Below are 57,671 nucleotides of genomic sequence, written 5' to 3' on the forward strand. Positions count from 1 at the left end.
GCGTTCAATCTGAGAAACAAAGGTAGTTGAATCAACTCCTGTCTTTGTGACAACAGAAAACTGAGAATAACCTGTTGTATGTGTTAAATTAGCCGCTGCCTTTAATGGGATGTACAGGCTCGTTGTGATATCCTCATCGGAGCTTGTGGAAAAGCTGTAGGCTGATTCCTCATATTCATAAACACCAACGATGGTATAGGTGATATACTTATCATTTGTTTTTACTTCAACAGAGCTTCCTATCGCTTTATTCAAATCCCCGTCAAACATATTGTTGACAAATTTATCTGAAACAATTGCTACCTTTTTTGCCTCATCAAAATCACGTTCGGAAAAAATGCCGCCTTTTAAGAAATCCATTTCGTTTGCCGAAAAATATCCTGCACTCACCCCAATAACCTGTGTGTTAGCAGATTTATTACCTGATTTAGACTCTCCGCTTCCGACCGTAATACTCGCTGAGATCGTTTCAATAGAATCGGGATAGGTTTCTGTCAGGCTCTGAATCATTTCTGTTGTAAAATAATCCTTTTCCTCTGCCTGTACACTTCGTCTGCCGCTTCCGCCAAACACTGCACCGGTCTCGTTCACTTCCTCCTCTTCTGATTTTTGCTGAAGCCCTACCGTAATGTTGTTTGCTCCCATCGATTCCATAGAAGAGGAAACTGAATTTGTAAGAGAATCACCTACGGTCATAATCGCAATAACCGAGCCGATACCGATAATGATTCCAAGCATGGTGAGAAGTGCTCTCATCTTGTTTGCCAGCAAGCTGTTAATTGCAAGTAAGATATTTTCTATAAATAATGTCATACAAGCGCACTCCCCTTTCTCTCTTGAACTACATTGCCATCCTTAAGTGTAATAATTCGCTGCGTCTCCTCTGCCAATTCATTCGAGTGAGTGATTAACACAATGGTTTTTCCCTGTTCTTTGTTAAGCTTGTGAAACAAGTCCATTACCATACGTCCGGTCTGGGAATCCAATGCTCCGGTAGGCTCATCGGCAAGAATGATTGCAGGGTCATTTGCCATCGCTCTTGCGATTGCCACACGCTGCTTCTGGCCACCGGATAATTCCTCTGGTTTATGCTTTAATCTATCACCAATTCCTACCAAATCCAAAAGCTCCCTTGCCCGTTCTACACGCTCTTTCCTCTTTGTACCGGAATAGAGCATCGGAAGCTCCACATTTTTTAGTGCCGTCGTCTTTGAAATTAAATTGTATGTCTGGAATACAAAACCGATTTTCTGGTTTCGTATCTTGGAAAGCTCATGATCCTTCGCCGCACTGACATCCACGCCGTCGAGAACATAATTTCCCTCTGTCGGGCGGTCCAGAATACCGATGACATTCATCAAAGTACTTTTTCCTGAGCCGGATGCACCGACGATGGATACAAACTCTCCTTCCTCAACCGAAAGGGAAATACCGTTTAATATTTGAAGTTCATTTGGCTCTCCGATGTAAAAACGCTTTATAATATTGTCTAACTCTATAATTTTTTTAGCCATAATAACCTCCTAGAAACCTCCCATCGGTCCCATGTTCATAAACTGGGATGCATCTGCGTTGGTAGAAGGTACTACAATACTCATGCCCTCTGTAATCTCATCACTGATAATCTCCATGTAATAATCTGTCTCCATACCAAGTGTTACTTTCATCTCAACCGGCGGTTGATTTTCTCCTGTGACAACTTGAATGGTTCCCTCTGTATCAGAAACCGTTGTCACCGCGTCATAAGGAACTGCATAGACATTTTCCTTCGTCTCTAAAACAATACTCAATTTGGCGGTCATACCAAGTCTGATTTTGTCATTCGGCGTATCTACCGAAACCTTTACTTCATAGGTTACATCACTGCTGGTAGATGTGGTTGCAGATGTCGATGTTTTCGGTGTTGGGGAAATATATGTAATTGTTCCGTTTAGCTCTTCCTCCCCGGTTGCATTTGTTTTGATAATAACAGACATTCCGGTATACAAATCACCGATATCATATTCATCAACCGTTGTCTCAACCACATAAGAGCTGTCATCTTTAATTGTAAACATATCGCCTCCGGCATAAATATCTCCGGCGCTTACATTTACAGCCGTCACAACACCGCTGATTCTCGCTGTCACATTTCCTTTTTCCAACTGCTCCTCATATTTTTCCAACTCCTGTGCTTTTGCATCCAGACTGGTCTCATTGGAAAGTCTTGTGGATGCCAAACTTTCCTGCTGTGAGCTTACGGTGTTATTGTTGCTTCTGTTTGTACTGTCACGCTCGGTCACGGAATTGTCGTATGTTTTTTGTGCCGAATCAACCACCGCTTCCGCTGAAGCAAGCTGTGTTTCTAAAGAAGATTTGTTTGCTTTCGCTGTTTCATATGCAGTCGTTGCTGCTTCATATGCTGCAGACGCCTTCTCATATGCTGCTTTTGCCTCATTATAGGATGAGCTTACGGCATCTAACTGTGACTTTGCATTGCTGGTTACCTGCAATTTTTCTGTCAATGTATTTTTAGCTTCTGTTAACTGGGCATTTAAACCTGCCAATACAGTCGCATCACTTGTTGCAGCTATTTGTGTTTCCAAACTTTTTACATTTGCTTCTGCCGCTTCGGATGCAAGCTTTGCCGTTTCATATGCTGTGTTTTTGCTATTATAATCCGGTGTCAGACTGTCATAGGTTTTCTTTGCGCTTGTATAAGCCTTTTTTGCGCTGCTATAGGTATCCTTTGTGCTCGATACTTTATCACTTGCAGAATCCAAATCATTTTCAAGATCAGTCTGTGTATTCTGTGCATCAGTCAGATTGCTTTCCGCGTCTGCCACATTGCTGTCTGCCTGCTCAGCCTGTGCATCTCTTGTCGTTTGTGCATACGCCAGGGAGCGCTCTGCCGATTGTTCACTTAAATTATTTTGTGCGCTGCCGTTATCAAGACTCTTTTGTGCCGAAGTAACCGAATCCTGAATACTGCTCACATCAAATGTGGCAATAACATCACCGGCACTTACCCGGTCTCCTACTTCCACATTTACTGCGGTTATCTCATAACTGGTCAGCGATGTCTGCTCGGTCTGCGTATCATTCGCCTCAATCGTTCCGGTTGCACTGATACTGTTTGTGAGTGTCCTCTTCTCAATCGTCTCTGTCTGAATGGCTGTTTGCTGCATACTTTGCATTTTATTTGCAGCAGATATACGAAATCCAACTACTGCTGTTATGACAAGCACCACAACAACCACAAGTGCGATTACTTTCTTATTCATTTTTCGAAATACTTCTTTAAGCTTACTCAAAATAAATTCCTCCATTTTTTCATCATTTCCCAATAAGATAGCAAACGAATATAAACTCAGTTTAAACAATGCTCATATTTTATAAATTAATATTTAGTTTATAATTCCATGCTATACTTCGTCATATATATTGCTGTTACCACGCAAAATATTATATAATGAATAGAAAGATTGCGAGGGAGAAAACCATGTTTACAATTTTAGTCGTTGAAGATGATGATAATTTAAGACAGTTGTTTTGTACCGTATTAAATAAAAACGGATATCATACAATTGATGCTAAGGATGGCGTTGAAGCACTTGAATGTATGGATAAAGAATATATAGACCTTTTGATATCGGATATTATGATGCCGAATATGGACGGGTATGAACTCATAAAGCAGCTTCGTGCGGCACATTATGAGATACCCATTTTGATTATCACGGCAAAAGAAAGCTTTCAGGACAAGAAACAAGGCTTTACATCCGGAACAGACGATTACATGGTAAAGCCAATCGATGTAAATGAAATGGTGCTTCGTGTACAAGCATTGCTTCGCCGTGCTCAAATTATTACAGATCGAAAGCTTACTATTGGTAAAACTGTGCTGGAATATGACTCCCTAACTGTTTATCAGGAAGGACAAGCTCTCCTTCTTCCTCAGAAGGAATTTTATCTGCTCTATAAGCTTGCTTCTTTTCCGAATAAAATTTTTACAAGACAAAATATTATGGATGAAATATGGGGACTGGAAAGTGAATCCGATGAGCGAACCGTAGATGTACATGTAAATCGTCTCAGAGAACGTTTTAAGGAGAATCAAGACTTTGATATTATCACGGTAAGAGGTCTTGGTTATAAAGTGGTGAAAAAAAATGATTAAAAGAAGAAATATAACTTTTTGGCTTTGCTTTGTATTGTTAGTCTTTTTCATTATGTTATTTTCTGCAATTATTATGGCAGTTATTGTGGCATGCCTCATCCATTTGGGGCTCTACCTTCCTTTTCACAAGGATCCGCTTCTTCCTATCCTATTTGTACTTTTACTCAGTACTTTTATTGGAACTGCACTTTCCATGATGGGGGGAACAATAATTATGAAGCCAATCCGTGCTTTTAGCCATGCAACCAATCTCGTTGCAAAAGGAGACTTTACCGTCCAATTGGAGGAGCGTCAAAAAATATATGAGATGGGTGAGTTGACAAGAAACTTTAACAAGATGGTTTCTGATTTGGCAAGTATTGAAACGCTGCGCAATGATTTTATCGCCAATGTCTCTCACGAGTTTAAGACCCCGCTCTCCACAATCGAGGGCTATGTAACATTGCTTCAATCCGATGATTTAACCCCTGAACAAAAGCAGGATTATATCAACATCGTTATGAACAGCACAAGACAGCTTTCTACTTTAGCAAGTAATATCTTAAAAATCTCTAAGCTGGAAAATCAGGATAAAATACTTGATAAAGGCTGGTTTTCCTTGGACGAACAAATTCGTCAGGCCTTACTGTGGCTGGAAACAAAGTGGACCGAAAAAAATATTGACCTGGAGCTTGAACTCTCTTCCATTTCCTTCTATGGAAATGAAGAACTTATGATGCAGGTTTTTATCAATCTGATTGACAATGCCATAAAATTCACGCCAAAGGAGGGTAGAATACTCATCAATGCCTATCAAACTGCTTCAGAAACCGTTATCTCCATTTCCGACACAGGAATCGGCATATCCACTGAGGCGCAGAGCCATGTTTTTGAAAAGTTCTATCAGTCCGACAAGGCTCGTTTATCGGAAGGCAATGGCTTAGGACTTACTTTGGTAAAACATATTGTAGATTTATCTGAGGGGACGATTCATATCGAAAGTGAGAAAGATATCGGCACAACCTTTACGTTAAGACTTCCGTTGTTTTCTGAATAGCTTTCACATGCAGCAGAAACTGCAAACAGCTTCACTTTCTTATCATTTATACATAAAAACCGTAGGATGTAAATCGCTTAAACGTGAATTACAACTACGGTTTTTTCTATTCTTTCGCAACGGTTAATTGTTAGCCATTACATGATTCACTATTTTAACTGCCCGCTTCTATGGTGTTTTCTGCAAACTGCAATATAACGGTCATTGGCTCCCATTACAATCTGTTCGCCGCTTCGTATCATATTCCCTGCCTCATCAAATCTTGCATTGCAGGTAGCTGCTTTTCCGCACCAGCATACCGTCTTAATTTCTTCTATCACATCTGCCCAAGCCATAAGCCACATACTGCCTTCGAAAAACTCTCGTTTAAAATCAGTTCGCAGACCATAGCAGATAACCGGAATATTCAAATCATCTACAAGATGTACCAAAAACTCAATCTGCTCCTTCACAGCGAATTGAGCTTCATCCACGATTACACAATCATACGCCGCCAGCTCTTCGTCTTTCATCTCAGTTAACTTCTCCAGATAAACTGCTTTACTCTTCAATCCAATTCTTGATGAAACATAGGCATCCTCATCTCTCGTGTCCAACTGGGGCTTTACAAGCAATGCCTTCTTTCCTCTTTCGTGATAATTATATTCAACCATCAATGCATTGGCGCTCTTTGAACTTCCCATTGCACCATACCTAAAATATAGCTTGGCCATTTTTATTTCCTTCCTCACTGTTCCATAATTGACACCATATTGCCTTTCCTATCGTATCATAAAAAGTAATCTGGTACAATTCTTAATTTTAGTTTAGGGGCGGTGCTGCAGGCCGAACTATATTGGGATATAATCTTTAGTCAAGTACCTGACTGGAATAGTAAGGTACCGTCAGATATTGTCCTTCATGAATACTGTCCCCATACAGCGAATTAAGGTTCTTTACCTCCTGAATATAATCATTTACTGAATTATATTCCGTGGTTATATAATCCTCCGCCAATTCCCAGAGGGTATCCCCTTTTTCGATTTGAATGCTTGTATAATATTTATATACCTCTTTCTCAGGTGCCTTATTTTTTGCTATGGAAATAAAGCTTCCGCAGGTTACTGCAACTGCCGCTGCAAGGCATATTGTCATCACTATAATATAAAATCTCTGATTATCTTTCTGTACGATTTGTCCGTTCATAACAATTCCTCCCGTTTCGTATCTGATCAACTTAAGGTTTCCTTCTGATTTCCTAATACTATTTGAACATATCTCGAACATGTTTTCCGAACAACTGTTCTTTATGTATCCTATTGTATTATACGAACGGATGTTTGTCAATTGTTTTTCATTAAAAAATCGAACAAATATTCTTGCGAAAATTTGTTCGATTTTATGTATTTTATATTATGTTTTATATGCGAGGTGTATCCTTCTTCATATATTCCAGATACTCTTTAATAATTTGAACACTTCCCTCTACTCCAACCAAGGAGCTGTCCAGTGCCAGATGATAACTGGAGGTTTCTCCCCATTTCTTGCTGGAATAATAATTGTAGTAGCTGGCGCGGCTTTTATCCGTTTTTACAATTAAATCTTTTGCCTTTGCATCTGTTAACTCATATTTTTTAGCGATACGTTTGATTCTGTCTTCCATATTTGCGTGGATAAACACGTTCAGACAGTTCTTGTAATCCGCCAGCGCATAATCGGCACAGCGGCCTACGATAACGCAGGATTCCTGATTTGCAATTTTTTTAATCGTATCAAACTGTGCAAGGAATACCTTGTGATTCAGCGGCATATCTACAAACGCTGCTGAATTATATCCAAGTGAATAAGTATCCATAACAAGAGAATATAAAAAACTGTTTGTAGGCTTTTCGTCATGATTTTCAAACAGTTCTTCGCACAATCCGCTTTCCTTTGCCGCCTTTTTGAGCAACTCTTTATCATAAAAATTAATTCCCAACTCATTCGCAAGCGCCTGACCGATATCCCTGCCAGCACTTCCATACTGCCTTCCGATTGTAACAATAGTATGATTCAACATTACGTCCACACCCTTTCATGTACTTTCTTCTACCACTCGAAAACTTCGTTTTCTCGTTAATATATCAAGTAAAATCAAATGTCTGCTTCGCAGCCGCTTGATTTTCTTCTGATATATTAAATTATACACTAAATATAGTAAAAATAAAACCCACTATTTTCTTCTTTTGTCTAACAACTTATTTACAATTTCCTGCGCTGCGGGTGTTGCAGCTAGTCCTCCCATGCTTGTCTCACGTAAAGATTCGTCCATCTTATCTCCTACCGCCTTCATCGCATCGATGACCTGGTCAGCCGGTATTCTGCTTCCAATGCCGGCCAGTGCCATATCTGCGGATGCAAGGGCATTCATGGCACCGATTACATTTCTCTTGATGCATGGCACCTCAACAAGCCCTGCTACGGGGTCACAGACCAGTCCAAGCAGGTTTTTGAGTGTCATTGCAACAGCATTTGAAATCTGTTCGGGATTGCCGCCCTTTATATGCACAAGGGAACCTGCCGCCATCGCCGATGCAGAGCCTACCTCCGCCTGACAACCGCCTGCCGCCCCTGCAATATACGCCCGTTGTGCAATCACTTGGCCAATACCGGCAGAGACATAAAGTGACTCTATAATTTTATCCTCTGATACGCCTTTTTTCTGAAATAATGGCAGCAAAACTGCCGGTAAAACTCCTGATGCCCCTGCTGTCGGTGCTGCTACAATTCGCTTCATACAGGCATTTGATTCACCTATCTGAAGCGCCTGCGCAATGACCGATGCAACAAAGCCTTCACACAACGTATCCTCCGTTTTACAGTATTCCTCCATAAGTCCGCCGTCTCCGCCTGCCAAGCCGCTTTTTGAGTGCTCTGACTTATTATAACTTTCTCCGGAAAAAACGATCGCTGACCAAAGCTCCTTCATTTTATCCATGGAAGCCTCTTTGGAAACAGCTCTCTCATTCATATCATCTGCAAGAATCGCTTCCCAAAATTCAATTTTTTCCTGTTTACACTTCTCTAATATATCCTTCAATGAATGATAGCTCATCGTCTTCTCCTTCTAAATATAATGCAATTCTGTGAGTACTAAACAGCTTCGATACAAGTTACTTTGATAACACCGTCCAGACAGCTTAACATTTCTATGAAATCCTTTGGAATAGGCTGGTCGGTCTCAATTACCATAACGGCATAGCCGCCTCTTTTATCACGATATAGCTGCATGGTCGCTATATTTACACCTTTTTCTGCCAATGCTGAGGTCACCTTTGCCACATGTCCGGGTTCATCCTGATTGTGTACAATCAAGGTAGGATTTTCTCCTGTGAAATTTACATCAATGTCATCCAATTTACGAATCATAATCCTGCCGCCGCCAATAGATGCTGCCTGTATTTTCAGCTTCTTGTCACCTTCCCCGAAAAGTTCTAGGAGCACCGTATTTGGGTGCGCATCTTTTATGAAAATGTTGGATATCTCAAATTCCATATTTTTTTCTTTTGCTATCTCAAAGCTTCTGGGGATATCCATATTATCTGGTTCCATTCCTAAAAGTCCCGCCACAATTGCCCGATCCGTGCCATGTCCCTCCCCTGTCGCCGCAAAGGAGCCATGGAAATAAATCTCTGCAACCTGGGGGATATCTCCAAGAAGCCGGCTTGCCACCAATCCGATTTTTACGGCTCCCGCCGTGTGGGAGCTGGAGGGTCCGACCATAACCGGACCTAGAATGTCAAATATTGTCATATAAGAACCTCATTTTAATATAGAATGTGCTCGGTACGCTCTTGTTCTAAGCACGGTCGGCATAACCGACATTATACCCTTCGCGCAAGTATACATAATATTTTTAATTTCAAAAAATCCATTGAAATTTTCTTTTAGATTAAAATATATCTATTAAATACATTCCCCGTTTACTCGACATATTATACTTCGTTATACCGAAATACAAGCAAAAATATGTGCTAGGAAAGTCAGAAAAAATCTTTGACTATAAGACAGTTTACCTCATGAATATAATATCAAGGAATAACTTTTAAAATACTCCATAACTCGTATCTATACTTAGATAACCATTATCAACATAAGACGGCTGAACATTTTCAAACTTGATATATAGTGTCAATAGTAATCAACAAGTCAATCCACAGTACTGATTGCATTGGGCATGGAAATATGGTAAAATTTGTTTTAATACATAATTGTCGTCTAACTAATATGGTTAAAACAAACGCCAAGTAAAAAGATGAACAATACAATATTATCTATATAAAAAGGAGTATCATAAAATGAGGAAAGACATTGAACAAGTATTGAAAAAGTTTGAAGTGAACACATTTGGAAACAAGGGTAATATTGAGCAATTAGAGCAAAAACTGTCTGAAACTGAGGAGGTTAAATATATCGCTCCAACAAATGCAATAATAACCACTATTGGGACGCGAAAGGTTGAAAAACTTCCTGGCGTTTTTGCTCTTACAACACAAAGAATATTATTTGCTTATAGAGCAGGTCTTTCGCATTCTTTTTACACATGTGATTTATCTGAGATAAAAATGGTCAACTGTAGTGGCAACGGGTTAACAGGTGGTCATGTAGAAATATTTACCTTTATAAAGACATTTGATATTTTAGTAAAATATAAGAAAAGTATAATACAAGACATACAAAGAACATTTGATGAAACAATCGAACAACATAAACAGATTCCATCTCTCACTGTATCAGTAGTCTCTCAAGGTGATGACATTGTTACTCAGATTCAAAAACTTTCCTATTTAAAAGATAACGGTATAATAACCGATGAGGAATTTTCAATTAAGAAATCGGAGTTATTATCAAGAATGTAAACAAATTATAAAGTGTAATAATACCTAAAATACATATAATTAGTTGCATAATAGTGCTACATTATACATGTCCATCATAAAAAACTTCGAGCCAATTTGGCTCGAAGTTTTTAACGCTCCTTATTAGCAAGTCAATGCCGCTAATGCACAACAGTGACGGTTTATTTACCTTTTCCGCAACTGTACCAAAAGCTTCTCAAAATACTCAGGAAGCGGTGCTTCAAACTCAACATACTCTCCTGTCCTCGGATGAATAAATCCAAGCACCCTAGCATGAAGCGTCTGTCCTTGCAGATGAAAAGGCTGCTTTGCAGGTCCGTAAACGGTATCACCCAAAAGCGGATGATGGATGCTCGACATGTGAACCCTTATTTGGTGTGTCCTTCCTGTTTCTAGCTGGCACTCAACATAAGTATAGTTGCCGAAACGTTCCAATACTTTATAATGGGTAACGGCATTTTTGCCGGTCTGAGGCTGAATGGACATTTTCTTTCGGTCAATCGGATGCCTTCCAATTGGTGCATCAACGCTTCCTTCGTCCTCTTTCACGTTATTGTGCACGATTGCACGATATTTTCTTGTAATCGAATGTTCCTTTAGCTGTTCGCCAAGAGACAGATGAGCGGCATCATTTTTGCAGATAACCAAAACACCTGTTGTATCCATATCAATGCGGTGTACGATTCCCGGCCTTAATACTCCGTTAATACCAGATAACTTGTCATGACAGTGATACATCACAGCATTTACAAGGGTCCCCTCATAGTGACCTGCGCTGGGATGTACTACCATTCCCTTCGGCTTATTGACTAACAAGACATCCTCGTCCTCATAGAGAATATCAAGGGGGATATCCTGTGGTTCAATATCCGGAAGCACCGCATCAGGGATGGTGATTTCTATCTCATCACCTTCATTTAGCTTATAGCTTGCCTTTACTGTCTTACCGTTCACAAGTACAGCCTCATCCTTGATGAGCTTCTGCAAATAAGAACGGGTCTGGTTTTCCAGCAGTTCACTTAAATACTTATCGATTCGCTCTCCTAAATCGCCGTTCTCTACTAAAAATCTATTTTGCGTCATCTTTTTCACCCGATACATCAGAGTGTTTTCTATCTATGAACTTTAAGTCCTCTTCCTTATAGATAAATAAAATCGCGACGATAAGCAGGGCCGTTGCCACTGTCACATAGCAGTCCGCCACATTAAAAATAGGAAAATTAATAAGTTCAAAATAGAAAAAGTCAACCACATAGTTATTCAAAACACGGTCAATCATATTTCCGATGGCACCTGCCGTCATGAGAACAGCCAAAATTCGAAGCAGATGATATTTCGGTGTGCATGGCATTTTATGATAGAGGTATGCAATTGCAGCCAGAATGAGAATTCCTATTATAACAAAGAAAATGGCACGGTTTTGCATGATTCCAAACGCTGCACCTCTGTTTTCCAGATAGCGAAGCTGAAAAACTCCATCTATGATGACAAACGGCTCTTTATCCATCAGAGCAGAGACCGCCAGTCTTTTTGACCATTGATCCAAAATAATCAAAAGGAGGGCCGCCACAATCCCAATTATGTTATATTGCATTCTTTTATTTTTTAAGTCAGTCATTGAATTATTCATTTTCATCCTCGTCAAAGTTAATAAATTGAATTGCCTCCAGTAGCTCCTCGTCTGTAACAGTGCTGTCAATCACAGCTTTTCCCATTTTCTTTAGAAGAATAAATTTGATTTGCCCTGAATCCATCTTTTTGTCTCTCTTAACCGCTTCCAGCACTTCTTCCGGCACAATGCCTGTAACTGTAATCGGAAGGTTGAATGCCACATACATATCACGGATTTCATAAAACTCCTCTTTTGTCAGGTTGCCTCTTTTCCATGAAAGATAGGAAGCTGCCACAGAGCCCAATGCTACACATTCACCGTGCAAAAGCTCGAAGTTTTTAAGTTTTTCAACGGCATGTCCTATCGTATGTCCAAAGTTAAGGAGCGCTCGGTCCCCTTGCTCTGTCGGGTCCTTTTGTACAACTGCACTCTTGATGAGACAGCTTTCGTAAACCATCTCCTCCAAGATATCCATCTCTTTTTCATAAATCTCATATAAATGTTCAATCAGCCAAATATAATAGCCCTCGTTTTTAATCAGACCATGCTTTAATATCTCGCCCATTCCTGAGTAAAACTGTGCCTCACTTAAACTTGTCAAAGCACTTAGGTTCATATACACAAGCCTTGGCTGATGGAAGGCTCCCACCATATTTTTATAGGCATCGAAATCAACGCCTGTCTTTCCTCCGATGCTGCTGTCAACCTGTGATAAAAGCGTCGTCGGAATCTGAATAAAATCAATTCCTCGTAAGTAGGTCGCCGCCGCATAGCCCGTCAAATCGCCTACTACGCCGCCGCCCAATGCCACGAGCATATCTTTTCGGTCAAACTTTTCGATAATCAGCTTCTCATACAGATTTCGAACAGTATCCAAATTTTTGTTTTCTTCTCCTGCCGGAAATGTGTAGGTCACAACCCCTCCTGCAACTGTCTTTAAAATTTCTTCCAGTTCCTTTGCATAAATTCCACCCACATTGCTGTCCGTCACGATACAAAGCTTTCTATTTCCCAAATCAAGCGCCTGAAGCTCATTTGCAAGCTGTGCAAAAGAATGTTCAATTACAATATCATATAAACCGGTTTTCTTATTTTTCTCATAAATTGTTAAGCGTTTTCCCATCTTATGTCCCTTTCAAAATTACACGTATTTTTTAATCTCTATAAAAATTTTTCCTTTTTTCGTCTCAGATAAAATTCCTGTAAAGACAAACTTTCCGACGCCTCTCACGGATATGACATCCTGTTCCTTTACCGTCTCGCTGTTTGCCTCTATTAATCTTCCATTTAGAAATACCTTTTTTGCCATAATATACTCCACCGCCTGGCTTCTTGAGCAAGAACAGCAAAGCGTCAGCATGCTGTCAATTCTCGTGGTGGAAACAGAACCCTTTATCATTTTAAATTCCGGTTCATAGTTAAATTCCCTGAGACTTTCCGTCAAAACTTTGACATTTGTGTGCTTTACCTTAGTCAATTGCTCGATAAAGAAATCTGCCAAATTTTCATGACAAAATAAGATTGCCTCATTGTCCTTCACAAGAATATCACCGACCTTGCTTCTGTCAACACCAAGGTTGATAAGGGCACCTAAAAAATCTCTGTGAGTAAGAGAATCTGCATATTTTTTGTGCGATGGCGCGATGCGAATAACAGAAATAGGATAAAGCTCCTGTATATCACGAGAAAAAGCATCAGGAATAAAGACAATCATCTGACGCTCGGCTGATTCATAGCCTCCAAAAACTTCATACGGTGTATAAAGCTCTCTGGAAACACTATGAAATATATTCAATTCATTCAAATTCAAAAAATCTGTAAATACCGGAATATTCCTGTTAAATGCGGCATTTGACAGTTCAACAAAACGCTTCTTTAATAATATTTCTTCCTTTGTCATCTCTCTTAAATTTCTGTATGCAATGCCGGCACATCAAAAGCTCCGCTCAGCAAATCCTGAAAATCTCCTGAAATATCAACGCTTGATGGTGTAATAATAAAAATGAAGTTTGAAATCTTCTGCAAATTACCGCTGATTGCAAAACAAGATCCTGAAGTAAAATCAATGATTCTCTGTGCAATATCTACATCAAGCCCTTCCAAATTCAAAACAACAGCTCGTCCGGTAAGCAGGGTTTCCGTCACTTCTCTGGACTCTTCCATTGATGTTGGCTTAATTACACAAACTTCCATACTTCCCACCTGCTTTCTTGAAGGTCGCATTGGTGTTACTTTTGCGTTATTTGTCTTTACTGCCTTCGGTTTGAATCTTGATTCCTCTTCGTAGTCATCATCGTCGTCTATATTTTTCGTAATGCTTTTTTTCTTTGGTTTTTCCTCTTGATAATCATCGTCGTAAAAATCGTCTTCGTAATCATCCTCATCATTTAAACGCATAACGTCTAAAAACTTATCCATAAATCCCATCTTTAACCTCCGTCCGGACATTTTCTGTATCAATTCTCTGCCCAGAATTTTATTGCTATTTTTATCTATTATAATTTCTTTCTCCAAAAATACCGGTTCCTACTCTTACAAGCGTCGCGCCCTCTTCGATTGCGACTTCATAATCTCCTGTCATTCCCATTGAAAGAACATTCATACTAACATTATCAATGTTTTTTGTTTTTATGTCAACAGATAATTGTTTTAATTTGTTAAAAATCTCTCGATTTTCTTCCGATTCTTCCACAAATGGTGCTATAGTCATAAGCCCTTTGACTGAAATGTTTGATAATTTGGAAATTTCTTCTATCAAAGGAAGTGTCTCCTCCACGCTCACGCCAAACTTGCTCTCCTCCTGTGCCACATTTACTTCGACAAGAATATTGGCTGTCACACCCTTTTTGATTGCTTCCTGGCTGATTGCCTCGGCAAGTCTAAGCGAGTCTATCGAATGTATCAAACACGCTTTATCCACAATATACTTTACTTTATTTCTCTGCAAATGCCCGATAAGATGCCAATGCAGGTTTTTCGGCAGCTGTTCGTATTTGTCGGAAAGCTCCTGAACCTTGTTTTCACCAAATTCAATAATCCCTGCCTCCATCGCTTCCTCAATCATGGAAATCGGCTTTGTTTTGCTCACTGCAATCAGTGTCACTTCGCTTCGGTCTCTGCCTGCTCTTTTACACGCCTCGCATATGCGCTGTTCCACTTCTTCTAAGTTTTCTTTAATCATGTATAACGCTCCCTTTAATAAATAATGTCGTCCTCCTGAACTGCCGTGCCGTCTAATACAATATGGTCGTAAACAGCAATTCCATAAGTAGTTCCTTCTTCGACTATGTAATATTCTTCATTTTCAAATAAAATGTTAATCTGCTTAAACTGGGCATATCCCTTATTGATACTGTACACTCCTGTAAGCTTTGCCGTTTTTCCGATTGGATACCGTTCCGTGGAATCCGTTTTCACAATGTAATTACCCGCCTCAAATTCATGCGTATCAACGTAATAATCCTCATCTGTAGAATAATAAATCGTCGGCTGTACGAACTGAGTTATCGCCTTTCCGTCCGCGTCATAGGTTTCCACCAAAAAACCTGTCTCATTGCTGTCTCCGCCCTGCGTCGCATAATCAATCGGTATCGTATAAAACTCCTTTTCCACGATGGAGCTGACAGGTATTTTCAACCCTTCTATCTTACTCACAACAAGCTCTACATCGATAAAACGATCGGAAGCATAGCGGATAGCCGAGTTTGACAAATCTAACTTGCCATAGGGCTTACTGTTAATACGGATAATGCTGAAAGCGGCATTTGCCGTGACACCATCTTTTTTAAACTTAATCTTCATAACTGTCTTTTCCGCATATTCGGTTGCCTTATCCTCATCCAGAGGAATAATAATGGACCATGCCTCATCCGTGATTAGCTTGTACACTACATCTCCTGCATTTACAAGGTCCGAGGTCTTTACTACCGTCTTCGTGTAATTATCCTCATTCATCATATCTTCGGTGAGGGTATCCAGCGTAACCTCCTCATATCCGTCCGTAGAATATACAACCAGCCCCTCTCTCGGCGCGCTGCTTGTCGTAAATACACCTGCGTTTTCACTGTTTAAATCAGCAAGACTGTTCAATAAATTGACATTTACAAGCTCAAGTACTTTATTTTCAACATCATATTTAAAATTATATAACTCATCAAAATTGGTTGTATTAAAATTATTTGAAAAACTGGAAAATTCGGTCTTCAATGAATTGATATCATCATTTGAGAGTGTGCTTTCACTGCTTGTCTGATCGGATAAAAGCTGTGCAAGCTGTCCTGTCTCGTCAATCGTATAAACCGTTTGTCCTGCTCCGATTTTCTCGCCCTCACGCGCATAGAAGTTAATATATCCCGCATTCTCAGCCGTCACCTTTGTTTCACTGCGCAAAACAAACCCATGATAGGTATTATTCGTGGCCAAAGAGCCTTTATTTACCTCATAGACGGATATATGCGGATTTATGGCATATAATACTATACTAATTACAACGTAAACGAAAATAATCCCAAATATAACCATTCCGATATTTATATTCAAGGGTTTGCGGTATTTCGTGACCTTTTTATTTCTTGATGCCAAAAGAATGTCCTCCCTTTTGTCTCGCTCCTGCAATTCAATCACCTATCATTATATAAAATTTATCTTATTATATCAACCAAAACAATAAATTAAATTTTAAAATTGAATATATATATTACCGTTCAGCCTACAATATTGCCACGCTTTAATGGAATATATTACCACTTATATTTTAGCAAAAAAATATCAAACTATTACTAGATAAGGAGGTAATGAAAATGGATTCAAGAGGCTTAGATTATACATTATTAACCATTGCAATCATCGGAGCCATAAATTGGGGGCTCATAGGATTTTTCCGCTTCGATCTTGTTGCATTTCTCTTTGGAGAAATGACATTATTCACAAGAATCGTTTATGGCATTGTAGGCTTATCAGGTCTTTATGTTATAAGCCTGTACGGAAGAATCGGCGCGATGAACAAGGCATAGGCTTCTATTGCTATGTAGATTAGAGAATGTGCTTGGCACATTCTCCGCGCCCAAGCGGGTTGCGCAGCAACCACTTTCACTCTGCGAGGTGCGCATTTGGCATGGAGCGCCTTTTTATATACTAGGAAATTTGTAGAAATTTCCTAGTATATAAAAAGAGCCGTTGCTTATGACAAATTTGTCCTTTGCAACAGCTCGAAATATTCTCTCTAATATTTATAACGATTCCTTAATATATCCTTTTAGACCTTCCGGTAAATTGCTTTCATCATCTGATACACTGACTGTAAAAGACACATTGTAATTCTTACTTATTAAATCTAGTTTGTTTATCGCCTTTTCAATCTGTGAGCTCTCAAGATGAGCAACTTTCAAAAAACTATCAAGATAAATTTCTTCCAAATCATAATCCTGTGAAACAATCCCACAGATAAAACCAATAAATTCATCACAACTTTCAATCGGATAATCCAATACGTTAATCAATCTGACCTTATTGCTTAGTTCATGGATATTTCTTTTACTCTTATCTAAGTATACTATGTTCCCCGAGGTTTCTTTTACCTTTTCGTTAACCGCTTTCAGTAATAGTTTTGTCTTCCCTTTACCCTTTTTCCCTACAATTAAACTTATCATTGCAATCTCCTCCTTAGACATATTGTACCAACAGAAAAACACAATATAGTTAATGCATTAACGGTTGCTTACATTATAGCCTAAATAAGGAGGAAAAACAACTATTATTTGTTGATTTCTTCTAAAATATCAGTCATTTGTGTATACAATATACTTCGGTTCTCAGCCTTTAAAACAATGGAAATATAAGGGTTACCTTCACTGTTTTGACTAAGCAAAATCAAACAGGAACCTGCCGCACTTGTCGTACCGGTCTTACCGCCGATAACAGTAATTCCATCCGGCGCACTGGCATTTCCGTTTAAGAACAAATTGGTCGTCTTAAATGTGATTTCCTTTGGTGTTCCGTTACTTAATGTATACGTGGTTGTCCATGAATCGGTATTGATAATCTCAACAAATTTATCATATTTCATTGCCGCATTAAAAATCAGATATAAATCATATACCGTTGTGTAATGTTCATCATCAGAAAGACCATGCGGATTTACAAAGTGGGAATTTGTTGCACCGAGACTTTGTGCCGTCTCATTCATAAGTGTGGCAAAATCCTCCACACTGCCCGAAATATATTCTGCAATCGCCACTCCGGCATCATTTCCGGAATACATAAGCAGACCATGTAATGCCTGTTCAAGCGTTATCTGGTCTCCTTCTTTAAAGCCGATTAGCTGTGCACCATCCTCCTTGATTTCTACGTTTGATGAAACCGTAATCACGTCATCTAAGTTTCCCTTTTCCAGAGCAATCAGCGCGGTTAAAACCTTGGTAAGGCTCGCCGGATATAATCTTTCTGTCGCATTGTTTGCATAGAGCACCTCATGGGAGTCCACGTCAAAAAGAGCGGCAGCTTCCGAAAGTGATGCATCCACATCATCCGATAACACGTTGCCGCTAACAACACTTAAATCAGCCGCAAAGGGCTTTAAGGTCAAACTCTCAGAGGAGTTTGTAATATTGAAGGCATAATCATTACTTGCAATATCATATTCATTTGTAAATTTCTTATCCGCACAGCCTGTAAACAAAACAGACGCCGTCAATATCACGGAAAGCGAAAGTTTTAACTTATTTGTACATTTCACGCCACTCTAAGTCTCCTCTATCCAGAGATTTGATTAACAACTCTGCGGTAGCCAAATTGGTTGCCAACGGAATATTATGCATATCACATAAGCGAACTACATTATTTACATCCGGTTCGTGAGATTTTGGAGCCAACGGCTCTCTCAAAAAAATAACAAGGTCAATCTGGTTATGCTCAATCTGAGCTCCCAATTGCTGTTCTCCTCCTAGATGTCCTGCCAGATATTTGTGAATATTCAAATTGGCTACTTCTTCAATCAATCTTCCCGTTGTGCCCGTGGCAAACAACTCATTTTTACTCAAAATTCCACGGTATGCAATACAAAAATTCTGCATTAATTTCTTTTTTGAATCATGTGCAATTAAACCTATATTCATTTGATAACCTCCTTAATATTTTTTAGGCTGAAGCCCGACATTAAAAACAAATCCCATTCCACCAATGATACTGACCAAAGAGGTTAATCCATAACTTACAAAAGGTAGTGGAATACCGGTGTTTGGCATAAGACCCGTTGCAACACAGATGTTGACAAAGCTTTGGAATATAATTAATGCCGCCATTCCGGTGCAAATAAGCGTACCGGACAGGTCTTTTGCATTTCTGCCAATCTGAATGCACTTCAATGCAATTACCAATAATAATATTATTATAACACATCCGCCGACAAATCCAACTTCTTCTCCGATAACTGCAAAAATAAAATCGTTATGCGGCTCTGAAATGAAATTCCCGTTTTTTACGGAAGAAATAACATTGTTGTTAAGTCCTTTTCCAAAGAGCTGTCCGGAACCAATCGCTATAATAGAATTGGATTGCTGGCGCGCCAAATCGGAATATTGATCCGGCTGTAACCATGCAAGTATTCTGTTTGCCTGATATCCTTGGAGTAATGTCTGCCCGGGCTGTAAAATAATACTGATGGCAATTGCCGCAAGCGGAATGCAAACGGCTGCAACGCTTAATATTATTTTATAACTTAATCCCGCAACATACAAGAGGGCACAAAAAATTAATGCTACCACAATACTTGTTGACAGAGCAGGCTGCTCCTTTATCAGATATAATGGAACAGCGATTAACAAAATGGTTGCTCCCAATACTTTAAACGTATTAAGCTGCTCCTTATATTTTTCAAAAAACCTGGCAAAAAACAAAATCAAAAGTATCTTGCTGGTTTCAGAAGGTTGAAAACGTATTCCCGCAATCTCAAACCATCTGACCGCACCACCGGCATCATCGCCCAAAAGCTTAACCAAAAGCAACAGTATGATATTTACAATATAGAACACCCAATAAAAATTAAGGATAAAAGAATAATCAATTAAGGACACGACAATTAATGCTGCCAATCCTAGAAAAAGTCCTATAATCTGCTTATTCTGAACAGAAGCCCTCGCACTTCCGACAAAAAGTATTCCCATGACAGAAATGGCGATAATTAAAATTAATAGTGTAAAATTGTAATTTTTTAATTGATACTGTTTTAACATACTGTTTCACCTGTCTCTTACTCGGAAGTCTGTTTTAGCTTTTTAATCGGTATATTCGCATAAATAGCCGGAACACCTTTTGCACTTCCTTCAATGTCTGTTTGAGTAATCTGAATATCCAGACCCTCAGTGTCTACTTCCAAATATTTTGAAATCACTTTAATAATATCATTTTTAATCATTTCCATGACTTCTGGTGAGCAATTAGCCCTATCTGATATTAATACCAGTTTTAAACGATCTTTTGCAACATCGCTTGAATTTTTCTTCCGGAAAAAATCCATAATATTCATACTAACTGCCTCCTCTAGTTTTTCTTAAACAGATTTGCAAGCTTTGCAAAAAAATTATTTTCTACATTTAGATTCAAAAACGGAACTTCTTCACCCATAATTCTATGACAGATATTCATATATGCCTTTCCTGCCATCGTATCAGAGCCTACAAGCGGCTCACCCTGGTTGGTGGAAATAACAATCGCCTCATCATCCGGCACCACACCGATTAAGCTGATCGCAAGGATGTCCACTACATCATCCATCGACATCATATCTCCTCTTCTTACCATATCCATTCTGAGGCGATTTACAATCAAGTCGATTTGCTTCATGCTGTTTGCTTCCAAAAGGCCAATGATACGATCCGCATCACGAATCGCTGATACCTCCGGTGTTGTAACAATAAGTGCTCTGTCTGCACCGGCGATGGCATTCTTAAAGCCCTGCTCAATACCTGCCGGACAATCAAGAATTATGTAGTCGAATTCTTCCTTCAATTCATCTGTCAGTTTTTTCATCTGCTCCGGAGTTACAGCCGTCTTATCTCTTGTCTGTGCTGACGGAAGCAGGTAGAGATTAGGATATCTCTTATCCTTAATCAAAGCCTGTTTTACACGGCAATTTCCTTCTACCACATCAACCAGATTGTACACAATACGATTCTCTAACCCCATTACAACATCAAGATTTCTTAATCCGATATCCGTATCAATAAGAACAACTTTTTGGTCCAGTTTGGCAAGCCCTGTTCCCACATTTGCGCTTGTCGTGGTTTTTCCCACGCCGCCTTTTCCCGATGTTACTACAATTACTTCACTCATACCATGTTTCCCTCCAAAATTAATCTTTTTGTTTTGTTATAATTTTATATCATTCAGTACAGATTTTGTGATTGGCTCAATATAGATGTTTCCATCTTCCACGTATGATATCTTTGGTTCATTTCCCATGATTTTTCTCGTTTCATCTGAACTTCTTGCAATAACATCCCCAATTCTTATTTGTACCGGATTCATCTCAAGTGCCACGACAAAAGAAGAATTGTTTCCAGCCGCACCGGCATACACATTTCCCTTTAACGCACCAAGTATAATAATGTTTCCCTTTGAAATAACCTTGGCTCCGGGATTGACGTCTCCTAAAATAACAAGGCTTGTCTCCGACTCCAGTACCTGTCCGGAACGAAGCGTTCCCTTATAGAATTGTCCGTCTCTGGCACCGACATCGTTTAGCTTGTCCTCCAGCGTCTTTTTAAATTTCTCTTCTCGCTGTTCATCTTCATCCACAATGCAAACTATATGAATTTTAGAATTTTCTGAAATAACATTCAGAATATCTTGTTCTTCCTCATTTGTCAACTTTCTGCCCTCAAAGGACAATACCATTTTTGCATCCTTAAAGAACTTTTCTGATTCTTTAAATTTCTTTGCAATTTCTTCTAATAACTCATTGTATGGAAGTGTCTCATCTAATCTGACCACAATCCCGTACTTATTACTCTTAATAACAACCGAGTTATTATTACTCATTCCCTATTTCCTCCTTCATCAGAGTCTGACTAGTCTCCTGCAATAAACGAATCCGGTTCAGCAGCTCTTCCTGTAATGATTTCTGATTCATCGGCAAGGTTAAAATAGTATTTTACTACATCTCTGCCAACTTCTGCCGCATTGGATGAGGCATAACCATTTGCAATTTGAACCGTAATTGCAATTTCAGGATTATCATAAGGCGCGTACGATACAAACAATGCATGATTCGGCTTTGTTGTAACCTCCTGTGCCGTACCGGTTTTTCCTGCAACCGGAAAATCAATATTTTTAAAAGCACTCAAATTTTCTACTACCATTCGCATGCCTTCATGTATCGAAGTCCAGGTTGATGATTCAACGTCATCTAATGTATTATATACTGTTGGCTCATAATCTTCAATAACATTTCCGCCAGAATCTGTAAGTTTATCCAAAAGTGTCAAATTATAAGCTGTTCCGCTGTTTGCTATTGTTGTCACATATCTGGACAACTGGACATTCGTAAAGTTGTTCGTACCCTGTCCGATAGCAGAACGAACGGCATCCTCGTTTGTAATTTGTGGGGTTGACTCTGTAATTTCAACACCGCTCGTTTCGCCAAGTCCATACATCGTTGCATATTTTTTCAGTTTATCCAGACCAAGCTGGTTAGAATATTGCCCTGAAGCTGTTGTGCCTAGTCTCCAGCCAACCTCATAGAAGAAATAGTTACAGGAATCTCGCAACGCCTCTGAAACATTGATTTTTCCGTGTGTGGTATGACTTGCTGTAAATATCCAGCACTTTGGCGGCATCTCAACCTTATCAAACTCACCCAAATCCTGTATCTGTTCCGAAGGTGTAATCACACCCTCCTCAAGACCCGCTGTCGCAGATACCATCTTAAAAGTAGAACCCGGTGCCGTTTTTTGCTGTGTAGCACGGTTTAACAACGGATATGATTTGTCATTTAAAAGCTGATTATAGTAATCCGCATCAATGCTGTTGGCAAACTTATTATTGTCATAGCTTGGGTATGTGACAAGTGCCAATACATTTCCTGTGTTTACATCCGTCACAACACAAGAGCCTGAGTTTGGCCACAACGCAAGCTGTGCCGGTGTAATTTCAAGACTCTTAATCTTTTCCACTATAAACTTGTACGCTCCGCCTGCCCCAAAGATTGCTTCGCTCGGAGTCACGCCTTCCGTCTCTGCTAATTTCCCTTGTTCGTAAAGCATCAGACAGATTTCCTGACCGGACAAGGTATTTTCTTTAATCATATATTTATATAATTTTTTATCAAATTCCGTATTATTCGTTAGGCTTATCTCAATGTAAGACACAAGTGATTGAAAAATTTCAGCAGAATCTGCATATTGGCTTTCTACATTTATCTTCGTGATGTCAATCCAGTTTTGTGAAACCGCATATGCCAGATATTCTCTAAGGCTGATTGTCTCATTCTTCCATGCCTTATAGATCTCATCCTCCGTATCAACCGCATCCTTAATAATAACGCCATTGTCACTTAAATAAGTAACCAAAAAAGTGACATATACCTTCATCTCATCGCTCAAATTCTGATAAGGCGTGGAAACACTTCCGGTGAGCTGGTCTGCTATATTTGCTATGACAGAGGCCTTCTTTGCTTCATACTTTGCATAGACAGCGCTTTCTGTCTCCTTTGCATCACTAGCCGAAAAATGATTGATATCTATCACGTTGTTGTCCAAAAGAGCAAAATAGACATCATCAATCGGTATCACAATATCACTCGCTGTCGCGTTTGCCGCCGGAACATATTCCTTGATATTCTGGATTCTGGATACGAGAACACCGGCAAGCTTCTGCTCAATAATATTATAAATTGCCTCCTGCAAATCTTTTTCAATCGTCAGATGAACGTCATTTCCCGCAACAGGCTCAGTTCGATAATCGGTTTCAACCACCTTACCCAAGTTATCGACATATACCCCCTCCGTACCGTTTTCACCCTGGAGATCTGTCTCCATGTATTTTTCAATACCAGACTTTCCGACTACATCCGTAAGCTCATATTTTTCACCGCTCTCCGTCAAAGAGGTCAGTTCCTCCTGCGAGATTTTCCCGGTGTATCCGATAATATGAGAAAAATATTCACTGTCTACATATTTGCGGACAGAGCCTTCCTCAATGTTCACACCTTGCAGCTTATCAGAATTTTCCTTCACTACCGCAACCGTCTTATCACTGACATCGGAAGCTACCGTGACAGCCAAATACTTTTGGTAGCTGTTTGCTGCCAGAGCATAGCGGACCGTAATAATTTTAAGTGCTTCTTCATCCGTATAGATATCGGCAATGTCATATTTCTTATCACTTCGAAGATAATTAATCACATCAAGAGGAGTTGCATTTTTCTCTTCCTCTGTTAATTTCTCCACGTCTGCTTCTCCGTATATATCTCCCAAAAATCGGAGGAGCTGCGCGTCAGAAACGGTATAAGAAAAATTCCCTGCCCCGTCAAGCACAATGTTAAAGTCATTGTTCATGTCATCGCCGTTGGTTTCCACAATTTGAATCAACTGATGAATCACATCATTTAGCTTCTCATTCTTTTGGGCTGTGCTTGCATAAGTTCCGTTGTCCTCAATCGTCACTGCATAAGCCAGTTCATTATATGCCAAAAGCTCGCCGTTTGCATCATAGATTTTTCCGCGAGTGCTTGGGATGGTTCTCTCTTTTTTTATTGTCAGCGTAAAATTTTCCAAATATGTATTGCCCTTTATAATTTGCAATTGGAAAATTCGATTAATCAGAACCGCAAACATAAGACAAAAAATGATTGACAATATAAAAAGTCTTGATTTTACAATATTGGCTATAATTTCTTTTATATTATGAAACAAATTTGCTTGCACTCCTTTTTTCTTTCAATTCCAATCTACGGTTTATCGCTCTGAGTACCCTGTAAAATACAATGGTAATTACGATTGTATAAATCACTTCCGGAATGATAATGTGAATGAGATAGTAACCAAAATCAAGTCTCGTCCGAAGAAGAAACAGAAAAATATAAATAATAAGTCCATATGCAAAATCACTCATCGTGATTAATATCATTGGAAGCTTAATATCTTCATCGTAGAAAATTTTATTAAAAAATCCATTTACATAACCAATGTACATATAAACAAGGGCATAAAAGCCCAATACATCGCCATAAAAAATATCAATCAAAAATCCACAGAAAAAGCCAACAACCAAGCCTTCCTTTTTTCCTCTCATCAGTCCGAAGGAGGAAGTGATTACAATAAGAAGATTCGGAGCGATATTTCCTAATGCCAATCCCCGAAATAAGGTGCCTTGCAGACAAAAGCATATGATAATAAGAAGAGCTAACACTACTTTTCGTTTCATTTATACACGCCCTTCCTTCTTTATTCCTTTAAATCAGTAATTACCAATACTTCTTCTAAATGTTCAAAATCCACAACCGGAGTTACATAGCCGGAGCTTGTAAGATTATTGGCATCTGTTGTCTTTTCACTGATATATCCGATTAGAATACCCTGTAAGTATTTATCACTGATATTTGAAGTGACAATTCTGTCTCCGACACTGACCTTATTCTCCTCATCACTCAACTGACTAAAATGAATAACGCCCTGCCCCATCAGCTTCAAATCACCCGTCACGATACAGATATCCGAGGTATCAAGCACCATAGCACTCACATTGCTTGAGTCATCAATAATAGAGCGAACCGTTGCCCAGTTCGGACCGATATCAATAATAATACCGACCAGACCGCTGCCTGCAATAACATTCATATCAACTGCAAGCCCGTCATTTGTCCCCTTGTCAATAACAAAGGTACTAAACCAGTTTCCTGCTTCTTTTGCCGTCACGCGCGCTGCCACTTTTTTATAGCTTGGATATTTCTCATCCAGCTCATATAATTCCCGCAGACGTGCCAGTTCATACTTATCCTGCTGCAATGTACTGTTTTCAATTGTCAGTTCATCTACCTTTGCCTGCAGCTCTGCGTTTTCTTCCATCAAATCCTGCAAATTCTGGAGCTGATCCACCTTATTGCTGATTGATCTGCCGACATAGTTGATTCCGTTTTGTATCGGAACAAAGACATAACCCGAAACCGCTTTTAACGGACCGGCTGCCAAATCTGTGGTAAACGTAACAAATATCATTGCCACACAAAATAGTGTGACTAACAGTAAAAGATATTTACTTGGCAATGAAAATTTTGTTCTTCTTTTCATGTTACCACCTCTGTCTATCTGCTATTATTCGGATTTTTGGTGGAATAAGCAAGCTTTCTGTATGCCGAATCGTTTATCATCTTACTAAAACCTCTTGCAACGCTTTCCGACGGCTTATCACACACATTTACTTTTAATCCTGTCTCTTTATTAAACATCTTATCTAAATCTTTAATTAAGGAAGATCCGCCTGTTAAATAGATTCCGGCTCTGATAATATCAGCGCCAAGCTCCGGCGGTGTTCTCTCCAATATAACCTTCACGGAATCGATAACGCTGTGAAGTGGCTCACTGATTGCCTCATAAATCACCTTGGAGCTGATTGTGAGTTCAGACGGAAGTCCGGTCACAATGTCTCTTCCGTATACACTTGCACTTGTATCATCCGGCTCCAATGCATTTGCCAGTTCTTTTTTAATTGCTTCCGCTGTTTTATCACCGATAATAAAGTTAAAGTTTCTCTTGATATAGTTGACAATTGCCTCATCAAATTTGTTTCCGCCAATCTTAATAAGACGGCTCACCACAATACCTCCGAGTGAAACGATGGAGATTTCGGTCGTGTCCGCTCCGATGTTGACAATCATAATACCCTGAGAGCTTGTAACATCAATGCCAAGTCCCAATGCATCCACAATTGCTTTTTCTGTAATCAATACTTTCTTTGCCTTTACATTGGCATTTTCTACCAAATCATAAAAAGCTCTCTTTTCTACCTCTGTAATGTCTGTCGGTACCGCGATATAATAATCTGCGTTTTTCAGATTGCTCTTTGACACCTTTTCCAGCATTTTTTTCAGAATAAGCTGCATACTTTTAATATCGGCAATTACCCCATTACTCATCGGATAAGTTACCTTAATGTTAGCAGGTGCCTTTTCATACATCTCAAAAGCCTCATCACCCACTGCAAAAAGTACGTTTTTATTCATAATAGCAACTATATTTTTCTCGTTTAATATAGCATCCTCATCATCGTTATATATTTTAATGTTACTTGTACCTAAGTCGATACCAAAAATATTACTAGCCAAATTATTGACCCCCTTCTTCACTTTGTATATTTACTGTTATTTCATATTTTGTACAATTTTTATCATAATATTTCAAATCTACATCAGCCCTTCTTCTCTCAGACTTACATATCTTCTGTCCCCGATTATAATATGGTCCAGAAGCATGATTCCGACGAGTCCACCCGCTTCTTTTATCCGCTTTGTCGCAGTAATATCTTCTCTGCTCGGAGTCGGGTCACCGCTTGGATGATTGTGAATTAAAATAATATAGACAGCACTATTATTCAAGGCTTCCAAAAATATCTCCCGTGGAGATATAAGCGAGGAATTTACCGTTCCCTTTGATACCACTTTATCGCTTAAAAACTGATGTTTCGTATCGACCATGATAAGCAACGTAACTTCCTGGTTTACAAATCTCAAATCCTCCATATAATAGTCTGCTATTGTACGGGGATTATTCATACACAGCCTGCTTCTTGCGGTTGTCTTCGCAATCCTTCTGGAAAATTCAGCAATACATTTGATTTGAACCGCTTTTACCATACCTATCCCACTGATTGCCTGCAAGTCTTTCAAGGACAATTTTGTGATGGATAGCAAATCTTCTTCGCTGCCGGTAAGACGCAGCACCCTTTTTGCCAAATCAATCGATTTTTCTTTTTGGGTTCCTGTCCTTATTATGATTGCCAATAATTCCGCATCTGATAAGGATTCCGGTCCAAATTGCATAAATTTTTCATACGGCTGCTCTGATTTAGGCATTTGCTTCATGGTAGAGCATGCATTTTCTTCAAGATGTTTTTTCATAGAGTTCTCTCTTTCCCAACATCTCTCCAGCTTTTCCTTACAATATCCGATATATGGTAATTGCCAGTACTACCCCAATAATACCAGCTATCGTGATTTTAATATTAAGCCCGAAGGTAATGACCAAAATCCCTAGATTCAATATAATAGGATTCTCAAAACCAAAGCTCTGCCCATAATTCAACCAATCTAAGTAAGCTACTCCCTCGGTCATCATTCCGATGAATCCACCTAACACAACGCCTGCTAAAATCAGTAAAAACAATGACCACGTATTCTTATTTCTACTAATGCTGCTCATAGAAGCCTCCCTTTGCTCTTGTAAATTGTGAGCGCATGGTTTCCATAAAAACCTTATATAAACTGCGCTTTATTTACAACAAACAATCTTAATTGTATCATAAATACCACCTGTTGTATACAAAAAATTACAGTTTTACAATATCTGCCTCTTTTAGTTTTTGCAGAGACATCATAATTCCAAGCTTTGCATGCTGCCATGTAAGCCCCCCTTGGAAAAATACGGAATAAGGCGGTTTAATCGGTCCGTCAGCGCTTAATTCAATCGAAGAACCCTGTATAAAGGCACCTGCTGCCATGATAACATCGCTGTCATATCCAGGCATCGCCCACGGCTCCGGCACCACATGGCTGTCAACAGGAGCTGCTGCCTGAATCCCCTTGCAAAATTCAATAACTCCCTCCGGTGTCCCAAACGTAACTGCCTGAATGATATCGTGTCTGCTCTCCGTGCTGTTAGGTGCCACAAAAAATCCCAGCTTTTCATATATGTTCGCTGCAAAGATCGCACCCTTCAAGGCTCCTCCCACCACAGTCGGTGAAAGAAAAAGTCCCTGATAAAATGACTGCGTAATGCCAAGCGTTGCGCCTACTTCCTTTCCAAGCCCCGGTGAACTTAAGCGGTACGCCGCATTGTCAACAAACTCTTTTTTCCCGACAATGTAGCCGCCGATAGGGGCTAGTCCTCCGCCCGGATTTTTGATAAGGGAACCGACTGCCAAATCTGCACCTACATCCGTCGGCTCGATTCGCTCCACGAATTCACCATAGCAGTTGTCAACCATACAGATAACATCCGGCTTGATTTCCTTGACGAATGTAATCAACTCACCGATACGCTCTACGGAAAGGGTCGGTCTTGTCTGATATCCCTTTGAACGCTGGATTGTCACAAGCTTTGTTTTCTCATTGATTGCCTTTTTAATATTCTCATAGTCAAAAGAGCCGTCCGCAAGCAAATCAACCTGTCTGTAGGAAATTCCGTATTCCTTTAAGGAACCTCTTGATTCGCGGATACCGATTACCTCCTCCAACGTATCATAAGGCTTTCCGACAGGAGAAAGCAGTTCATCTCCCGGTCTTAAATTGGCGGAAAGTGCAACATTTAAGGCATGAGTTCCGCAAATAAGCTGTGGTCTTACAAGTGCCGCCTCCGCATGAAAAACAGATGCATAAACCTCCTCCAAGGTGTCTCTTCCAAGATCGTTATAGCCATAGCCGGTGGTTGCGGCAAAGTGGATATCGCTCACCCTGTTTTTCTGCATCGCTTGGATTACCTTTAGCTGATTGTATTCCACCGTTTCATCTATCGCTTCAAATCTTTCCTTTAAGCCTTCTAACACCTTAATTGCGAAGGCATGAACCTGGTCGTCAATTCCAAGGTCCCTATACAATTCGTTCATTTCTAAATTCATTTTTTCATACAGAGTGTGAGTTACACCCTTATCCTTCCTACTTCTATTTCATCTTTTTCTCTTTTAGTACGGCAAGCATTTTATCTAAAACCTTGCCCTTGTCATAATCAAATTCCGGCAAGTTAAGCCACGTAACCTCCGACTCTCTCTTAAACCATGTAATCTGCCTTTTGGCAAAATGTCTGGTGTCTCTCTTTAATATATAGACAGCCTCCTCCAAAGAGATTTCACCGTCAAGATAGCTTAACAGCTCCTTGTAGCCAAGTCCCTGCATGGACACCATATTCTTCGTGTAACCTTTTTCTCTCAAAAATGTAACCTCGTCCAAAAGACCTTTTTCAAGCATTATATCAATTCTTTTATCGATACGCTCATATAATACTTTTCTGTCGTCATTCAGCACAAAATAGGCAAAGTTATAGGCTGCCTCTTTGCTTCGCTGCTCCTCGTTATGCTCTGAAATCTTTTGCCCGGTCAGCTTGTAAAATTCCAATGCCCGAATTACACGTTTTACATTGTTAAAGTGAATCTGCTCAGCCGATGCTTCATCTACCTGTTTTAGCATATCATGAAGGTATTCTGCACCTTTTTCCTGAGCCAGCTCCTCAAGCTCTGTGCGGTAAGCTGTCTCTTCCTTCGTCTCGGTAAAATCAATGTCGTTTAGCACCGCCTGAATATAAAAGCCTGTTCCGCCGACCAGAATAGGAATTTTTCCTTTGTCGTAAATCTCTTGTATATACCGTTTGGTATAGGACTTGAATTTCACGACATTAAACTCCTCCTCCGGCTCAAACTCATCGATCAGATAGTGTTTGACGCCATCCATCTCTTCCTTTGTTATTTTTGCCGAGCCGATATCCATGTATTTGTATACCTGCATGGAGTCGGCAGAGATAATTTCCCCGCCGACTGCCTTTGCAAGCCGGATAGAAAGCTCTGTTTTCCCTACTGCGGTAGGTCCTGTCAATATAATAAGGTTCTTTTTCAAATCATCACCTACACAATACGCTTAAATTTTTTCTCAAGTTCTGACTTTGTCATCGCTATAATGGTTGGTCTTCCATGCGGGCAGTTATACGGATTATCAAGCGTGAGCAACTCATCAATAAGCGCTGACGCCTCCGAGAAGGAAAGCCTGTTGTTTCCCTTTACCGCCGCCTTGCAGGACATCGATGCAATCTTCTCATCAATAATATCAGGATGATGCATTCCGGTGCCGTCATTTAACCCGTCCAGCATTTCAATGAGCAAATCCTTCTGCGCAATTGAAAACAAATTGCCCGGAACTGCACGAACTGAATATTCTTTTCCTCCAAAAGGTTCAATTTCAAAACCAACCCTTGTAAAGCTGTCCATATACTTATTCAACAGCTCCTCCTCCTGCATCGACAGGGTGAGGATAATCGGCGGGCTGATTAACTGGGAGGTGTGCTCCTTGTTTTTTAATGATTGGATGGTCCTCTCATAGAGCACCTTCTCATGCGCCGCATGCTGGTCAATCAGATACATTTTATCATGAAACTGCACAATCCAATAGGTGTCAAATACCTGACCTATGATTTTATGCTCGTGCTTTGCTTCCTTGGTGAGCAGTTTTTCCTCAAATAGATCGAGCTGCTCGGATGTGGCTGGATTTTCGGATTGCATATTGGTTGCTTCAACAGGCTGAGGTTGTTCAACCTTCTGCGTACCAATGGCGGTGCTGTCTTTGTCCGCTTCGTTTGTCACATTATCCGTCTGCGTATTTAAAACCGCAGCAGAATTTTCTGGCACCTTCTCGATTTTCAAGCCTTCAATCTCAGTACTCTTCCCATATTTTGCGGCAGCTTCCTGAAACATCATGTCAATTTTGGAAAGCGGCTTGTCTGCATTATCGTAGCTTATGCCCGTATTTACCTTGCTTCCGGCAAAAGCTGTCTTCGCTACGTCCTGTTTGTTCTCCTGCTCCATTCTGGTTCGTTCAAAAGGTTCCGGTGCAGACGGAAGTGTAACCTTAGGCTTTTCATCGCCCCTTCCCTCTTTTTCAAAGCCAACCTTCGGAATCAGCTCTTTTCTTGTCAGTCCCTCCTGAATTGTCCGGAAAATAAACTTATAAATCTCCTCCTGATTGCTGAAGCGAAGCTCCATTTTCGTCGGATGAACATTTACATCGAGCAAATCACCGTCTATTGTAAAATGAAGTGCTGTAAACGGATACTTGTGCTGCATCATAAAGGTTTTGTAGCCCTCCTCAATGGCTCTTGAGACAATGCTGCTTTTTACATATCTTCCATTTACATAATAATTTTCATAATTTCGATTTCCTCTGGAAATAACCGGTTTTCCGATAAATCCGGTTATCTTCACGCCCTCCATCTCTTCATTGATTTCTATCAGATTGCCCGCAATATCCCTTCCGTATACATTGTAAATAATATCCTTCAAATTCGTATTACCGGAGGTATGAATCCTTGTCTGTCCGTTGTTTATAAATTTAAAGGAAATATCGGGATGGGACAGTGCCAATCGTTCCAGCAAATCATTTATGTAGGAGGCTTCCGTGGTAGCTGTTTTTAAAAACTTTCTTCTCGCAGGAGTATTGTAAAAAAGCTTTCTCACCAAAAAGGTCGTTCCCTCCGGCGCACCGATGTCCTCAAGCTCTTTTTCTACTCCGCCCTCAATCGCATAGCGAACGCCCATCAGACTTTCCTTTGTCTTTGTGATTAGCTCCACCTGTGAAACCGCTGCGATACTGGAAAGCGCCTCACCTCGAAAACCTAGCGACGACACGGAAACCAAATCCTCCACACTCTTAATCTTACTTGTGGAGTGTCTTAAAAAGGCAAGTGCCGCTTCCTCCCTTGGAATCCCGCAACCGTTATCTGTAATACGGATAAAGCTGATTCCGCCCTCCTTGATTTCGACTGTCACAGCCGTGGCTCCCGCATCAATGGCATTTTCCACAAGCTCCTTGACAACGGAGGCAGGACGCTCAATCACTTCACCCGCAGCTATTTTATCAATTGTGTTCTGATCTAACAGAGCAATATTTGGCATTTCATCACCACCTGTTTTTTATCTTGTTTTGGAGTTTGTAAAGGGTATTAAGTGCATCAATCGGCGTTAAATTTCCAATGTCAAGCCCCTTTAATTCCTCCAATATATCATCATCCTTCACGGTATCAAACAACGACATCTGCTCCAAATCCACCTCGTCAAGCTTTGCTGCCTTTGGCTTCTTTGCGTTGTTCTCCACTGCAATATCCTTTACCTTAGCCGTGATATCAGCTTCATTCAGCTCACTTACAATTTCCTTTGCCCTCGCGATAACAGTATCCGGTACACCCGCAAGCTTTGCAACCTGAATACCGTAGCTGTTGTCGGCTCCGCCCTTTACAATTTTACGCAAAAACACGATATCATCGCCCTGCTCCTTGACCGCAATGCAGTAATTGTTTACACTGTCAAGTTTTCCTTCCAGCTCTGTCAATTCATGATAATGCGTGGCAAACAGCGTTTTCGCCCCCAAAAGCTTTGGATTGCTGATATGCTCCACAACCGCCCACGCTATACTCAAACCATCAAAAGTACTCGTTCCTCTTCCAATTTCGTCCAGAATAAGAAGACTGTTTGACGTGGCATTTCGAAGAATGTTTGCAACCTCTGTCATTTCTACCATAAACGTACTCTGCCCCGAAGCCAAATCATCGGACGCTCCTACTCTCGTAAAAATACGGTCCACAATGCCGATTTTCGCCGCGCTTGCAGGGACAAAGCTTCCGATTTGTGCCATCAGGACAATCAGAGCCGTCTGCCTCATGTAGGTGGACTTACCTGCCATATTCGGACCGGTTATAATGGAAATTCGCTGGCTGGCATTGTTTAAATAGGTATCGTTTGGAATGAACATGTCATTGCTGATCATTTTTTCAACAACCGGGTGTCGTCCGTTTTTAATGTCGATTTCTCCCTTGTTGTTGATGACAGGACGGCAGTAATTGCCTCTCTCTGCCACAAGTGCAAGCGAGGTAAACACGTCAATTTTGGCAATTGCCTTTGCCGTGGTCTGAATACGGATTACCTCTTTTGCTATCGTATCACGAAGTTCGCTGAACAAATCATACTCAAGTGAAAACAGCTTGTCCTCCGCCCCGAGTATAATATCCTCAAGCTCCTTCAATTCCGGTGTAATATAACGCTCCGCATTTGCCAAGGTCTGCTTTCTCGTATAGTCAGCAGGAACCATATCTTTGTAGGAGTTTGTCACCTCCAGATAATAGCCGAACACTTTATTATACTTAATCTTCAGCCCCTTAATGCCGGTTCTCTCCCGCTCCCTTGCCTCCAAATCGGCAAGCCAGGTTTTTCCCTCTGTTTTGGCATGTCTGTATTTGTCAACTTCCTCGTTAAAGCCTTCCTTGAAAATACCGCCCTCCTTAATCATAATCGGCGGTTCCTCCACGATTGCATTGTCAATCAGACTAAAAATATCTTCCAAAGTATCAAGCTCTTTATAAATCCCTGTAAGCAGATCGCTTTGAAAAGTTCCCAATATGTACTGAATCGGAGGAAGCATGGATAACGAGCTGCTAAAGGCAATCAAATCTCTCGGATTTGCAGACTTATAACTAATCTTACTGATTAATCGCTCCAAATCATAAACCGGCATTAAATACTCCTTTATCTCTTCTCTGGATATCGCATTTTGATTGAGCTCCTCAATGGCATCCAAACGCTGTTCTATTTCCTCTTTATCAATCAAAGGCTGTTCGATGTAGCTTCGGAGCATTCTCGCCCCCATCGCCGTCTCCGTTTTGTCAAGCACCCATAAGAGGGAGCCTCGTTTATTTTTCTCACGCAGTGTCTCCACAAGCTCTAAGTTTCGTCTGGTGGAACTGTCAATGAGCATATATTTTCCTGTGGAATAAGGCTGAATCGTAGTCAGATGCGACAGCGAGGTTTTCTGTGTCTCATATAAATACTGAAGCAATGCTCCCGCACTGATGACACCGCAGTCATAGTCCTCCAGACCAATCGCATTTAGCGTTGCAGCCTTAAAATGCTCCGTCAATGACTTCTTGCACAAATCGTCTTCAAAATACCACGAATCAAGTGCGTATATGGTAATGCCGAGGCGGTTTTTCATGTCCTCGATGTCCATTCCGCTCACATAAAAGGAATTATTGCATATGATTTCAGACGGCACAAATTTGTTGATTTCATCAATCAGCTTTCTTGCCTGATCAACCTCCGTTACAAAATAATCACCCGTCGTAATATCCGCAACGGAAATTCCGTAACGGTCTGCCATGTATACAATACACATAATATAATTATTCTTTGTTTCATCAAGTGCCTGCGTGTTAATGTTTGTTCCCGGCGTCACGATGCGGATTACTTCTCTCTTCACCAATCCTTTTGCCATCTTCGGGTCTTCCACCTGCTCGCCGATTGCTACCTTGTAGCCCTTTGACACTAATTTATTCAGATAGCCGTCCACTGCGTGATACGGAATCCCGCACATCGGCGCGCGTTCTTCCAAACCGCAGTCTTTTCCTGTCAGCGTTATTTCTAGCTCTCGTGATGCCGTTATCGCATCCTCAAAAAACATCTCGTAAAAATCGCCTAGTCTATAAAACAAAATGCAATCCTTATATTGATTTTTTGTCTCAACATATTGCTTCATCATTGGAGTTAATTCTGCCACTTTATTTTCCTCTTTCCTTAATCTTTCCTCTGTATCCCTCTGTACACTGCCGGCAGGATGCTTATCTGCCAAGTCACTTAAGGGACGCCGCGATTAGTCTGCTCTAATCACATACGTCCCTATCCATTTTATCTTAATTTATTTTCAGTTGCAAGTAGGTTATTGCAAAACTCAGGCTTCCTACAGCGATTTCCCTCTGTTTATCAGGCTTGTGGGAACCCCTAATTTATCTGTGCCGCACGCTTCAGTGCCACATCTATATTTTCGCAGAAGTTTTCTTCTTGAATTAATTTATCAAAACCAGCCTTTTTCATAACAGACAGAGGCTGACTCTGCACATGCGAAAGAATAAGTGTGATATTGTTTTTCTTACACTTTTTGTAGACATCCTGAAGCGTGTGAAGTGCGGTTGCATCCATTGCGGGCACGCCCTTCATTCTAAAAATAATCGTTTTAACCGATTTATCCATCGGGATGTTGATAAACTTGTTCGCTGCGGCAAAAAACATCGGTCCCACAATCTCATAGACAAGAGTATTTTTCGGAACCTTTCGAAGATTAATGCTCTCCGGGTCATTCTCGTTTTCTTCTTCCTCTATGTATTTCCAGCCTGCAACCTGCGTCACCTCGGACATTCTCTTCATAAACAAAAATGCCGCCAGCACAATACCGATTTCAATCGCAACGACCAAATCAAATACAATCGTCAGCACAAAGGTGGCAACAAGCACGATGATATCGCTTTTCGGCGCAGTTTTTACCAGCTCCGCAAACACTCTCCATTCACTCATATTATAAGCAACCACAAACAGTATCGCGGCGATAGCAGGCATCGGAATCAACGCTGCATAAGGCATAAGTACAACCAAAATAAGTAAAAGCGTAACGGAATGAACCATTCCCGCAATCGGTGTGCGTCCTCCGTTTTTTACATTTGCGGCAGTTCTGGCGATTGCTCCCGTAGCCGGGATACCTCCAAACAGTGCTGAGACGATATTACCCGCTCCCTGTGCCACAAGCTCCATATTGGAACGGTGCTTGCTTCCAACCATGCCATCCGCTACCACGCAGGAAAGCAGGGATTCAATTCCGGCTAAAATCGCTATCGTAAACGCGTCCGGCAGCACATTTTTCACAATGCCAAAAGACAGCGACGGCACCTGAAATGCCGGTAATTTATTGCTAATTTCATAGAGAGAGCCGATTGTATTCACGTTCATATCAAAAAGCTTCACCAACGCCCCCGCCGCAACAACAGCAATTAAGGAACCCGGAATTTTTTGATTGATTTTGGGCCATACAATCAAAATAAAAAGGCTGATTGCTCCGATTAAAAGTGCCTCATAGTTGACCGTTTTGATATTTGCAAAACATGCCTGCAATTTTTCCATCGTCTCGACCGGAGTTGTCTGCAATTTCAATCCCAAGAAATCTTTTATCTGCCCGATTAATATCGTCACCGCAATACCGGAGGTAAAACCTGTCGTTATTGTATACGGAATAAATTTGATAAGGCTTCCAAAACGCAGTAAGCCCATAATAATCAAAATGATACCTGCCAAGACAGTTGCCACTATCAAACCAGCCATTCCCTCTCGAGCCACAATTCCTGCCACTATCGTCGCAAACGCTGCTGTCGGCCCCGCAATCTGAACTCTGCTGCCTCCCAAAAACGATATGACAAAGCCTGCGGTAATCGCGGTGTACAAGCCCTGCTCCGGTCCTACTCCCGACGCAAGCGCCAGCGCAATCGACAGAGGCAATGCAATAATTGCCACAATCACTCCCGCAACCACATCCTTGACAAATTGTTCCTTTGTGTAATTCTTCATCACCGAAAACAGCTTCGGCTTCATCTTTTCCATCTTTCCTCATATCCCTTCAATCATAAACTCTATTAAAAAGTGTGCGTATAATAGCACGAAAATAGATGCCCCAATCCTTTGATTAAAGCATCTATTGTTAATACTATTCCTAAAAACTAAATTTTTCAACATATTATGACATTTTTTTAAATCTTTATTGATTTTATCTAATTCTTGTGAGATTTTGGGCAGCGTTTTGTGAGATATTAAAACTTACACAATAATCACACTCAAAAATCTCTCCCCATACTTCTCATACTTAAATTCGCCGACACCAGACACCGTCAACATCTCACTTTTACTCTTCGGCTTTATCACGCACATATGAGCCAATGTTTTATCCGAGAACACAAGATAAGGCGGGACCTTCTCCTCCTGGGCAATCTCTCTTCGAAGTGCCCGAAGTTTTTCAAACAGCTCTTCGCCCGCCTCATCAAGCTCTGCACTTGCGCTGCCTTTTTTCTTCTTCTCTTTTTTAACCTTTGCCTCTTGCTCCTGTTCCTTCGCCATTTTCATGGTAAGGCTCTCTTCCTCTTCCATGACAGCCTTTGATTTCTCCGTCAGCTTCACAATCATATACTCGTCATTTGTCACACTCAGATATTCATTTAGAAGCAGATAATTCATCACCTGACGAAGCTTATAAGTCGGTGTCTTTGCAAGCTCACCATAATGCGCGTTCTCATTCATGCGGTACTGTCTTATTTTTGCGGTATTTGCGCCGTGTACCGTGTCGATAATCACATTGACACCATATCTTTGCCTGCAGGCAGATGCACAGCCAATCAGTCCTCGTGCGACGTCTGTCACATCAACAGTCTCGTACTGATTTAGGCAATTTGAGCAGTTTCCGCAGTAATTGGCACCATATTCTCCGAAATACCGCAGCACATAATCGCGCAGACATTCATTTGTGATGCAGTAATAAGTCATTTTCTTTAGCCGCTCGTAGTCGCGCTCCTTAATCACCTCAAGTTCTGCTTCATTCAGCTCCGTATTATCACGGTTATGATCAATAAAAAACTGGTTCATCACCACGTCCTGAGGTGAATACAGCAAAATACACTCCGACGGCTCACCGTCTCTGCCCGCTCTTCCGGCCTCCTGATAATAACTCTCAATATTTTTCGGCATATTATAATGAATGACAAAGCGGACATTCGACTTGTCAATTCCCATTCCAAACGCATTTGTCGCAACCATCAGCGGCTTATTGTCATAGATAAAATCATCCTGATTTTCTTTTCTCTCTTTGTCGCCTAGTCCCGCATGGTACTTGGTCACCGCAATGTTCTTTTTTGAAAGCTTTTCGTATACTTCCTCGACCGTCTTTCTTGTCAGGCAGTAAATAATTCCGCTTTTATCCGGGTTATCTTCGAGATATTTTTCCACTGCCGCAAACTTGTCCTTTCCCGTCTGCACCGTATAAGATAAATTATCACGGTCAAAGCCTGTCGTTAAAAGAGTCGGTGATTCAAGCTTTAAAATATTGACAATATCCTCTTTTACTTCCTTTGTCGCCGTGGCGGTAAATGCACTGATAATCGGTCTCTTATCAAGCTGCTCCACAAAATCCATAATTTTTAAATAGCTCGGCCTAAAATCCTGTCCCCACTGCGAGATACAGTGAGCCTCATCCACGCTGATCATGGAGATAGTCACACTCTTTGCAAAGTTTAAAAACTCCTCCGTCATAAGCCGCTCCGGCGCCACATAAATAATCTTATATACACCCTGCTTTGCATATTCCAAGGCTTTATAATACTGATTTACGGTAAGGGAACTGTTTAGATAAGCTGCATGAATTCCTGCTTGATTTAAGGCACCGACCTGGTCCTTCATAAGAGATATAAGAGGTGAAATAACTAATGTGATTCCTTCTAGCAATAATGCGGGGACTTGGTAGCAAAGAGATTTTCCTGCCCCGGTAGGCATAACTCCGAAGGTATCCTGCCCTGCCAATATGCCGTCTATTAAAATTTCCTGTCCTGTACGAAATTGCGTATATCCGAAATACTTTTTCAGCACTTGTTCTTTTACATTCATTTTGCGCCTTTCTCCCCATGTATTTTTTTAACAATCCACTCCAATATTACTATATTATCACATTTTTCTAATAATAGAAAGTATGCAAAACACACTTTGTATATATTATGAATAAAAGCAAAAGCCACAGCTTTTTATTTTATAAAAGGCTGCGGCTTTTGAAATAAAAGATTTCTTTATTCATTAATATTCATTAATTTTCTTGTTAAAAATACGGTAAGCAAGCGCTAAAATCAAGCCTGCCACAGCAAATACGATTCCGATTAAAAAGGCATTGGTATAAACACCATAAGTACTGTACATATTTTTCAAAATAATCGGACCGAATACACCGGCAAGAGCAAAAGCGATAAACATAATTCCATAATTCACGCTATTGTTTTTCGCTCCGAATTGGTCTGCCGTAAAGCCCGGAAATACGCCCATAAAAGCTCCGAATGATACACCGATAAAAGAAATACCAACCATAAATTTAGTCAAATCTCCTTCGCCACAGGTAATCAACAGCCCTAATGCCAAAATAGAAAGTATCAGCATGGCAAATAAGGTGTTTACCCGTCCTATCAGATCAGATAAGAAGCCTGCACAGATACGTCCGCCTACATTAAACAGTGCCAGCACAGATACACAAACGGCTGCTGTTGCCGGCGTTACCTTAATCAGATTCTGCGCAAGAGGCGATGCCTGTGAAATAATCATAAGTCCGTAAAATGCTCCGCATATAAGCATAAAGAACATCAAGTAAAACATAGGGTCTTTGAGCATTTCTCTCCAGCTTTTTTCCATTGTTTTCTTTTGCGTTTTATGATTGCTTCCCTTCCAGTTTTCCGGCATATAGCCCTCGGGGCATTTCTCAATCAAAAACGCACAAAGACAAATAATGACTAAGAAGGCAATTCCAACATAGCGGAATGTCAATAATACTCCAATCTTATTAATCATGGAATTCACAATCGGAGGCATAAGCACGGAGCTAAAGCCAAAGGTGGCCGTTGCGATACCGCCTATTAAACCTCGTTTATCCGGGAAAAATTTTATAGAATTATTAATCGTGCAGCCATAGATCATTCCCATGGCAAGACCGCATCCGATTCCATAACCGATTCCTAATGTTGTCATGGAATTGCTGAAGCTGCTTATGATAAAGCCTGCTCCGTACACAATTCCTCCTGTAAAAATAACCCATTTCGGTCCCAATAAATCATTGATTCTTCCGCCGGCAATCATGGTTATGGGTCCTACTGCGTTTGTGATTGTAAATATAATTGCCAGATTTCCCGGCTCCACTCCCAAGTGATTTGCCATAGGAGCCGCAAATACGCTCCATGCATATAAAGAGCCGATACATAAGTTGATGAGACAGCTTGCAATTAATACCACCCATCTTTTTCTTTGATAATTCATCTTTTCTCCTCCTGATTTATGTATATAAGTTACCTCTGTGAAAAAACGTTCACTTCTATATTAAATATCAAGTGCTGCATGATAGCCTTGATAAACTGCTGTGGTAATCGTGGACGGACATACACAGTCGCCGATTTGAGCGACATAAGGAGCACAATTAAGCAATTTTTCAGCCTCGCCCGTCAATGCTCTCTGTCCTGCCGCACAGATAACGGATTTTCCTAAAACAAGCTCTTCTTCCCCTTTTTCATTCAGGCACAAAACGCCTTCCTCTGTAATTTTAAGTGCCCTATACTGATTATGAACCGTCACCAGCTCCTCTACCTTCTTCAAAAGAATCGGACGATGTCTGATATTCGCATCAATGGCAAGTTCCGAACGCATCTCTACCAGCTCTACCTTTTTTCCTTCCTCTGCAAGATGAATTGCCGCTTCACATCCTGCCAAGCCACCGCCGATAACAACTACACTGTCTCCTACCTTATCTTTTTCCAGATAGTAATCATTCACGACAACAACATTTTCTCCTGTAATCCCCTCAACCGGCGGAATAAGAGGTTCTGACCCTATGGCAATAATCAGTGTGTCTGCCTCTTCCTTCTCGGCATATTCCGCCGTTACTTTCGTATTTAACCGGATTTCTACTCCTGCCTCCACTGCCTGTTTTGCAAGTGTCACGCCAAGCTCATACATTTCATATTTAAACGGGATTGCCTGTTCTCCCTTTAATATACCGCCAAGTTCGTTTGATTTTTCACAAAGAATAACCTGATGTCCCCTCTTTGCCGCAGTAATCGCCGCTTCCAGTCCTCCCGGACCTCCTCCTGCAATTAGCACTTTACGTGGATTGGAGCTTTTCACGATTTCTGTTCCGTCCAGTTCCCTTCCAATCAGCGGGTTTACCGTACATCTTCTCGTGGAGGTCATTGCGCGCTCTGCCATACAGGTAAAGCAGCGTAAGCACTTCACTATTTTCTCATCCTGATTGCTCATAATCTTCCTTGGCAATTCATGGTCTGCCAGCAAGGCTCTTGCCATCTCAACGACGTCCGCCTTACCTGATGCGATAATTTCCTCCATCATGGCAGGGTCATTCAAGCCTCCGATTGTAGCAACCGGAATCGTCACATGCTTTTTAATTTCCGCGGCAAGATAGACATTGCAGCCATGAGGAAGGAACATAGACGGATGCGTTGTGGCAAACCCTCTTTGATAAGTTCCGGCAGAAACATGCAATAAGTCAATTTTATCCTCCAGCAATTTTGCAATTTCCACTCCGTCCTCAAGGGTATAGCCACCCTCAAAAAACTCGGAGCCGCTCATACGAAATTCAATCGGAAAACCTTCTCCCACCGCTTCTCTGACGCTGTCTAACACCTCTCTTGCAAAACGGACTCTGTTTTCAAGACTTCCGCCGTACTCATCGGTTCTATGATTAAAATAAGGAGATAGAAACTGGTTAATGAGCCAGCCATGTCCGCCGTGAACCATGACCATCTCAAAACCTGCACGCTTTGCCAAGCCGGCACAATTTCCGTATGCCTTGACAATATCTGCAATCATTTCAACAGGAAGTTCCTTTACCTCCAATCCGTCCGGACGGACACCTGCGCTTGGACCGTATTGTGCCATTCCTTTCTTCTTATCCTTATCCGTCAAATAGGTACCCGCATATTGTCCGGAATGAGACAGTTCCACGCTTGCGATTGCTCCGTGCCTTCTGATGGCATCTGCGGTATAGGTAAAGCCGGAAAGGGAACCCGGGGTAGTCAAGTCCAAATGATAAGCATGAGAACCGTCTGTTTCCGGATGTACCATACATTCACTTACCGTAACGGCTCCGGCTCCGCCTTTGGCTCTTAATTCATAAAAGGCAGTGGAGCCTCTTCCGATACAGCAGTCGGCGGTTATATCCGTTCCTCCCATAGGTGCTGAAAACATTCTGTTTCGAAAGGTTACTTTTCCGATTTTAATCGGTTTACAAAGATGGGGGTATTTTTTTGTCATCGTATCAATCTCCTTCTAAAATATTGTTTAATTTTTAACAATATTATAATAGATAAAAGGTGTGAATGACTATCAACAAATCCTTCACACCTTCCAACAAATTGTTGTTATTCAATTATGACAATTTTTTAACATTCCATTCGTAAACTTTGACTAAACCTATGCTTTTTTATTCAAATACTCCTGAAAAATTTTGATATTTGTGAAGTCTTGGTTTTGCCTGTTTGAGATCTGATAAATATTCCATTTGATTTTTTCTTTCAAGGGAATGACCTTGACCCCTTTCAAATTAAAATCCTCCGTTGAAAAGTCAATCAGTACTCCGATGCCTACCTTCAACTTACACAATTTATATAAGAAATGGCTGTCCACCGTCTTCGCCACAATCTGGGGCTCAAAGCCGTTTTCCATACAGCCCTGCTTAAATTCATGATAAACTCGAAATTCTTCATTCAAAATGAGGATTTTTTCGTTCTTTAAGTCTGCAATGCTGATTTCTGTTTTATCATAGTAGGGATGGCCCTCATAGACCGTCAAAATAATCTCCCTGCTTGCAATTTGCCGCTCCAGAAACTCTCTCTCTTTGCTTTTTCCGACCACGATTCCCACATCAGCCTTATAGCCGGCAATCATTTCCTTTACCTTATCATTTGCATACTCTGCCCATTCCACTTCAATCTGGGGATGGCTTTTGATAAAGTCCAAAATCAACTGAAAGGACAGGGCATTTAAAACTCCTCTAGCACATGCAATGCGAAGCACCCTGTTTTTTAGCTCTAACTGCCGAAGTCCTTCCTCAATATTATCAAGCTGGTTAATTAAAAGATTTACCCTCTCATACAAAAATTCGGCACTTTGAGTCGGTATAACTCCCTTTTGACTTCGTTCAAACAAGGTGGTATCCAGCTTGGTCTCCAAATTTTTTATCATTCTGCTCAGTCCTTGAGACGTAATAAACAGCCTCTGGGCAGCCTGATTGATGCTCTTTTCTTCATATACTGCGGCAAAACATTTTAATTCGTTGGTATTCATGGCATTTTCATATCGGCCTGTCTAATTCACCGCCGCTCCCTCCTGTAATATAAAATCACTCGTTTCTTCCACCAGAATTTCCTGCTGCTTCATACGGCTCAATCCCGCTTCATTGTCTCCCTTTTGCAAGTCGCCCTCCCCGTAAATCGCCATCTGGGTATGGTTTCCTCCTGATATTTGTATGTAAACCGTATCCTCCGGTAAAAATTCTTTGCCGTTTTCAATCTTTGTCGGTGTTGCCAGACCATCATTGCTTCCCGACAAGCTTAATACCTTCAATCCGCTGTCTGCCAGTGAGTAGCTTTCTGTTGTATAGCTTGCATATAATATGACTCCTTCAAAAGCCTCCATATTCTCGGAAGCTGCCATACAGGCAGAAACGCCGCCAAGGGAAAAGCCACCGATATACCATTCCTCAATATCCGTATAAGTATCCATCACATCAAATGCCCTATCCTTACCAAACATGGCAAGATTAAAAGGCATCCTCTGTATAATAACTTTAATACCGCTCTTTGCGATCTCACTTGCTGCATAAGCAAAGCTTTCCGGCTCCACCTGCCCACCCGGATAATAAATATATCCAATCGTCGGAGTCTGGTCTATCGGAGTAAATACAATCGTATTCCCGATTTCCTCCACGATTACTTCTTCATTTGTGACCATTGCCGCAAGTGCCTCCTCATCCGCAGGCAGGCAAAAAGTTAAATATTTTACCACTCCTATGACCAGAATAAATAAAACTAATGCAATGGAAGATAAAATTATTTTCTTTTTGGAAAGTCTCTTTTTCTTTGCTGTTGTATCCGTCATATAATAACCTCGTTTTTTATTCCTACATAGTTACCATGTCCTATGCTATGCTTCCTTATATAATACCATAAATACTAAACTCGTGAAATACCTCGTTAAGGATTTAGATATTATACAGAGAAATCCCCTTATACAAAAAAATGAAAGCCGACTGCAACCTATCAGCTTTCATTTCTTGTATTACACTGTCGAATTTGGTTTTCTCTTCTGTATGACTTCCTGAATTTCACTGTCCTTTTGCAAAATTATTATAACTTCCAGTTTTCAAACAGCTCTTTTGCACTCTTTAAATAATCTTGACTTATGATGATATTGGTATCATCTGTTGTCTTATTCTCTTCCGGAATCGGAACAGGATTGCAGCCGCCCCTTGTCACTTCCACATCATCTGCCGAGAAACGGTTTCCGCAGTTTTGGCATATCAGTGCATCACCGTCTTGCTCATAATAGCCTCTGCCGGAGCTATAGCATACCTGACAGGTGTTAAATGCTGTTCTTATTGTACCGTCAGATGCCTTGATTGCCATCACCTCAAGCTTGGTTCCGTCCACATCATACTCATAAAAGCTTGCTTTGTCTGAAACAGCAGCAACCGGAATTATCAAATCACCATTTTCCGATACTTCTGCTGTTGTTGTCTCTGTTTTTCCATCTGCCGTCTGTTTTGTATCATTTCCATTTTTCAAAAACGAGGTGGCAATCACCACTACAATCAAAAGTCCTGCCACAAGGTATAAAATCGGTAATTTCTTTGATTTGTTGTTCTTGTTATTGTTGTTTTTCACCTTCGCCATTTTCTTTTCCTTCCTTTACAAATGAATTGTTTGCTTACTTGTCTCTATGTTAATTCATTTATTTGTAGAAGATATGTAGATAAAAATTTTTATATAAAAATTGTGGAAATTACAAACACCGAAGATGAAATTTTACATCTTCGGTGCTTGTAATTATCTAATCTTCACCCTGCTCATATAGATTAATTACTGTTGCCTTCGGTCTCGACATCGATTCAATCGAATAACGGATTCCCTGTGTTCCGATACCGGAAGATTTTACACCAAGGAATGGGAAATGATCCGGTCCTCTTTCCGTTTTGTTGTTGACCTGTACGGTTCCAACCTCCAAGCGGTTTGCCACATAAAACGCTTCATTGATGTTGCTTGTGAATACCGCAGATTGAAGCCCATATTCGGAGTCGTTTGCAATCTGTATTGCCTCATCCTTACTCTTAACACGGATTATCGGTAAAACCGGACCAAACGGCTCTTCCCATGCAATTCTCATATCGGTTGTCACATTGTCAAACAGCGTAGGAGCAATCAGATTTCCTTCCCTTGTTCCTCCTACTAAGAGCTTTGCACCCTTTTCTTTCGCATCATCAATCAACTCGCAAACAAAGTCCGCTGCTTTTTCGCTGATCAACGGAACAATATCTACATCTTGTTCCAACGGATTTCCCACTTTTAACGTCTCCATCTTCGAAACAATCTTTTCAACCAGCGTATCTGCCACTTCATCTATGACAAGGATTCGTTTTACTGCCGTACAGCGCTGTCCGGAATAAGAATATCCGCCTGCCACGATATTGGTAGCTGCCAAGTCAAGGTCAGCGTCCTTTAAAATAATAGCCGCATCCTTTCCGCCAAGCTCCATCAAAAGAGGAACCATGCTTGTAATCTCGGAAATATGTTTGCCTACCTCTGTACTACCGGTAAAATTAATAAAGTTAATTCCCCGGTGCGTTGTGATGTAATCTCCTATTTCACTGCCTCTTCCGGTCACCGTATTCAGCACTCCGGCAGGAACCCCTGCCTCTTGGAACACTCTCGCCAAATATAAACCGCATAAGCTGCCTTGAGATGCCGGTTTTAGGACAATGGAATTTCCCGCCATCAAGCCCGGTGCTATCTTGGATGCCGCCAGATTAACCGGATAATTAAAAGGTGAAATTGCCAGTATAACTCCTAACGGTTCTCTCTTTACCATAGAAATTTTATTCGTTTTTACCCCCGGGAAGCTGTCTCCCGGAATGCTTTCACCCGATATGTTTTTTGCCGTATCCGCTGTAAAACGGATAAAATCAGCCGTTCTTTCTATCTCGCTCGCACAGCTTTTTCTATCTTTTGCAATTTCCTTCATCATCAGGTCCGTCAATTCCTCTTTTTGTGTGAGAAGAATTTTCGCCGTCTTATAAAGTATCTCTGCCTTTTCATCTATTGTTACATTTCTCCAGTGCCTTTGCGCCTGCTTTGCCGTCTCAATTGCAAGGTCTACATCTTCACTTGCCATAGCCGGCACACTTCCAAGCTCACTGCCGTCAATCGGAGAATAGATTGTGATCGTTTTATTATCATTTCCATCTATCCATTTTCCATCAACCAGGTTTTTATAATGATTTTCATCATCTCTCATTTTATCTAACATAAATTACCTCCTTGTGCGACACAGATTGTTTTGTTTATAGTTTCTTATGCTAGTTTTCGCCAGTCTATGAATAAATCAACCTATCGTTTCGATAGGATATTTATCATATTAAATAATTCCTACTTTGTCAATATAAATATAGGACAATTTAAATAAATATATTTAAATTGTCCTTTCATACAAAAACTATTATACGCTTAACGCTTATTATTTATGTGAACCATTCTTAAAACTGGCGTGTAAAGATATCAGAGTTCTCTAAAAGACTCTCTATCGTATCAAAGCCCAGACGATGCAGCAGTTCGATTACATATGGATTTTCAGCCGGATGCTGATAGGTAGCTGCCTCCGCATATTCATTGACCGCTTTCGTTCCCTCCTCCACGCTCGTGATGGACCTTGGACCGCCTACACAGCCGCCTCTGCAGCCCATTCCTTCATAGAAGTTGGCATTTGTCTTTCCTTCCATCAGCTCCGTCATCATCGCCTTACATGCCGGAACACCATCCGCTTTCTGTGTCTTCACACTGATTTTTCGGTTCGGGCTGATGCTCTTTACCGTATTGGCAACCGCTTCACTTACTCCGCCCGCTCGGGCATAAATTCTGCCTGCTTTTGAAGAATGATCTTTGTCGCTCTCCTCCATATCTTCGGGATGAATGTCAAAGGCTTCAAATATATTCTGCATTTCCTGAAAGGTCAGTACAAAATCTACATCACCAGCCAAATCTTTCTCCCTCGCCTCTGCCTTCTTGGCAAGACAAGGTCCGATAAATACAGTGATTGCTTCCGGATGAAGCACCTTGATTGTTCTTGAACAGGCAATCATCGGTGATACTGACCCCGGCACATGAGGCATAAGCTCATTGTAAACCTTCTTAATCATAGCAATCCACATAGGACAGCAGCAGCTCGTAAGCTGGAAATCGCTTTCCTCTTGAATATTTTTATCAAATTCAAGTGCTTCCTTAAGCGTCAATATATCTGCAAATAAAGCAACCTCCACCATTCCGTCAAAGCCTATATTTTTCATTGCGGTACGAAGTTTGCCCGGAGTTACCTCAGCACTGAATTGTCCAAGAAATGCGGGCGCTATCATGGCATAGACAAGCCCCTTTGCAGAGCGGATACTCTTTAATGCCGGAATAATATCTGTGCTTGCCCGCAGCTTTTCTCCCGCACAGCCGTCAATACATTCCGAACAGCCCATACAAAGATCAGAATCTATGACAATTCCGCCTTCTGGTTTTATACTGATTGCATCAAAGGGACATCTCTTGATACATTCGCTTTGGGATTCATCGGAACATTCACATTTTCCCGTCTGAATTACAAGCGGATGTTTCGTAGGATTTAACAGACAATCAAGCTGGTGAGGATCATACTCCTTTTCCAGACCTTCCATTTTATCCAGTTCGTCATTCATTGCAGATTTTACTACATATTGATACAATTCTTGAAATGTTTCCATACTTTCATCCTCCTATGCAAATTCGTGCCAAAATACGCATCTCGCAGAAAGGAAGCGGCTGCTTCGCAACCCGCTCGGACACGGAGTGTAAGCAAAGCTCACACCTTTTTATCATTATACCACATATGCATAGGTTTTAAGCCTGAAAGCAACGTTTTTTATATTTCTTTTATACTTTTTATATGATAGAAAATTTCTACGAGCGAGCAAAGCAGCCAAGTCCCTCGCAAGTAAGGGATTAAGGAGTTGATGCGGACTTGCCCGCTTTGTTCTTGTATCTTAGCGATTATATTTTTTTGCCAGCTCAAATTTATCCGCTCCGATATGACAATATCCGTTCGGATTTTTATCCAGATATTTCTGGTGGTATTCCTCCGCTTTGCTGTAATTGGAAAGCGGCTTTACCTCGATTGCAATTTTCTCCTTATAGCTTTGCTGAAGCTTTTGTATCGATGCCTGTATCGCCGGTTCATCTTTCGAATCCACATAATAAATGCCCGTTCGGTACTGTGTTCCCACATCACCGCCCTGACGGTTTACGCTGACCGGATTAATCACATCATAATACAAATTCAGAACTTCCTCCAAGCTGATTTGGCTGTCATCATACAAAACCTTTACCGCTTCTGCATGGCCTGTATTGTTGTGGCAAACCTCCTCATAGGTGGGATTTTCTGTTGTCCCGTTGGCATAGCCTACCTCCGTCTGAACAATCCCTTTGATTTCCTGAAGATATTTTTCTGTTCCCCAAAAGCAGCCGCCTGCCAAGTAAATTTCTTTTTGCATCTCAAAACACCTTTCGCTTTAAGCAGTTTTTCATCCTGCTATTTTTGTGATAATATCCGCGACTTCCTGTATGCCCTTTTTGCCAAAGTGCACAACCTCATCATTGATCACCATGCAAGGAACACTCATCACCTGATATTTTTTCTTTAGCTCCGGATAGTGCATCAAATCAATCATTTCCGCTTCAATATGCTCGGAGACCGACGCTGCTTTTTGAGCCGCCATAACCGTTTCCGGACACATCGTACAGGATAGGGATACCATCACCTTAATATTGATATCTTTCTCAATCTTTGTCAACTCTTTCTTTATCTCCGGCTCAATTTCCTGTCCCGGACCCGCAACATTGTAGAGCGCCACGACAAAGGAATTGATTTCATGTCCACCCGGTACTCCATGGAAGGATATTCCGCTGCTTCTTCCATCCTCATAGCATAATTCAATTGCCGGAAGAATGCGCTCGCTCTCTTCTTTTTCCGGTACAATCCATTCAATTTTATCGCTTAAATCCTGTATTTCCTCCAAGAAGCCTTTTATCTCGCCTGATAAGGCACTGTCATCCAGCCACGCTTTTAAAATCACTTTGTTTTGGAATTTTGCAAATACACCGGATAGCTGATTTTTTACTTCTGCACTTAAAAATCCGTTGCTCTCGCTCTCCTTTGCTGTATTTTCTTCCTTCACTTGCTTTACACGTTCCGGGTTTGGTTTGTTCACGATAAGCTCCGGGATATCCAGCTTGTGATGTATTTCAGAAACATGTTTTTCTAAGGAAGTTGCCGCAATTGCACCGTCTGATACAGCGGTTACTACCTGACGCAGATTTTTGATGCAAACATCTCCTGCCGCGTAAACTCCCGCGATATTCGTTTTTTGATTGGCATCCGTTATGATATAGCCCTGCTCGTTTTTCTCGATAAGCTCCGGGAGCCACTTTGTATTCGGCACATAGCCCGCAAAAACAAACACTCCAAAGGCTCCGTTTTCTCCGCCTTCGTAGGTCCATTCCTCGCCGGTCTGGTTATTTTTAAACCGGGCAAAATTCACCATGCCGTCGCCGTTTACTTCCACAACCTCCGTGTTAAAGTTGACGGTGATATCATTCCTTCCCTTCACCTCATCCGCAACCATTTTGGCGCAGGTAAAATCCTCTTCTCTGACAATCATTGTGACGTGTTTTGCGTACTTTGTAAGGAAAATCCCTTCTTCCACTGCCGCAAAGCCTCCTCCGATGACAAACACATCCATTCCAGTAAAAAATTCGCCGTCACAGGTTGCACAGTAAGCAACCCCTCTTCCCTGAAATTCTTTCTCGCCTTTAAATCCAAGCTTACGCGGGTTTGCACCAACGGCAAGGATGACACCAAGAGCCTCATAATCGCCCTTTGTCGTGTGTATCACCTTGATATCGGATTCTAACTCCATATCAAGCACCTCCGCATAGGCAAACTCAGCTCCAAAAGAATCCGCCTGCGCTTTCATGCCATCCGTTAATTCTTTTCCACTTGTGCTCTCGATTCCCGGGTAATTGACTACCTCGGAGGTGATTGTAATCTGACCACCGATTTTTTCTTTTTCTATCACTAATACACGGTATTTTGCTCTTGCCATATAGATTGCAGCAGAAAGCCCTGCCGGACCGGCACCTACAACAACCAAATCATATAACTCTTTTTTTTCGCTCATATCTATTTCTCCTTTTTAAAATACCCCGGCTCATGGTGAGACGGGGTTATTTGCTTCCGATGTAGGAGATATCCTATGTCAGAAGCTATATGCGCACCTAGCGGAGTGGAAGTCATTGCGACGCCACCCGCTCGGGCGCAAAGTGTGAGCAAAGCTCATAATAATTTATATTTAGATTAAACCTACCAAATCAAGGCTTGGCTTTAAGGTATCTGCTCCCGGCTGCCACTTTGCCGGGCACACCTGATCACCATGCTCTGCCACGAACTGGGATGCCTGTACTCTTCTGAATAACTCATCTGCATTTCTTCCCACGTTTCCGGCAATTACTTCATAGGCTACGATTTTGCCTTCTGGATTTACAATAAAGCTTCCTCTTTCTGCAAGTCCATCCTCCTCGATCATAACCTCAAAATCTCTTGCAAGCTTTCCTGTCGGGTCTGCAAGCATCGGATAGCTGATTTTCTGAATGGTCTTAGACGCATCATGCCATGCCTTATGAACGAAATGAGTATCGCAGGAAACACTGTAAATCTCACAATTAATTCCCTTGAACTCCTCATATTTGTTTGCTAAATCTTCTAACTCAGTCGGGCACACAAAAGTAAAATCTGCCGGGTAAAAGAAGAATACAGACCATTTTCCTAACACATCTTCCTTATCCACCTTCTTAAATTCTCCGTTTACATACGCCTGAACTGAAAAATCCCCTATTTCCTTATTGATTAATGACATAATAAAAACCTCCTTTTAAATTTATCTTATTTTTTGTTAGTTGCTTCTAACTTGTAAATATTGTAACATCACTCTTTGGGTTTGTCAATAACAATAATAGTAACTTTTACTATTTTATTTTCTTAAATACAAAGCGATTTTCTATAATATAAAAAATAGGAACAACCTTTAGTTATTCCCATTCTTTTTTGTATTTATTCTGTTCAAAATCTAATCCGTCAGTTTAATTAAACTACAAACTTTGATATCTCTTCCTGGACTTTCTTGCTGCTTTCTTGGGTCTGCTCCATTAGCTTCAGCACATTGCCGGACATTTCCATAATCTCTCCCACTCTTGCTGCCGTATCCGTTGTTCCGGTGGCACCTTCATTGGCGGCAATCGTTACACCCTCGATTACCTTGCCCATCTCTTCAATGGAATAAGAAATATTCTTTGATGCCTCATTGAAATCCTTCACCAAAGTATCCAGATACTCTGCGTCCTCACTGTAAGATTCGGAAACCTCTCCTATCATCACATAGTCCTCTGCAACCTCTTTTGAGACGTAAGCCAGTAAATCTTTTCCGTTCTTTGTCAGAGATTCCACCGCCGCCTTTACTTCATTTGTCACATTTTGAATCTGAACGACCGTGCTCTGTGACTGTTCAGCCAGCGAGCCGATTTCTCCGGCAACAACCGCAAAACCCTTTCCTGCTTCCCCTGCTCTTGCCGCCTCAATCGAAGCATTTAACGCAAGCAAATTTGTCTGTGAAGTAATCTTTAAGATTGCATCGGACAAAACATTAATCTCCTCCACCACTTTTGCAGATGCAATTGCCTGACCCATATTTTCTTTTGCATTTTTAATCAGTTTATCGGCTATCTCCTGTGAAGTCTTAATTCTTGCTTTTGCCTCGGCAGCCCGCTCGTAAATATCTTTCGCTCGCGCCTCGCCCTCTTTTGACTTCTGCGTGATATTTTGAACCGCATCTGTGATTTCTACGGAGGTTGCAGACATTTCCTCAGTGGATGCCGCCGTCTCCTCCATTCCCGCAGCAAGCTCCTCCGTCGTAGAAGACACTCCTTCCACAGAATCGTTTAATTCCTTAAACTGTGAATTTACCTCTCCCACAACATCGTAAATAACATGAATTTCTTTTTGGGCATTCGTCAGCAGTTCTCTGACCGAATCCTGCATCGTATGTACCGCCAATGCAAGCTCACCTATTTCATCCTTGCGTTTTGTATATTCATCCGAGCTTGTGAGAGAAAAATCTCCAGTTGCCAGCGTCTTTAAATAAGCAACATATACCTTTAATGCCTTTGTTATATTATTGCTGATAAGAATGGTTATCACAATTGCCATAAGAATGATAAACACGATAATACCGATTGACTGCACGATGGTTTTCGTATATAAGTTATAATTATTAAGCGTCTTGTTATCTGCCAGCTCCCCATTATAGGTATTCAAATCTCTGACCGTCGTCTGATAACTTTCCAGCACGGATATATTTGCCGTAAAGTACTCATACGCCTCATCCTTTTTTCCATCCTGCAAATATCCTAATGTGGTTTCCAAAAGCTCATTCCAGTTAGTCAAAGCAGTTTCCACATCAGCAAACATCGCTGCCTGTGTCTCACTCGTCATTTCCGCCCTGAGTTTTGACATATCCTCCGCTACCGTCTCTCTTCTCTTACTAATATCATCAAAGGTCGCTGTAATGTCTGCACCGTCTTTGGCAAGAATAATCGAATACAAATCGGCATGGATAGCTCTTGTCTGCGTACGCAAGTCTCCTCCAATTTCAATCGGCATTAAATTATTCACATACAAGGAATGTATCTCATCATTTGCATATTTGTAATTAAAAAGTGTCATTACCGTGACAATCAATAAAAAAGCAATTAATAAAAATGAAAGTAAAAATATTTTTGCCCTGACCTTTAATGAATTTAGCATAACCCGCCTCCTGATTTTCTATTTTTCTTAAATTGTAAGCTTTCTGGGTTTTATTGTCAATATTTGCAATATTTATTATACTTTCTTAATAATTAGTTTTACAATTTTATTCTTTTTACATATTTTTTCATCAAAAAAAGCTGTCAGGCATTAAATTACCGACAGCTTTTTTCTTCATAATGATACATTCTTTGTTCTTATAATTACTGTATCTTCTGTGAAAGCTTCTCTACAATCTCCTCCATACAGCCATCCTCAAACGGGCTCTTTAAGCCGACCTCCTTCACCATATTCGTGAAGAAATCGCTTGCCGACAGCTTGCAAAGCTTTAGATAGCTCTCCCACGCTTCCTCAAAGTTCTCATCCATCCAAGCCTTATACTGGAATGCACAAGTCTGTGCAATGCAATAATCAATGTAGTAAAGCGGATAATCGTATATATGAAGCTGTTTTTGCCAAAAGCCGCCCTTTTCAAAGAAAGCGCTTCCCGCATAGTCCATATGCGGACGATAAATTTTTTCAAGCTTGCTCCACTCTGCGTGTCTCTGCTCACTTGTCAAATCAGGGTTTTCATACATAATATGCTGAAATTCGTCTACCATACAGCCGTAAGGAATAAACGCTGCCGCTTCCTCCAAGTGCATGGACAGATAATCCTTCGTCCTGTCCCCGAAAAACATTTCCATATACGGCTCTGTGAAAAACTCCATCGACATGGAATGAATCTCAGCGGTTTCCATCGTGATATCCGCATGCTCTTTAATCGGATCTTTACCCGCCAAATAGCCTTGGAATGCATGACCGCATTCATGTGTGATTACGTCAATATCGCCGCTCGTTCCGTTAAAATTGGCGAAAATAAAAGGTGCCTTGTATAACGGAAGGTAAGTCATATAGCCGCCTGCCTTCTTCGTCTTTCTGCCAAGCACATCAAAAAGCTGGTTTTCCGTCATGAAGTCAAAAAACTCCTTCGTCTCCGGCGAAAGTTCACTGTACATACGCTGGCCGTTTGCCATGATTTCCTCCGGTGTTCCGACAGGCATTGGGTTTCCGTTTAAAAAGGAAACCGCCTCATCGATATAGGACAGCTTCTCAAGTCCCAGACGTTCTCTCCTTCGCTCATGTAACTGCTCTGCAAATGGCACAAAGTACTCTTTTACCTGATCCCTAAAGTTTTCTACCATCGCCTTATCATAGCAGTTTCGCTGCATACGGTAATAGCCAAGCTCTAGATAATTTTCATAGCCAAGCTCTCTTGCCTGCTGCGTACGGTTTTTGATAAGCTTATCATAAATATCATCTAGTTCCTTTGCATTCGCCTCAAAAAACTCACAGTATTTATCATATGCTCTCTGTCTTACTTCTCTGTCTTTATCGGTCAGATATTTTCGAAGCAGAGAGAGGTTTAATGCCTCACCGTCCCAGTCAATAGCCGCTCCCGCAATAAGCTTATCATAAGCGGAGGTCAGCGTATTTTCCTCCTGCATAAGCCCGATTATCTTCTCATCAAATGCCTTTAAGCTGATTTCAATGTTTTTAAAGGCAACCTTTCCTATCTTTTCTTCCAAGTATGGGCGGTAAGGTGAGTCATACATTAGTTTTGCATAGCTTACCTGCATATTATGGATTTTAGGGGATATCTCATCATAATAATTTTGCTCCCCATCATAAAACTCATCCTTTGTATCAATATCATGTCTGATATGGGCAATCGTAATCATCGTCTCAATTTCATTTACAAGCTCATAATACTTTTGATGAACCGCAAATTGCTCCTCAGCGCTCTTTGCTGCGGCAAACTCCTCCATGATTTTTTCAAAGCGTTCCTTTGTCTTCTCAAAGTCTATTCTTTCATAAGGCATTTCACTAAATTTCATTCTTATAACCTCCGTCAATATATTTTTTGCTGTTACGGTCAGCCCTCAGCTTCCCAGTAACAGTTGATTCCTAATCGTCTTTACAATCGATAAGTACCAAGCCGGTGATAAAGCACACTTCCTGCCGCACTTACAACAAGAATAGTAATTCCCGAAATAAGCTGATACGATACATTTTGCAGGGCAATAAGCACTATAATCGGAACGATGGCAAACAAAGCACCGCCCAACATTCCAACCATCGAGGACAATCCCTGTTTAATCACCGCAGTCTCTGACTCCCATTCATAATTTGGAAATCTCGTATTGATAAACATGCCCCATACCGCTGTGAAAAGTGAATAGACAACCGGCACCAGATAAAAAAAGCATCTCGTTATGATATCTGTCTGAAATTTTATGTTCATCAGCGTTCCAAACAGCAGACATGTCGGCAGCGTCAGAGTCAGATTGACCAATATTTTACTGTCCATAATCGCCTTCGTCGTAATCGGCAGAGACTTTAGTATCCAAAGATTTTTTCCTTCCAGGGAAAGCGCGACACTCGTCGTGCAGGTCAGGGCAAGAACTGTTGAAAATACAAAAGCGATAATGTTCACAATGATTGGCTGAACATTTGGTATCTCTATCCATTTTTCAATCGTTGCAGGTTCCGCTATAAATACCGCAACCGCGAGCATTACCGCCATAACTGCCCCAATTCCCATATTAAGTATATAGGAATAGGAGGAAAAGAAACGTTTTAACTCCTTCTTATACAAAGCAGTCAGCACGGAGGAAGTCGAAAGCCTCTGTAGCTTATAATCGGATTTTGTCCTGTGAGTGATGAGGGCTGTATTGATCCACTTATATCGAAGTGAAAGTACCTTCACAAACAGCAGATAGAGTCCTATCGAAAGTACAACAAACAGAATTAAAGCAATTATATCATAATTAATTACCGCTTTGTCAAACAGACTGCTTATCGGATATATTTTATGCAGCTCATCCGACATAAATTCTCCGAGCTTTGCAATCTCCATCATTGGAATATCGCTCTCCTCCACTCCTCCGAGCAAAAAGGACGACATTAAAATGCCAATAACAAACACAATGGAAAAAATAGTTGCAACAGCATTCGTATATTTAAAGTGGGCTGCGATATATGCGATGATACCACCGATAATTGCCGCCAGTGCGGTAGGGAGAAGGGTTGACAAAAGAATTCCAATCAGCCAGATTATCGCAAATATCTCTTGGGGCTTTTCAAATATATAGTAGGTAATTCCAAGCGGCAGCATGATAAGTGCTGCAAATATTGTATTCATCAAGTACATATGGAGAAATCTGCTTGCAATAATCTCGCTCGTTTTCACGGGCAGGGACATAAGCATTTCGTAATCTCTTGTTCCGAATAATACGCCGTTGCTCTTAAATATTGTAAAAAACAAAGTAATCAAACCGACCAGCGTAATCGCATAGCCGGGTATCACGTTTCCGATACCGATTACTCCAAGCCCTAAGCCGAGCATAAAGCTGTATAGCGCAAGAATCGCTCCGACAAAACAAACTGCCACGCCAATCATCACAAACTTTGCTTTTTCAGAACCCTTTGTCTCCTTCAGCTTATTTAATTTAAACTGATTGATCAATATGATTTTCAGTAAAATAGCAATATTATTTTTCATGGCCAACCACCTCCATAAAGAGGTTCTCCAATGTGGTATCCTTTACCAAGGTTTCGGTATCACCGCAGGCAGCAAGCTTTCCATTGTAAATAATCGCAATTTTGTTGCACAGCTTTTCTGCCACCTCGAGAACATGGGTAGAGAAAAATACGGCACTCCCCTCCTCGCAGATCTCCTTCATAATGTTTTTAAGCTGAAGAGAAGCCTTCGGGTCAAGCCCGACAAACGGCTCATCCAAAACAAGAAGCTTCGGTTTATGAAGAAGTGCCGAAATAATTGCCAGCTTTTGCTTCATGCCGTGAGAGTAGGAGGAAACCAAATCTCCAAGCGCAGAGGTTATCTCAAATAAATCTGCGTATTTCGCAATTCTCTCCTCTCTATCCTTCTGAGAAACACGGAAAATGTCGCTTATAAAGTTCAAATACTGAATGCCGGTCAGGTGCTCGTAAATATCCGGATTATCCGGGATATAGGCAATCTCTTTTTTACATTCCGCCGGGTACTCCTTCACGGACTTGCCGTTTACGAGAATTTCTCCCTCCTCAAAATCGAGAATACCGACGATGGATTTAATCGTCGTACTTTTTCCTGCTCCGTTATGTCCAATAAATCCAAAGATATCTCCGGCGTCCACCGTAAGATTTAATCCGTCGACGGCTTTTTTATTTCCTTTGTAGCTCTTGGATAGGTTCCTGATTTCAAGCATGTTCTTTCCCTCCTTT

The 57,671-nt window shown here is 40.9% G+C and carries 52 protein-coding genes (1 of these 52 running past the window's edge); 4 read left to right on the forward strand and 48 right to left on the reverse strand.

Features of this window, described 5'->3' with window-relative positions:
• The 3 genes in view from CTY48_RS08730 to CTY48_RS08740 are tightly spaced (at most 9 nt apart) and all read right to left on the reverse strand, a layout consistent with a single transcriptional unit that may run on beyond the window.
• On the reverse strand, nt 1–813 hold the 5' portion of the coding sequence (locus CTY48_RS08730) for an ABC transporter permease (RefSeq protein WP_099468118.1). The gene continues 480 nt to the left of window position 1, outside the view; 813 of the gene's 1,293 nt are visible here — the first part of the coding sequence; the start codon lies at nt 811–813; the stop codon falls past the left edge of the window.
• Nucleotides 810–1,514: an ABC transporter ATP-binding protein gene (locus tag CTY48_RS08735; protein ID WP_099468119.1), complete on the reverse strand. Its 705-nt coding sequence runs from the start codon at nt 1,512–1,514 to the stop codon at nt 810–812. Before CTY48_RS08735 ends, CTY48_RS08730 begins: the two co-directional genes overlap by 4 nt.
• A gap of 9 nt (nt 1,515–1,523) precedes the next feature.
• On the reverse strand, nt 1,524–3,293 hold the full coding sequence (locus CTY48_RS08740) for an HlyD family efflux transporter periplasmic adaptor subunit (RefSeq protein WP_180272687.1): 1,770 nt from the start codon (nt 3,291–3,293) through the stop codon (nt 1,524–1,526).
• 188 nt (nt 3,294–3,481) lie between these two features.
• On the opposite strand from CTY48_RS08740, the gene CTY48_RS08745 reads away from it, so the two are divergent.
• On the forward strand, nt 3,482–4,159 hold the full coding sequence (locus CTY48_RS08745) for a response regulator transcription factor (protein WP_099468121.1): 678 nt from the start codon (nt 3,482–3,484) through the stop codon (nt 4,157–4,159).
• Nucleotides 4,152–5,195 (forward strand): HAMP domain-containing sensor histidine kinase, encoded by a 1,044-nt coding sequence (locus tag CTY48_RS08750; protein WP_099468122.1) that lies wholly within the window; start codon nt 4,152–4,154, stop codon nt 5,193–5,195. Before CTY48_RS08745 ends, CTY48_RS08750 begins: the two co-directional genes overlap by 8 nt.
• A gap of 149 nt (nt 5,196–5,344) precedes the next feature.
• Here the strand turns inward: CTY48_RS08750 and CTY48_RS08755 are convergent, their stop codons facing one another.
• From CTY48_RS08755 to sdaAB, 5 genes are all read right to left on the reverse strand, one after another.
• The gene (locus CTY48_RS08755) at nt 5,345–5,908 is read right to left on the reverse strand and encodes a thymidine kinase (protein WP_099468123.1); all 564 of its coding nucleotides are present in this window, start codon (nt 5,906–5,908) and stop codon (nt 5,345–5,347) included.
• Nucleotides 5,909–6,044: 136 nt separating this feature from the next.
• Nucleotides 6,045–6,380, reverse strand: coding sequence for a cell division suppressor protein YneA (gene yneA, locus CTY48_RS08760; protein ID WP_099468124.1), 336 nt, complete (start codon nt 6,378–6,380; stop codon nt 6,045–6,047).
• A 214-nt stretch (nt 6,381–6,594) separates the two neighbouring features.
• Nucleotides 6,595–7,233 carry a cytidylate kinase-like family protein gene (locus CTY48_RS08765; protein WP_099468125.1) on the reverse strand — a complete coding sequence of 213 codons (639 nt, stop codon included), beginning with the start codon at nt 7,231–7,233 and terminating at the stop codon, nt 6,595–6,597.
• Nucleotides 7,234–7,386: 153 nt separating this feature from the next.
• Nucleotides 7,387–8,268 carry an L-serine ammonia-lyase, iron-sulfur-dependent, subunit alpha gene (sdaAA, locus tag CTY48_RS08770; RefSeq protein ID WP_099468126.1) on the reverse strand — a complete coding sequence of 294 codons (882 nt, stop codon included), beginning with the start codon at nt 8,266–8,268 and terminating at the stop codon, nt 7,387–7,389.
• Between the two features lie 38 nt (nt 8,269–8,306).
• Entirely contained in the window at nt 8,307–8,966 is a 660-nt protein-coding gene (gene sdaAB, locus CTY48_RS08775; protein ID WP_099468127.1) for an L-serine ammonia-lyase, iron-sulfur-dependent subunit beta, read from the reverse strand.
• 545 nt (nt 8,967–9,511) lie between these two features.
• Between sdaAB and CTY48_RS08780 the strand changes: the two genes are divergently transcribed.
• Nucleotides 9,512–10,072 carry an SHOCT domain-containing protein gene (locus tag CTY48_RS08780; protein WP_099468128.1) on the forward strand — a complete coding sequence of 187 codons (561 nt, stop codon included), beginning with the start codon at nt 9,512–9,514 and terminating at the stop codon, nt 10,070–10,072.
• Between the two features lie 165 nt (nt 10,073–10,237).
• Here the strand turns inward: CTY48_RS08780 and CTY48_RS08785 are convergent, their stop codons facing one another.
• The 7 genes from CTY48_RS08785 to CTY48_RS08815 all read right to left on the reverse strand — a co-directional run bounded on the left by CTY48_RS08785 (nt 10,238) and on the right by CTY48_RS08815 (nt 16,265).
• The gene (locus CTY48_RS08785) at nt 10,238–11,155 is read right to left on the reverse strand and encodes an RluA family pseudouridine synthase (protein ID WP_099468129.1); all 918 of its coding nucleotides are present in this window, start codon (nt 11,153–11,155) and stop codon (nt 10,238–10,240) included.
• Nucleotides 11,142–11,702: a signal peptidase II gene (gene lspA, locus CTY48_RS08790; RefSeq protein ID WP_099470111.1), complete on the reverse strand. Its 561-nt coding sequence runs from the start codon at nt 11,700–11,702 to the stop codon at nt 11,142–11,144. Before lspA ends, CTY48_RS08785 begins: the two co-directional genes overlap by 14 nt.
• The gene (gene aroB, locus CTY48_RS08795) at nt 11,695–12,807 is read right to left on the reverse strand and encodes a 3-dehydroquinate synthase (protein ID WP_099468130.1); all 1,113 of its coding nucleotides are present in this window, start codon (nt 12,805–12,807) and stop codon (nt 11,695–11,697) included. The genes lspA and aroB overlap by 8 nt, the downstream gene beginning before the upstream one ends.
• An 18-nt stretch (nt 12,808–12,825) precedes the next feature.
• A complete protein-coding gene (locus CTY48_RS08800; RefSeq protein ID WP_099468131.1) occupies nt 12,826–13,584 on the reverse strand; it encodes a YlmH family RNA-binding protein in 759 nt (252 codons plus the stop codon).
• 5 nt (nt 13,585–13,589) lie between these two features.
• Nucleotides 13,590–14,111 carry a cell division protein SepF gene (locus tag CTY48_RS08805; RefSeq protein ID WP_099470112.1) on the reverse strand — a complete coding sequence of 174 codons (522 nt, stop codon included), beginning with the start codon at nt 14,109–14,111 and terminating at the stop codon, nt 13,590–13,592.
• A gap of 61 nt (nt 14,112–14,172) precedes the next feature.
• Nucleotides 14,173–14,865 carry a YggS family pyridoxal phosphate-dependent enzyme gene (locus tag CTY48_RS08810; protein WP_099468132.1) on the reverse strand — a complete coding sequence of 231 codons (693 nt, stop codon included), beginning with the start codon at nt 14,863–14,865 and terminating at the stop codon, nt 14,173–14,175.
• Between the two features lie 14 nt (nt 14,866–14,879).
• Nucleotides 14,880–16,265: an HlyD family efflux transporter periplasmic adaptor subunit gene (locus CTY48_RS08815; protein WP_143452717.1), complete on the reverse strand. Its 1,386-nt coding sequence runs from the start codon at nt 16,263–16,265 to the stop codon at nt 14,880–14,882.
• A 218-nt stretch (nt 16,266–16,483) separates the two neighbouring features.
• On the opposite strand from CTY48_RS08815, the gene CTY48_RS08820 reads away from it, so the two are divergent.
• Nucleotides 16,484–16,696 carry a DUF378 domain-containing protein gene (locus CTY48_RS08820; RefSeq protein ID WP_099468134.1) on the forward strand — a complete coding sequence of 71 codons (213 nt, stop codon included), beginning with the start codon at nt 16,484–16,486 and terminating at the stop codon, nt 16,694–16,696.
• 216 nt (nt 16,697–16,912) lie between these two features.
• Here the strand turns inward: CTY48_RS08820 and CTY48_RS08825 are convergent, their stop codons facing one another.
• The 33 genes from CTY48_RS08825 to CTY48_RS08985 all read right to left on the reverse strand — a co-directional run bounded on the left by CTY48_RS08825 (nt 16,913) and on the right by CTY48_RS08985 (nt 57,655).
• Complete coding sequence (locus tag CTY48_RS08825; protein ID WP_180272688.1) at nt 16,913–17,332, reverse strand: twitching motility protein PilT; 420 nt, start codon at nt 17,330–17,332, stop codon at nt 16,913–16,915.
• Nucleotides 17,333–17,436: 104 nt separating this feature from the next.
• On the reverse strand, nt 17,437–18,417 hold the full coding sequence (locus CTY48_RS08830) for a D-alanyl-D-alanine carboxypeptidase family protein (RefSeq protein WP_236354842.1): 981 nt from the start codon (nt 18,415–18,417) through the stop codon (nt 17,437–17,439).
• A complete protein-coding gene (locus CTY48_RS08835) occupies nt 18,401–18,796 on the reverse strand; it encodes a methylglyoxal synthase (RefSeq protein ID WP_099468135.1) in 396 nt (131 codons plus the stop codon). The genes CTY48_RS08830 and CTY48_RS08835 overlap by 17 nt, the downstream gene beginning before the upstream one ends.
• A gap of 12 nt (nt 18,797–18,808) precedes the next feature.
• Nucleotides 18,809–19,912 carry an FtsW/RodA/SpoVE family cell cycle protein gene (locus CTY48_RS08840; RefSeq protein WP_099468136.1) on the reverse strand — a complete coding sequence of 368 codons (1,104 nt, stop codon included), beginning with the start codon at nt 19,910–19,912 and terminating at the stop codon, nt 18,809–18,811.
• Nucleotides 19,913–19,929: 17 nt separating this feature from the next.
• Nucleotides 19,930–20,205 (reverse strand): cell division topological specificity factor MinE, encoded by a 276-nt coding sequence (minE, locus tag CTY48_RS08845; protein WP_099468137.1) that lies wholly within the window; start codon nt 20,203–20,205, stop codon nt 19,930–19,932.
• Between the two features lie 14 nt (nt 20,206–20,219).
• Nucleotides 20,220–21,011, reverse strand: a complete 792-nt coding sequence (gene minD / locus CTY48_RS08850; RefSeq protein WP_099468138.1) for a septum site-determining protein MinD — start codon at nt 21,009–21,011, stop codon at nt 20,220–20,222.
• Between the two features lie 36 nt (nt 21,012–21,047).
• Nucleotides 21,048–21,719, reverse strand: a complete 672-nt coding sequence (gene minC, locus CTY48_RS08855) for a septum site-determining protein MinC (protein ID WP_099468139.1) — start codon at nt 21,717–21,719, stop codon at nt 21,048–21,050.
• A gap of 29 nt (nt 21,720–21,748) precedes the next feature.
• The gene (locus tag CTY48_RS08860; RefSeq protein ID WP_099468140.1) at nt 21,749–24,592 is read right to left on the reverse strand and encodes a penicillin-binding transpeptidase domain-containing protein; all 2,844 of its coding nucleotides are present in this window, start codon (nt 24,590–24,592) and stop codon (nt 21,749–21,751) included.
• Nucleotides 24,582–25,103, reverse strand: coding sequence for a rod shape-determining protein MreD (gene mreD / locus CTY48_RS08865; protein WP_099468141.1), 522 nt, complete (start codon nt 25,101–25,103; stop codon nt 24,582–24,584). The genes CTY48_RS08860 and mreD overlap by 11 nt, the downstream gene beginning before the upstream one ends.
• A gap of 20 nt (nt 25,104–25,123) precedes the next feature.
• The gene (mreC, locus tag CTY48_RS08870) at nt 25,124–25,966 is read right to left on the reverse strand and encodes a rod shape-determining protein MreC (protein ID WP_099468142.1); all 843 of its coding nucleotides are present in this window, start codon (nt 25,964–25,966) and stop codon (nt 25,124–25,126) included.
• Between the two features lie 14 nt (nt 25,967–25,980).
• Nucleotides 25,981–27,000, reverse strand: coding sequence for a rod shape-determining protein (locus tag CTY48_RS08875; RefSeq protein ID WP_099468143.1), 1,020 nt, complete (start codon nt 26,998–27,000; stop codon nt 25,981–25,983).
• A gap of 78 nt (nt 27,001–27,078) precedes the next feature.
• Complete coding sequence (gene radC, locus CTY48_RS08880; protein ID WP_099468144.1) at nt 27,079–27,792, reverse strand: RadC family protein; 714 nt, start codon at nt 27,790–27,792, stop codon at nt 27,079–27,081.
• 37 nt (nt 27,793–27,829) lie between these two features.
• The gene (locus tag CTY48_RS08885) at nt 27,830–28,093 is read right to left on the reverse strand and encodes a DUF4321 domain-containing protein (protein ID WP_099468145.1); all 264 of its coding nucleotides are present in this window, start codon (nt 28,091–28,093) and stop codon (nt 27,830–27,832) included.
• Nucleotides 28,094–28,220: 127 nt separating this feature from the next.
• Nucleotides 28,221–29,495 carry a methionine gamma-lyase family protein gene (locus CTY48_RS08890; protein WP_331463154.1) on the reverse strand — a complete coding sequence of 425 codons (1,275 nt, stop codon included), beginning with the start codon at nt 29,493–29,495 and terminating at the stop codon, nt 28,221–28,223.
• Nucleotides 29,496–29,550: 55 nt separating this feature from the next.
• Nucleotides 29,551–30,495 carry a tRNA (adenosine(37)-N6)-dimethylallyltransferase MiaA gene (gene miaA, locus CTY48_RS08895; RefSeq protein WP_099468147.1) on the reverse strand — a complete coding sequence of 315 codons (945 nt, stop codon included), beginning with the start codon at nt 30,493–30,495 and terminating at the stop codon, nt 29,551–29,553.
• 8 nt (nt 30,496–30,503) lie between these two features.
• Entirely contained in the window at nt 30,504–32,543 is a 2,040-nt protein-coding gene (gene mutL, locus CTY48_RS08900) for a DNA mismatch repair endonuclease MutL (RefSeq protein WP_099468148.1), read from the reverse strand.
• Between the two features lie 4 nt (nt 32,544–32,547).
• Complete coding sequence (mutS, locus tag CTY48_RS08905; RefSeq protein ID WP_099470115.1) at nt 32,548–35,175, reverse strand: DNA mismatch repair protein MutS; 2,628 nt, start codon at nt 35,173–35,175, stop codon at nt 32,548–32,550.
• 239 nt (nt 35,176–35,414) lie between these two features.
• Entirely contained in the window at nt 35,415–37,058 is a 1,644-nt protein-coding gene (locus CTY48_RS08910; RefSeq protein ID WP_099468149.1) for a SulP family inorganic anion transporter, read from the reverse strand.
• 213 nt (nt 37,059–37,271) lie between these two features.
• The gene (gene recQ, locus CTY48_RS08915) at nt 37,272–39,104 is read right to left on the reverse strand and encodes a DNA helicase RecQ (protein WP_099468150.1); all 1,833 of its coding nucleotides are present in this window, start codon (nt 39,102–39,104) and stop codon (nt 37,272–37,274) included.
• A gap of 183 nt (nt 39,105–39,287) precedes the next feature.
• Entirely contained in the window at nt 39,288–40,508 is a 1,221-nt protein-coding gene (locus tag CTY48_RS08920) for an L-lactate MFS transporter (RefSeq protein ID WP_099468151.1), read from the reverse strand.
• Nucleotides 40,509–40,568: 60 nt separating this feature from the next.
• A complete protein-coding gene (locus CTY48_RS08925) occupies nt 40,569–42,515 on the reverse strand; it encodes an oxidoreductase (RefSeq protein ID WP_099468152.1) in 1,947 nt (648 codons plus the stop codon).
• A 159-nt stretch (nt 42,516–42,674) separates the two neighbouring features.
• Nucleotides 42,675–43,547: a LysR family transcriptional regulator gene (locus CTY48_RS08930; RefSeq protein WP_099468153.1), complete on the reverse strand. Its 873-nt coding sequence runs from the start codon at nt 43,545–43,547 to the stop codon at nt 42,675–42,677.
• A gap of 21 nt (nt 43,548–43,568) precedes the next feature.
• A complete protein-coding gene (locus CTY48_RS08935) occupies nt 43,569–44,360 on the reverse strand; it encodes an alpha/beta hydrolase (RefSeq protein ID WP_099468154.1) in 792 nt (263 codons plus the stop codon).
• Nucleotides 44,361–44,608: 248 nt separating this feature from the next.
• Nucleotides 44,609–45,154, reverse strand: coding sequence for a DUF2318 domain-containing protein (locus CTY48_RS08940; protein ID WP_099468155.1), 546 nt, complete (start codon nt 45,152–45,154; stop codon nt 44,609–44,611).
• A 157-nt stretch (nt 45,155–45,311) separates the two neighbouring features.
• A complete protein-coding gene (locus CTY48_RS08945) occupies nt 45,312–46,784 on the reverse strand; it encodes an NADP-dependent glyceraldehyde-3-phosphate dehydrogenase (protein WP_099468156.1) in 1,473 nt (490 codons plus the stop codon).
• 226 nt (nt 46,785–47,010) lie between these two features.
• A complete protein-coding gene (locus CTY48_RS08950) occupies nt 47,011–48,255 on the reverse strand; it encodes a [Fe-Fe] hydrogenase large subunit C-terminal domain-containing protein (RefSeq protein WP_099468157.1) in 1,245 nt (414 codons plus the stop codon).
• Nucleotides 48,256–48,534: 279 nt separating this feature from the next.
• Nucleotides 48,535–49,041, reverse strand: coding sequence for a peptide-methionine (S)-S-oxide reductase MsrA (gene msrA / locus CTY48_RS08955; protein WP_099468158.1), 507 nt, complete (start codon nt 49,039–49,041; stop codon nt 48,535–48,537).
• A 30-nt stretch (nt 49,042–49,071) separates the two neighbouring features.
• Nucleotides 49,072–50,727 carry an FAD-dependent oxidoreductase gene (locus tag CTY48_RS08960; protein WP_099468159.1) on the reverse strand — a complete coding sequence of 552 codons (1,656 nt, stop codon included), beginning with the start codon at nt 50,725–50,727 and terminating at the stop codon, nt 49,072–49,074.
• A 171-nt stretch (nt 50,728–50,898) separates the two neighbouring features.
• Nucleotides 50,899–51,462: an alkyl hydroperoxide reductase subunit C gene (gene ahpC / locus CTY48_RS08965; RefSeq protein ID WP_099468160.1), complete on the reverse strand. Its 564-nt coding sequence runs from the start codon at nt 51,460–51,462 to the stop codon at nt 50,899–50,901.
• 227 nt (nt 51,463–51,689) lie between these two features.
• Nucleotides 51,690–53,405 carry a methyl-accepting chemotaxis protein gene (locus CTY48_RS08970; protein ID WP_099468161.1) on the reverse strand — a complete coding sequence of 572 codons (1,716 nt, stop codon included), beginning with the start codon at nt 53,403–53,405 and terminating at the stop codon, nt 51,690–51,692.
• Between the two features lie 203 nt (nt 53,406–53,608).
• A complete protein-coding gene (locus CTY48_RS08975) occupies nt 53,609–55,282 on the reverse strand; it encodes a M3 family oligoendopeptidase (protein WP_099468162.1) in 1,674 nt (557 codons plus the stop codon).
• Between the two features lie 80 nt (nt 55,283–55,362).
• A complete protein-coding gene (locus CTY48_RS08980; RefSeq protein ID WP_099468163.1) occupies nt 55,363–56,949 on the reverse strand; it encodes an ABC transporter permease in 1,587 nt (528 codons plus the stop codon).
• Nucleotides 56,939–57,655, reverse strand: coding sequence for an ABC transporter ATP-binding protein (locus CTY48_RS08985; protein ID WP_099468164.1), 717 nt, complete (start codon nt 57,653–57,655; stop codon nt 56,939–56,941). Before CTY48_RS08985 ends, CTY48_RS08980 begins: the two co-directional genes overlap by 11 nt.
• Between the last annotated feature and the right edge of the window lie 16 nt (nt 57,656–57,671).

This window comes from Konateibacter massiliensis (genome assembly GCF_900184995.1).
In the GTDB taxonomy this organism is placed as follows: domain Bacteria; phylum Bacillota; class Clostridia; order Lachnospirales; family Lachnospiraceae; genus Lachnotalea; species Lachnotalea massiliensis.

Excerpts from the sequence above, each read along its gene's own strand:
- CTY48_RS08735 (WP_099468119.1), bottom strand. The coding sequence starts at position 1,514 with ATGGCTAAAAAAATTATAGAGTTAGACAATATTATAAAGCGTTTTTAC.
- CTY48_RS08745 (WP_099468121.1), top strand. The coding sequence starts at position 3,482 with ATGTTTACAATTTTAGTCGTTGAAGATGATGATAATTTAAGACAGTTG.
- CTY48_RS08750 (WP_099468122.1), top strand. The coding sequence starts at position 4,152 with ATGATTAAAAGAAGAAATATAACTTTTTGGCTTTGCTTTGTATTGTTA.
- CTY48_RS08755 (WP_099468123.1), bottom strand. The coding sequence starts at position 5,908 with ATGGCCAAGCTATATTTTAGGTATGGTGCAATGGGAAGTTCAAAGAGC.
- yneA (WP_099468124.1), bottom strand. The coding sequence starts at position 6,380 with ATGAACGGACAAATCGTACAGAAAGATAATCAGAGATTTTATATTATA.
- CTY48_RS08765 (WP_099468125.1), bottom strand. The coding sequence starts at position 7,233 with ATGTTGAATCATACTATTGTTACAATCGGAAGGCAGTATGGAAGTGCT.
- sdaAA (WP_099468126.1), bottom strand. The coding sequence starts at position 8,268 with ATGAGCTATCATTCATTGAAGGATATATTAGAGAAGTGTAAACAGGAA.
- sdaAB (WP_099468127.1), bottom strand. The coding sequence starts at position 8,966 with ATGACAATATTTGACATTCTAGGTCCGGTTATGGTCGGACCCTCCAGC.
- CTY48_RS08780 (WP_099468128.1), top strand. The coding sequence starts at position 9,512 with ATGAGGAAAGACATTGAACAAGTATTGAAAAAGTTTGAAGTGAACACA.
- CTY48_RS08785 (WP_099468129.1), bottom strand. The coding sequence starts at position 11,155 with ATGACGCAAAATAGATTTTTAGTAGAGAACGGCGATTTAGGAGAGCGA.
- lspA (WP_099470111.1), bottom strand. The coding sequence starts at position 11,702 with ATGAATAATTCAATGACTGACTTAAAAAATAAAAGAATGCAATATAAC.
- aroB (WP_099468130.1), bottom strand. The coding sequence starts at position 12,807 with ATGGGAAAACGCTTAACAATTTATGAGAAAAATAAGAAAACCGGTTTA.
- CTY48_RS08800 (WP_099468131.1), bottom strand. The coding sequence starts at position 13,584 with ATGACAAAGGAAGAAATATTATTAAAGAAGCGTTTTGTTGAACTGTCA.
- CTY48_RS08805 (WP_099470112.1), bottom strand. The coding sequence starts at position 14,111 with ATGGGATTTATGGATAAGTTTTTAGACGTTATGCGTTTAAATGATGAG.
- CTY48_RS08810 (WP_099468132.1), bottom strand. The coding sequence starts at position 14,865 with ATGATTAAAGAAAACTTAGAAGAAGTGGAACAGCGCATATGCGAGGCG.
- CTY48_RS08820 (WP_099468134.1), top strand. The coding sequence starts at position 16,484 with ATGGATTCAAGAGGCTTAGATTATACATTATTAACCATTGCAATCATC.
- CTY48_RS08825 (WP_180272688.1), bottom strand. The coding sequence starts at position 17,332 with ATGATAAGTTTAATTGTAGGGAAAAAGGGTAAAGGGAAGACAAAACTA.
- CTY48_RS08835 (WP_099468135.1), bottom strand. The coding sequence starts at position 18,796 with ATGAATATAGGTTTAATTGCACATGATTCAAAAAAGAAATTAATGCAG.
- CTY48_RS08840 (WP_099468136.1), bottom strand. The coding sequence starts at position 19,912 with ATGTTAAAACAGTATCAATTAAAAAATTACAATTTTACACTATTAATT.
- minE (WP_099468137.1), bottom strand. The coding sequence starts at position 20,205 with ATGAATATTATGGATTTTTTCCGGAAGAAAAATTCAAGCGATGTTGCA.
- minD (WP_099468138.1), bottom strand. The coding sequence starts at position 21,011 with ATGAGTGAAGTAATTGTAGTAACATCGGGAAAAGGCGGCGTGGGAAAA.
- minC (WP_099468139.1), bottom strand. The coding sequence starts at position 21,719 with ATGAGTAATAATAACTCGGTTGTTATTAAGAGTAATAAGTACGGGATT.
- mreD (WP_099468141.1), bottom strand. The coding sequence starts at position 25,103 with ATGAAACGAAAAGTAGTGTTAGCTCTTCTTATTATCATATGCTTTTGT.
- mreC (WP_099468142.1), bottom strand. The coding sequence starts at position 25,966 with ATGAAAAGAAGAACAAAATTTTCATTGCCAAGTAAATATCTTTTACTG.
- radC (WP_099468144.1), bottom strand. The coding sequence starts at position 27,792 with ATGAAAAAACATCTTGAAGAAAATGCATGCTCTACCATGAAGCAAATG.
- CTY48_RS08885 (WP_099468145.1), bottom strand. The coding sequence starts at position 28,093 with ATGAGCAGCATTAGTAGAAATAAGAATACGTGGTCATTGTTTTTACTG.
- CTY48_RS08890 (WP_331463154.1), bottom strand. The coding sequence starts at position 29,495 with ATGAACGAATTGTATAGGGACCTTGGAATTGACGACCAGGTTCATGCC.
- mutL (WP_099468148.1), bottom strand. The coding sequence starts at position 32,543 with ATGCCAAATATTGCTCTGTTAGATCAGAACACAATTGATAAAATAGCT.
- mutS (WP_099470115.1), bottom strand. The coding sequence starts at position 35,175 with ATGATGAAGCAATATGTTGAGACAAAAAATCAATATAAGGATTGCATT.
- CTY48_RS08910 (WP_099468149.1), bottom strand. The coding sequence starts at position 37,058 with ATGGAAAAGATGAAGCCGAAGCTGTTTTCGGTGATGAAGAATTACACA.
- recQ (WP_099468150.1), bottom strand. The coding sequence starts at position 39,104 with ATGAATGTAAAAGAACAAGTGCTGAAAAAGTATTTCGGATATACGCAA.
- CTY48_RS08920 (WP_099468151.1), bottom strand. The coding sequence starts at position 40,508 with ATGAATTATCAAAGAAAAAGATGGGTGGTATTAATTGCAAGCTGTCTC.
- CTY48_RS08925 (WP_099468152.1), bottom strand. The coding sequence starts at position 42,515 with ATGACAAAAAAATACCCCCATCTTTGTAAACCGATTAAAATCGGAAAA.
- CTY48_RS08930 (WP_099468153.1), bottom strand. The coding sequence starts at position 43,547 with ATGAATACCAACGAATTAAAATGTTTTGCCGCAGTATATGAAGAAAAG.
- CTY48_RS08935 (WP_099468154.1), bottom strand. The coding sequence starts at position 44,360 with ATGACGGATACAACAGCAAAGAAAAAGAGACTTTCCAAAAAGAAAATA.
- CTY48_RS08940 (WP_099468155.1), bottom strand. The coding sequence starts at position 45,154 with ATGGCGAAGGTGAAAAACAACAATAACAAGAACAACAAATCAAAGAAA.
- CTY48_RS08945 (WP_099468156.1), bottom strand. The coding sequence starts at position 46,784 with ATGTTAGATAAAATGAGAGATGATGAAAATCATTATAAAAACCTGGTT.
- CTY48_RS08950 (WP_099468157.1), bottom strand. The coding sequence starts at position 48,255 with ATGGAAACATTTCAAGAATTGTATCAATATGTAGTAAAATCTGCAATG.
- msrA (WP_099468158.1), bottom strand. The coding sequence starts at position 49,041 with ATGCAAAAAGAAATTTACTTGGCAGGCGGCTGCTTTTGGGGAACAGAA.
- CTY48_RS08960 (WP_099468159.1), bottom strand. The coding sequence starts at position 50,727 with ATGAGCGAAAAAAAAGAGTTATATGATTTGGTTGTTGTAGGTGCCGGT.
- ahpC (WP_099468160.1), bottom strand. The coding sequence starts at position 51,462 with ATGTCATTAATCAATAAGGAAATAGGGGATTTTTCAGTTCAGGCGTAT.
- CTY48_RS08970 (WP_099468161.1), bottom strand. The coding sequence starts at position 53,405 with ATGCTAAATTCATTAAAGGTCAGGGCAAAAATATTTTTACTTTCATTT.
- CTY48_RS08975 (WP_099468162.1), bottom strand. The coding sequence starts at position 55,282 with ATGAAATTTAGTGAAATGCCTTATGAAAGAATAGACTTTGAGAAGACA.
- CTY48_RS08980 (WP_099468163.1), bottom strand. The coding sequence starts at position 56,949 with ATGAAAAATAATATTGCTATTTTACTGAAAATCATATTGATCAATCAG.
- CTY48_RS08985 (WP_099468164.1), bottom strand. The coding sequence starts at position 57,655 with ATGCTTGAAATCAGGAACCTATCCAAGAGCTACAAAGGAAATAAAAAA.